Source organism: Agrobacterium sp. 22-214-1, from assembly GCF_053522465.1.
Map to the genome: position 1 here is coordinate 626,280 of NZ_JBNWCK010000002.1, position 57,671 is coordinate 683,950.

Consider the following 57,671-nt stretch of genomic DNA (forward strand, 5'->3'; position numbering starts at 1 on the left):
TCGCTGTCGCGCTGCTTGGCTTCGGAGCGGGGTTCCTGACGATGCCGGCCGGGGCGCTCATCGGTGCCTTCGTTGCGTTTTCGCTGGTCAGCCTTCTGGCGGTGCGGGCGGGACATGGCAACAGCGCTATCATTCTGGCCGGGGTGGCCGGGTCGCAGCTGTTTAATGCCATGACCTCTTTCATCGTCACCAAATCCGCCAATGCCGAACAGGCGCGCGGCATCATGTTCTGGCTGCTGGGCAACCTCTCGGGCGTGCGCTGGCCGGATGTCTGGCTGGCGCTGCCGGTTAGTCTTGCGGGACTTGCGGTGTGTCTCTGGTATGCCCGGGCGCTCGATGCCTTCGCCTTCGGCGGTCAGGCGGCTGCCTCGCTTGGCATTCCGGTGCGCTGGGTCTATGCGGTGCTGATCTCCGTTTCGGCGATCATGACGGCTGCGATGGTGTCGCTGGTCGGCTCCATCGGCTTCGTGGGCCTCGTCATTCCGCATGCCGCACGCATCTTCGTCGGCGTTCGCCATGGTATATTGCTGCCGGTGACGGCGCTGACCGGCGCGGTTTTCATGATCGTCGCGGATATTCTCTCGCGCATCGTCATTCCGGGGCAGGTGCTGCCCATCGGTGTCATCACCGCACTCGTCGGCGCCCCCGCCTTTGCCTTCATCCTTGGGCAGAAGAGGGGGCGTTCATGAAATTATCCGCCCGCGACCTGCATTTCCACGCCGGCAATATCGATATCGTGCGCGGCGTTTCGCTCGATGTCGGTTCCGGTGAGTTTCTCGGCGTCATCGGACCGAACGGTTCCGGCAAAAGCACGCTGCTCTCCATGCTGGCGGGTATTCGCAAGCCGCGCCGGGGGCACGTTACGCTCGGGGGGGAGCCGCTTGCCTCATTGGGACGGCGAGACCTTGCCCGCCGGCTCGCCTTCGTGGAGCAGCAGGCCGAAACCACCGAACGCATCACCGCACGACAGGCGGTGGAGCTTGGGCGCACGCCCTATCTCGGGCCGCTTTCCGCCTGGTCGCAGAAGGATGACGCCATTGTTGATGCAGCACTTGCCAATGTCGACATGGCCGACAAGGCGGAGCGCAACTGGCACCATCTGTCGGGCGGCGAACGCCAGCGCCTGCATATCGCCCGCGCATTGACGCAGGAGCCGCATATCCTGCTTCTGGACGAACCGACCAATCACCTCGACATAGGTCACCAGATCGGCCTGCTCGATCTGGTGCGCCGGCAGGGCCTGACCGTTGTGGCGGCGCTGCACGATCTCAATCACGCCGCCATGTTCTGCGATCGCGTTGCCATCATGCATCGGGGCGAGATGATTGCGGTCGGTCCGCCGCGGGAGGTCCTGACGCCGGCGAGAATAGCCGCTGTCTTCGGGGTGGAATGCGTCGTCACCACGGATGAGGGCGGCTTTTCCCATATTCGTTTTCTGCCGGCCCATGGGCGGGCCGAGCATCCAAGGAAAGTACTGGCACGATGATGACATTGACGACGCTCGCAAACGCCGCTGCAAGGACCAGCATGTTTTGGGCCGCTGCCGTCATTGCCGTGGCGTTCACGGGCTTTCCGCTTCAGGCTTCAGCCGAGACCTTCGAGGTGAAAATGCTGAACCGGGGCGAAAAGGGCCCGATGGTATTCGAGCCCGATTTTCTCGAAATAGCGCCCGGCGACCGCGTGCGCTTCGTGCCTACCCACAAGAGCCACAATGCCGCGACCATCGATGGCATGATCCCGGAAGGTGCCGAAGGTTTCAAAAGCCGGATCAATGACGAATTCGAGACCGGCTTTGAAAAGCCGGGCTTTTACGGCATCAAATGCTCGCCGCATTACGGCATGGGCATGGTCATGCTGATCAAGGTCGGCGAGGCGACCCTGCCGCAGAGCTACCGGACAGTGGACGTACCCGGCCGGGCGAAGCCAAGGTTCGAGGACCTCTTCGAGCAGGCGGAAAAATGAGGCCGCACTGAGCTCTCATCCGTCATGCCGGACTTGATCCGGTATCCAGCCGCGGCGCGGCTGCGCCGTGGGAAGAGTCTTTTGCGATCAAGGACTTGATCGCACTGGGCCCCCGATCTAGTCCGGGGTGACGGAGTAGTCTCCCGGCTTCACCGCGCACACGGCATAACGATGCTGCAGCCCGCGCAGAATGCCTTTCAGCAGGCTGAAATTTTTCGCCTGGGCGCGGTGAATGGCCTGAAGCTCCTGATCGATTGCGACAGGTTCGAAGCCGGTCGCACGCAACAGCGCCGCGACATCGCCGGCCCTTGCGCCCTTCGAAAAATAAACGCGGGAAAGAATGCTGTTGAAGGTGTTTTCCGGGTCCGCCGGCTTGTGCTGCTGGTCCGGTTTGACGAGGCCGATGTTTTCGAGACCGACCGCCAGTTTCTTCACCAGTTTTTCGCGCCAGCCGGTATTCACAAAATCGCCGTCGACGATCAGAAGCCGTCCGCCGGGTTTGAGGACACGGAACCATTCGGCAAAGCTTGCCTGCGGGTCCACCAGCGTCCAGACCAGATGACGGGTGATGATGACATCGGCGCTTTCATCCGCCTCCATCGTGTTTTCGGCATCGCCGACGAAAAAGCGGATGCTGCGGCCGCGGCTTTTCGCTTTTTCACGGGCAAGCGCCAGCATGGTTTCCGACCAGTCCATGCCGGTGACGTGAAAACCGAGATCGTCCATGAGGTGCGAGATGACGCCGGTGCCGCTGGCAAGATCGAGCGCCCTGCGGCCTTCTCCGCGGCCGAGATGTTTCAGGATAAGCGCGTGCCAGGCCTCGCGCTCGTCTTCAGAGAAAATTTCATGTCCGGGGGAAAGGTCGAAAGTCGCGGCGCGGCCGGACCAATAGGATTTGATTTCGTCTCGCAGACTGTCGTTTTTGCCATATTGGATTGTGTCGATCATCGGTCTTCAACTCATGTACCGGTCAGTTAAGAATGGCTCTAAAACATAAATGTTGACTAGTATAGTCAGAAAATAATACAGCCGCGCCAGTCAACACTGGAGAGCAATATCCGATGCGCATCTCAGCCAAATCTGCGGCACTTGCCCTTGGCCTTCTCGTATCCGCCGCATGGCCGGCATTCGCCGAAAAGGTCACCGTCAAGGATGTGACGGGCCGCGATGTCGAGGTGAATGTGCCGGTATCGCACGTCATCCTCGGTGAAGGTCGCCAGATTTATTTCCTGGCTGCGCTCGACAAGGAAAACCCTTTCCAGCACGTGGTTGGCTGGCGCGACGATCTGACGAAAGCCGACCCGGAAACCTATGCGGCCTATCTCGCAAAGTATCCGGAAATCGCCAAGCTGCCGACTTTCGGCGGCATGAAGGACGGCACTTTCGACATAGAGCAGGCTGTCGCCCTGAAGCCTGACGTGATCCTGATGAATATCGACGCCAAGACGGCGACCGAAGAAGCGGGCTATATCGAAAAGCTCGCCAAGGTCGGCATTCCGCTGGTTTACGTCGATTTCCGTGAAAAGCCGATGGAAAATACCGAGCCGAGCATGCGCCTCATGGGCCAGCTGACGGGCAAGGAAAAGATCGCCGAGGACTTCATCAAGTTCCGCGCCGACTCCATCGCCAAGGTTACCGATACGCTCGAAAAGGCCAATCCGAAGAAGCCTGTCGTGTTCATGGAGCGCGCCGGCGGTTATTCCGACGATTGCTGCATGTCCTTCGGCAACGAGAATTTCGGCAAGATGGTGGAGCTTGCCGGCGGCGTCAACATGGCCAAGGACATCATTCCCGGCACTTTCGGCACCGTCAATCCGGAACAGATCATTGCCTCCAACCCGGAGCAGATCATCATCACCGGCGGCAACTGGAACGGTTATGTTCCGGGCGGCAACTGGGTCGGTGTCGGTTATGGCGCGGATCTGAAGGAAGCCCATCGCAAGCTTGAAAACCTGACCAAGCGCCCGGCTTTCACCGGCGTGCAGGCGGTGAAGGACGGTAATGTCCACGCCATCTGGCATCAGTTCTACAACAATCCCTATCAGTTCGTGGCCGTTCAGGAAATCGCCAAGTGGCTGCATCCGGACCTCTTCAAGGACCTCGACCCGGAGGCGACCTTCAAGGAACTGCATGCCCGCTTCCTGCCGCTCGATTACAAGCCCGGCTACTTCGTTTCGCTGAAGGACGCCAAGTAATAAGGGGACGGTGAAGGGGAGCGCCGTCCAACCGATGGATAAAGCCGCAGCCATGCGGCTTTATCGCTTTGTTTTGGAACTCAATGAGGACTTCTCATGCCGCTCAACGCTCTCAGGCATCTTGCGGTGCTGGCTTTCTCCCTTCTCGCCGTGCCGGTTCTGGCTGCCGAGATTACCGATGTCACCGGTCGTAAAGTCGAGCTGGATTTGCCGGCCAGACGCGTCATCGTCGGTGAGGCGCGCCAGGTGCATGTCATTGCCGCGCTCAAGGGCGACAAGACCTTCGACACCATTGTCGGCTGGCGTGACGATCTTCTCAAGAAGGACCCCGACAGCTACACCGCCTATGTCGAGCGTTTTCCGCAGATCGAGAAACTGCCGCGCTTCGGTTACGTGCCGCAGGGCGATTTCAGCCTGGAAACGGCCATCACCCTTTCGCCCGATGTGATCACCCTCAATCTGGAAGCGGAGAAATCCGCCAAGGAGAGCGGTTTCGAAGAAAAGGCCGCCGCCGCCGGCATCAAGATCATCTATCTCGATTTCCGTATCGATCCTGAAAAGAACAGCGAAGCCTCGGTCGAAATTCTCGGCAAACTGTTCGGCGCTGAAGAGCGCGCGAAGGAATTCATCGCTTATCGCCGTGCCGAAATCGCCCGCGTGACCGACCGGCTCGCCAGCGTCAAGGACTTGAAACGCCCGAACGTCTTCATCGAACGCGCCCCCGGCATTTCCGGCGAAAACAATTGCTGCCGCACTTTCGGACCGGTCAATTTCGGCGCGATGGTCGATCTCGCCGGCGGCCACAACATTGCCGACGGCATCATCAAGACAACCTTCGGCGATCTCAATCCCGAACAGCTCGTCGTTGCCGATCCGGACCACGTCATCGTCACCGGTTCCAACTGGGCTGCCGAATCCGACATCAACCAGTTCGTTCCGGTCGGACGCGGGGCGGATATGGCTCTTTCCCGTGAGCGACTGGCCAATCTGATGAAGCGCACGCCGTTTCCGGAACTGAAGGCGGTGAAGCAAGGCAATGTCCATGCCGTCTGGCACCAGTTCTATGGCGCGCCCTACGAATTCTTCCCGATCCAACAATTCGCCAAGTGGTTCCATCCCGATCTCTTCGCCGATCTCGATCCGGAAAAGAATTTTGAGGAGTTTCACCGCAAATTCCTGCCCGTCACCTACAAGCCGGGCTATTTCGCCTCGCTCGAAAAAGGTTTGAACCAATGAGTTCGCTGAATGAAAGCGCGGTTGGTATCAGTGGGCGCGATCAATATCGCGCCCTTGCCGCGCGCAGGATAATCATCCTCTTCGGGCTTTTTATCGCGCTGTGTTTCAGCATGGCCGCCGACATGGCGCTCGGTCCGGCGCGCTACACGCTCTCCGAGGTTCTGGCGACGATTGCCGATCCGGCCGCCGTCGGAAACCAGCTTCGGGTGGTGATCTGGGATATTCGCATGCCGATCGCGCTGATGGCGGTGACCGTCGGAGCGTCGCTTTCGGTTGCGGGTGCGCAGATGCAGACCATCCTGTCGAACCCGCTCGCCAGCCCCTTCACGCTCGGCATTTCGGCGGCGGCAAGCTTCGGTGCGGCGCTGGCGCTGGTTGGGGGCGTGGCGATCTTTCCGGGCGCCGTGCATTACATGGTGCCGATCAACGCCTTCATCATGGCCATGGTCGCGGCTCTCTTCATCCATTTCGCCTCGACGCTTCGCGGGGTAACGGTCGAAACCATCGTGCTGCTCGGCATCGCGCTGGTGTTCACTTTCAATGCGGCGCTGTCGCTGCTCGAATATCTGGCCTCCGAACAGGCGCTTGCCGCCGTGGTTTTCTGGACCATGGGCAGCCTGACGAAGGCGACCTGGGACAAGGTTTATATCACCGCCGCCATCCTCCTCGTCACCGTGCCGCCGTTCATGCGCAATGCCTGGGCGCTGACGGCGCTGAGGCTCGGCGATGACAAGGCGGCCAGCATGGGCATCAATGTCCGGCGGCTGCGGTTGACGACCATGCTGACGGTCAGCCTGCTGGCGGCCATTCCAGTCTCTTTTGTCGGCACAATCGGTTTCGTAGGGCTGGTCGGTCCGCACATCGCCCGTATGGTGGTGGGTGAGGACCAGCGTTTCTTCCTGCCCGGCTCGGTGATCTGCGGTGCGCTGCTTCTGTCGGCAACCTCGGTCATCAGCAAGATTCTCATTCCCGGCGCTATCCTGCCGATCGGCGTCATCACAGCGCTCGTCGGCGTTCCGTTCTTCTTCGCGCTTATTTTCGGCAACAGGAGGCGCGCATGGTAGCGCTCGCACTGAAAGATGTCGGCGCCGCCTATGGGCGCATCACGGTTCTCTCCAAGGTCGGCATCGATACGCTGGAAAGCGGCAGTGTGACGGCGGTAATCGGCCCGAATGCCGCCGGCAAGTCGACGCTATTCAAACGCATCGCCAGCCTGATTTCCGGCCCCGGACTGGTTGAGCTCTCCGATACGGCCCGCGGCAACCGCGCCATCTGCTACATGCCGCAGGATACCGGCGCCAACGCCGTTCTGACCGTCTATGAATCCGTGCTTCTTTCCGCCAAGCAGGGCGGCGGCTGGCGGGTCCATGACGATGAGCTCTTCGAGATCGACGCCATTCTCAAGGCGCTGAAAATCCATGACCTGGCTTTCCGCGGGCTTGGCGAATTGTCCGGCGGTCAGCGGCAGCTTGTTTCGCTGGCGCAGGCGCTGGCGCGCAAGCCGGAGGTGCTGCTGATGGATGAGCCGACGTCTGCGCTCGATCTTCACCGGCAGATCGAGGTTCTGGGCTTCGTTACCGATCTGGCGCAGAAGACCGGCATGATCGTGCTGATCGCCCTGCATGACCTCAACCATGCGCTTCGTTATTGCGCCAATACGATGGTTATCGCGCGCGGTGAAATGGTGGTGAGCGGTAGCACGGAGGTGGTGATAACCCCGGAGATGCTGCGCGATATCTATCGCATCGATGCCCGTATCGAGCCCTGCTCGCAGGGCAGACCCATGGTCATCGTCGACGGGGCCATCTGACAGGTCAAGACCCGGCCGCGCTTGCTGCCGGGTCCGTTCGATGCGGGCTGCACAAATTCTTGATGATAATAGTCATGAAATATCTGTTCGATTCACGGTTTGGGTGCTAGAGCTTTGAGCGGCAGAACTGCGCGGCCATTCGGGGGCGGCAGGTTTCGTCGATCCTTGAAATTTCTCTCGGTTGAGACATGGGCATACGGGAAGATGACAAGCGTTATAACGCTTACGTCGCGCATAGGGTCGACCTGATCAAATACGCCACCCTCATTCTGGGGTCGCGGGCGGATGCGGAGGACGTCGTTCAGGAAGCCTTCCTGAAATTCGTTCCCGAGGCCTCCGGCAATCCTTCCAACCTCAAATCCTATCTCTTCCGCATCGTTCGCAATCTTGCGCTCGACAATCGCCGGCGCAGCCGCCAGGACCTTCGGGAACGGCCGGACGATACGCCGTTCTGGGGCGTGCCGCAGGACAATGGTACGCCGGAGGAGCATGCCCTTTTCTGCGACGAAGTCCGGCAGATGCGGACTATTTTGGCCGGCCTGCCGGTTCAGGCAAGGGTGGCATTGGAAATGCACAGATTCGGTGGTTACAATATGGAAGAGATTGCGCGTCACCTTGGCGTGTCCGTGGCCAGCGCACATCGTCTGATCAAGGGCAGCATTGCCGCGATTACCAAAGAAATGAAGTAAAATAGTCCCGATTGTCCCGCCCTGTGAAAAAAATCTCTTCCTCAAACGTCTTTATAGCAATGCAGAAGACGACGCTTCTCCTCCGCCCCGCAAAGGAACTGGCCCGGTTCAATGACCATTGATCCAGAGAAAAAAATTGAATTGCCGGCCGGTAAGGCGGAAGAGGCGGCCGACTGGCTGCTGCGCTTGCAATCTGGCTCGGCGGAACCGCGCCTGAAGGCGGAATTCGAGCAATGGCTGGCGGCAGCGCCGGCAAACCGTCTCGCCTGGGAACGAACATGCAAGACGTGGCGCAATCTCGGCCTGGTAGAGCCGGAATTCAAGAACCTCTGGGAAGATGCGCCGCATCTGCCCGGCAAGGCCGCGATAAAGCCGCAGCGGCGGCGCTGGTCCGTGCGGCACTATGCTGGCGCGGCCGTAGCGGCGGCGTCCCTCTGTCTTGCGGTGCTGTTCGTTCCGGCATTTTTCGTTCGCCTGGAGGCGGACTATCAGACCACCACCGCCGAAAGCCGCATGATCACCCTCGAAGACGGCAGCAAAGTGCAGCTTGCCGCCGCGAGCGCGCTTTCAACGGATTTCACGAATGGCCGTCGCAATGTGACGGTGCTGAAGGGGGAAGCCTTTTTCGACGTCGTGCCGGATAAAACGCGTCCCTTCGTCGTGGAGGCAAAAAACGTGACTGTTCAGGTGCTGGGCACGGCTTTCGACGTCGACCTGACGGATGGCGTAACCCAGGTGGCGCTGGCGCACGGTTCCGTGGAGGCGTCTTTCCGCAATGCGCCGCCAACGCGGCTGGTGCCGGGCGAGATGCTGATTGTCGACGCTTCCGGCGCGATCCGCAAAGAGACTGTTTCCGTCGAGGATATTGGCGGCTGGCGGAATGGTGAACTCTATGTGGTCGATGCGACGATAGGCTCGGTCGTGGAACAGATCCAGCGCTACCATCCGGCATGGCTGACCATGGCCGACAAGCGGCTTGCCGAGCAGAGGGTGACGGGCTTTTACGATCTGCGCGACCCGGATCGCGCGCTGGAGGCTCTGGTGGAACCCTATAAGGGCAAGGTGCATGCGATTGGCGGCAGCGCCCGCATCATCACCCGCTTCTGAAACAGTCCGCAACAAAAAATCATATTTATTTTCAGTAATTTATAAAATTTCTTCCGAAAGCCTGAAAAAAATCGACGAGGCAATCGTCTTTTTGTTGAGTAATCCGGTCAAGATATATCCGGAGCGAAAGACAGGAAGACAAAAGCAATATGCGCCTCCAGACATGCAAGCCCGGTTCAGGGGAAAAAGCAGCAAAGCAGGCTCGCAGGGCCGTGCTGCTGGCGACAACGGCGGTCGCCGTTTCATTCGCGACGCCCGTTCTGGCCCAGACCGGAGCAGATACCGCCAATTCCCAGCGTCCAGGCGGCGAGCAGGGGGCGACGCGGCCGTTCAACATTCCCGCCCAGTCGCTGTCATCGGTCGTGGGTGCTTTCGGGCGGCAATCCGGCCTTCAGGTCACGCTTGCCACTCCTGCGGCGGGCAATGTGCGCACCAACGCCGTCACCGGCAGTTTCACGGTGCTGGAGGCGCTGTCGCGGTTGCTGGCGGGAACGGGCGTCAATTTCCGTATCGCCGGCAATGGCAGAACCGTCGTCATCGGCACGGGGCAATCGACCGTCGATCTTTCCGCCGCGGAGGGTACGACGGTTCTGGAAACCATTACCCTGACCGGCAAGACCGGGCGCAACTCCATTGCCGGTTCCGGTTATCAGGGGACGCCCGACTGGGTTTATGAAACGCCCGCCAGCGTCAGCGTGGTCGGCCGTGAGGCGATCCAGTCGGCGGGCGTGCGCAACACGCGCGATGTTTTCAACCGGGTTTCCGGTGTTTATGCCGGCGAGGGCAATGGCAGCTTCCCAACCGTTTCGCCGAATGTGCGCGGTTTGCAGGAAAGCGGCCGCGTGGTCGTCTCCATCGACGGGGCGCGGCAGAATGCGCAGCGTGGTGCGACTTTTGGCGGCACCGCAAGCTATACTGCGAGTGCAGGGCAGGGTTATGTCGATTCAGCCTTCATTCGCGCCGTCGAGATCGAGAAAATAACCAATGCACGGTCGGGCAATGCCGGCTCTCTGGGCGGCAAGGTCGAGTTCCGAACCATCAGCGCCGACGATCTGATTGCCGAGGGTGAAAACAAGGGCGGGGAAGTGAATGTTTCCCGCGGCACCAATGGTTATGACTTTCAGGGTTCTGTTCTGGCTGCTGTTCGCTCTCCGGACACCCCTGTCTCCTTCGTCGCCGGCTACAGCCGCACCATCATGGATGAATACAAGATTGGAACGAAGGGCGAGGCCCGAAGCACAGCGTTGACGATGAAGGACCTGCTTGGCAGGGATGGGTGGTCGACCTTTGTCAAGGGCGAAGGCGACTTTGGCGATGTGCAAACGTCGTTGTCGTGGATGCACCAGCAGAATGATTTCGTCCACGGCTCGTACAACGTTATGGACAGGGAAAGCGTGCGAAACGACAGCGTCGTCGCGAAGCTGGACTGGGACCCGGAGAGCGAACTCGTCGACTTCAAGTCATCGCTGTGGCTGAACGATAATATGACGCATGAACTGCGTGCGGCGCGTACTTATGCGGTAGAGACGAATCTTGATATGGGCCTGCGCAGCTTCGGTGGCAGCCTGGAAAATACCAGTCGCTTTGACACGGTGGCGGGTGCGCTCAGTCTGAACTATGGGGCCGAAGCTTTCCGGGACATTGCCACATCCGTCGCGACGAGCGCAAAAATCGCGGAAAATCCCTCTTTCGCCAGCAGCTACACGTCATTCAGCCCTGCCGGGCGGCGCGATGTCGCCAGCCTGTTCCTGAATGGTGAGCTTGAGCCGGCCGATTGGATCACGCTGAGTGGCGGCGTGCGTTACGACTGGTCGCGTCTCAAGGGATCGGCGACCTATTATAGCGTTCGCGATTACATGGTGACCACGACCGTACCCTGCGATGCGATCCGCAATCACTATACGGCTCTCGATTATTTCAATCAGGTCTTTGCCCCCGCTAACCCCAGCTGGGCGGCGCGTTACGCCCTCTATCTTGCGCGCGTCTGGCCCACAACCTCGGCCAACTGCATGCCGGGCACCGGTACAACCACCAATACGCCGGTCACCGAGTACCCTGAGCACAATGTCGATATCGATCGCACCTATAGCGCCTGGCTGCCCTCCGCCACCATTGAACTGAAACCCGTCGACTGGTTCCGCCCCTATGTGAGCTATTCCCAGAGCTTGCGTCCGCCGACAATTCTCGAAGCATTTTTCGCTGGAGCGCGTCCGGGCGACAGCGCTGGATACGAATACGCTCCGAACCAGGCCCTGCGTGCCGAAAAGGCGACGACCTACGAAGTCGGCGCGAATATGAGCTTCGACGGCGTGCTGCTGGACGACGATTCCATTCGCATCAAAATGGCTGCCTTTCGCCGTGAGGTGAAGGACTATATCGCGCTCGGTTATCTCGTTACGGATCAGGTCCTCGACCGCACCTATACCAGCTTCGTCAATCTGGACGGCACGACCTATATGCGCGGGCTTGAATTCGAAGGCAATTACGATGCCCGCAGTTTCTGGATCGGCGGTTCGGCAACCTTTCTGAAAACAGAATGGCCTGAAAAGACGCAGGTTTTTTCCAACGGTACGACCACCACAACCGGTGAAATCGTTGCCTGGCCGGGCGACGTCGCGCCCAAGATGAAGCTGACGCTCGATGGCGGCATGCGTTTCTTCGATGAAAAATTCTCGCTGGGCGCAAGGCTCAACCACGTTACGCCGACACAGTCGCGCACGCTGGATACGGAAGGCAATCTGCGGGAGGTGACCGATCCCTACACGACGGTGGATCTCTACGGTTCCTATGCCTTCAACGACAAGGCCACGCTTCGCTTCGCCGTCAACAACCTGACGGACCGCAAATACATCCCGGCAGCAAGCGCCTACACGGCGCCGGGCCGCACCTTTATCGCGACGATGAACGTGAAGTTCTGAACCGTGGAAGAAATTCTCCGGGCTGGGTTGCAGCCCGTCCCGGAGATGAAACGCCTTCGCCACAGGACGAAGGTATCGATATTGGCCAGCAAAGGAGTACACCTATGGCTACCACAATTCAACTGACGCAGTCTTCCTCCGATCTGATCGGCTACCTCAACGGTTGGACGAGCGGTTTCGGTTCGACCTATGGTGCGTTCTACGACGCTCAGACCAGCTCTCTCGCCACCACCACCATCGATCCGAACACGACCTATGAGGCGTGGGGCGATGGCAGCACCGGCGGCAAGGGCATCGTCATGAGCGGCGCTCTGCAGTACTCCCAGGGCAACCTGACGGGTTCGGTCGACAGCATCGTTCTGGGCACTGGCTACAGCCAGTCCACCAGCGGCATCGCCGTTAGCCAGCAGGAACTGCTGATCGATCCCGACGGCGCCTACTCGCTGGCCGGCGCGCGCGATCTTCTCGATCTCGCTGTTTACCAGCTTGCCCGCTTCGGTTCGCTGGCTGGCTTCTATGATTACTTTGCCGCCACCGGCACGGTGATCGAGGACACGGCTGCCTCCAACACCCTGACCGGCTTTGCCGGCGCAGACACCTTTGTATTCTCCGGCGGCAACGATGTCGTACAGGCCGGCCCGACCGGAACCTACGGCTATCAGGACGGCACGGATACGCTAGATGTCTCCGCCTGGGGCGCAACTTCGGTGGACGATTTGTTGTGGTATAACGATAACGGAAATGCCGTTATCCTTTCGGCCACAGACACGTCCGTCTCCGTCACACTGAATGGCGTCGATGCAAATGTGCTCGACGCATCGGACTTCATTTTCGCCAGCGCATCGGCGCTTGCCGCGTAAAGGAAAAACAGGCTGTGGGCTTTCAAAACCACCAGCAGACGCTGCCGCAGTCCCTCACTGCGGCGGTTGTTTCGCCACTTAAAAGCACGTTTCTAGGCGTTGCGCTCGTCAGCGGCGTGGTCAATATACTCGCGCTCACGTCGCCGCTCTTCATGCTGCAGGTTTATGACCGGGTTCTGGCAAGCGGCAGCGTGCCGACGCTGGTCGGGCTCGCCATTCTCGCGCTTGGCCTTTACGGCTTCCAGTGCCTGCTCGATATCATCCGCGCCCGCGTTCTGATCCGCATCGGCGAAGATTTCGACATGCGTTATTCCGGCAGGGTACATGATGCGGTGGTGCGCCTGCCGCTCGTCAACCGCATGCCGGGCGACGGTCTGCAGCCGCTGCGCGATCTCGACAATGTGCGCGGTTTTCTCTCCGGCACGGGGCCGACCGCCTTTTTCGATCTGCCGTGGATGCCGCTTTATCTCGGCATATGTTTTCTGTTTCATTTCTGGATCGGCGTGACGGCGCTTGCCGGCGCGATATTGCTTGTCTCCCTCACGATCCTCACCAATATCTTCTCGCAGAAGCCGATCCGCGACACCATGGTCGAGAATATGGCCCGCAACCGGCAACTGGAGGCCTCGCGCCGCAATGCCGAAGTCGTGCAGGCCATGGGGCTTGGCGGCCGGCTCGGAAAACGCTGGCAAAATTCCAACGAGGCCTATCTCGCCGCCAATCGCAAGGCCGGAGATGTGGCCGGCGGTCTCGGCAACATCGCAAAGTCTCTGCGGGTCGTGCTGCAATCGGCCATTCTGGCGGTCGGCGCTTGGCTCGTCATCAATCAGGAGGCCTCCGGCGGCGTGATGATCGCCAGTTCGATCATGATGGGCCGGGCGCTGGCGCCCGTCGATCTCGCCATTTCCAACTGGAAGTCCTTCGTGGCTGCCCGGCAGAGCTGGGCGCGGCTGAGGGAGCTTTTTGCACAGATGCCGGCCAATGCCGCCGCCATGGCCCTGCCGAAGCCTGAAAAGGAACTGCGGGTCGAAAACGTCACCATCGTTCCGCCGGGAGAAAAAAAACCGACCGTCACCGGGCTTGGCTTCATCGTGACCGCCGGAAACGCGCTCGGCGTCATCGGCCCCTCCGGCTCGGGTAAATCCACGCTCGCGCGCATTCTCACCGGTGCGTGGATGCCGGCCGCCGGCAAGGTGCGGCTGGACGGTGCAAGTTTCGAGCAGTGGGACCGTGAGGCGCTGGGCCGCCATATCGGCTATCTGCCACAGGGCGTGGAGCTGTTCGACGGCACGATCGGTGAAAATATCTCCCGTTTCGAGGATAATCCCGATCCTGACGCCATCATCGCGGCGGCCAGGGCTGCGGGCGCGCATGAACTGATCCTGCGTTTCGAAAAGGGGTATGACAGCGATATTGGCGAGGCGGGTTCGGCGCTTTCCGCCGGGCAGCGCCAGCGCATCGGCCTTGCCCGCGCGCTATACGGCGATCCCTTCATCGTGGTGCTGGACGAACCCAACGCCAATCTCGATGCGGAAGGCGAAGCCGCCGTGGTCAAGGCGATTTCCTCGGTGAAGGCGCGGGGCGGTATTGCCGTCGTCGTCGCCCACCGGCCGAGCGCCATCGGTGCTGTCGATTTCATTTTGATGATGGAAGAGGGGCGGATGAAGGCCTTCGGCCCGCGCGACGAGGTGCTTTCGAAGGTACTGCGCGTTCCGCAGGCGCAGGCGGTAAAGGGATTTACCGCATCCGCCCAGACGATCTCGCCCCTGCGCGTCGTCGCCAATACCCAGCCACAGGCGTTGGTGCTGGAAGACGTCCGTGAAGAGAACAGTCAGGAAGGAGATGCGGATGTCAAACATTGATCAGCGCAGCCATGTATCCCGCTCCATCCGCAAACATCTTGTCGCCGGCCTTGCCGCGGGTGTAGCGCTGCTGGCCGGCGTCGGCGGATGGGCTGCGACGACCAATCTTGCCGGCGCGGTTGTCGCCTCCGGCCATCTGGTGGTGGATTCCTACAGCAAGAAGGTGCAGCACCCGAGCGGCGGTGTCGTCGGCGAAATTCTGGTGAATGAGGGCGACAGGGTGAAGGCCGGCGATGTGGTCATGCGCCTTGATGCGACCCAAACCCGCGCCAATCTCGCCATCGTGACCAAGCGTCTGGATGAGCTGAATGCGCGCATGGCAAGGCTGGAGGCCGAGCGCGACGATCTGCCGGAGCTCGTTTTTCCGCAGGCGCTGATGGCGCGAAAAGACGATGCCGATGTCGCCTCCGCCATGCGCAGCGAGACCAAGCTGTTCGAATTCCGCAAATCCTATCGCGAAGGGCGCAAAGCACAGCTTTCCGAGCGCATCACCCAGTTCGAACATGAGATCGAAGGGCTGAAGGCGCAGGAAGTCGCCTATGATAACGGCCTTGCCGTGCTGGAGGCTGAAATCACCTCGCAGAAATCCCTGCGCGAACAGGGTATCGTTTCGGTGCAGAGGCTGAACAGCCTGCAGACGCAGGCCGCGACATTCGGCGGCGAGCGCGGCGAAAAAATCGCCTATCAGGCGCAGACGGCGGGGCGCATTACCGAAACCAGACTGCAAATCCTGCAGATCGACCAGGAATTGCGCACCGAGGTCGGGCGGGAACTGCGGGAAATACAGGCGCAGATGGGCGAATTCGTCGAGCGCAAGGTTGCCGCCGAAGACGAGCTGAAGCGCATCGATATCGTCGCGCCGCAATCCGGCATGGTGCATGAAATGGCCGTGCACACGGTGGGCGGCGTGGTGACGCCGGCGGATCCGATCATGCTCATCGTGCCTGACGGAGACGAGCTGGCGCTGGAGGTGCAGATCGTGCCGAAGGATATCGATCAGCTTCAGGTGGGGCAAAAGGCCATGCTGCGCATGACCGCCTTCAACCAGCGTGTCACGCCGGAACTGGAAGGCCATGTCAGCCGCATCGCGGCGGATATCACCACCGATCAGCGCAGCGGTCTCTCCTATTATCTGGCGCGGATTTCCGTGCCGGTCTCCGAGCGGCAGAAGCTGAACAATGCGCCGCTGGTGCCGGGCATGCCGGCCGAGGCGTTCATTCAGACCAGCGAAAGGACGGCGCTGTCCTATATCGCCAAACCGCTGACCGACCAGATCAGCCGTGCCTTCCGTGAGGAGTAGGAATCTGGGCCCGGTTTCCGGGCTCTATCCACCTTCGCCAAAACGGAAGGCGGCAAAGCCTTTCGTCTTTGTCGGGATCGCCCAGACGCCGCCCGAAAACGGTGCTTTCGCCAGCCGGTCTTCGGACATGTTGTGGCGGTGTGATGTCAGGAAAAGGATGCTGAAATCAGGTCCTCCGAAGCACGGCATGGTGGGATGCGGGACAGGTGCCGGGATCACGCCCGTATGCGTGCCGTCGGGCGAGAAAACGTTCAACAGGCCAGCGGAAACGCCCGCGCTGTAATAGGTGCCGCTGCTGTCGAGACAGCCGCCATCGGGTCTTCCGGTCTCTTCCGTCATCCGGGCCACCAGCACGCCCTCATCGAATGTGCCGTTCCTGCTGTCGAATTTTCGTCGGCGTATCCATTTCTGGACGGAATCGCTCTGCCACATGATGGAGCCGTCCGGGGAAAAGGCGAGGCCGTTCGGGCATGTCAGGCCGGTCTGCATGCGCTCGGCGCTTTTTTCGGTGATCCGCCAAAGTTCACCATGGGGCTCCATGTCCGCGAGTGGCACGTTGTGCATGGTTCCCACCCAGAAGGCGCCGTCGGGGCCGATCCGTCCGTCGTTCAGCCGGCAGGGAATGCCGTCCGGTGACGGCAGCGAGTGGAGAAGGCGTGTTTTGCCGCTCTCCGGATCGAGGATGACAATATCCATGCCGCAGGCGACGATGAGATCGCCGTTCCGACAGAGACCGAGACTCGAGACCGTATGGGGAAACGCCCATTCGCGATAAAGGCCGGGCTCGAGCGTTGCGGACCGCACCGCCTTGCCGAGTATATCGCACCAGAAAAGCGCCTGTCGCCGCTCATCCCAAACGGGGGATTCCGCAAGCGTGCTCATCGTGTCGCACAGAAGTTTCGCCTGCGACATGGCGAGCGCTTTTTCAGGATTTGCCGTATTCATGATGCTCGAACCGTTGAAGATGATGGCGCAGAATTATTCGAAATAGTCCTGGTGGTTCTCGAAAACCTGCGAAAGAATGCCGAGGACGCGTCTCAGGTGTTTGCGCAAACCATCGGTCGCACGGGCTTCGTCCCCGGCCTTGATCGCATCGTAAACCGCCTCATGTTCGGAGAGCAGCCGCGCCATATGCGCCTCGTCGGTGATGGCGAGCGCGCGCAGGCGGTCCAGCCCCGCCTTCTCGCGGATCAACAGCGTCTCCAGCCTCTCAAGCCCCGTCGCGGCGGCAAGCGCGCTGTGGAACTGGTCGTCATGCACGCGAAAAGCCTTTCTGTCTCCGCGGTGCATGGCTGCGCGCTGGCCGGTGAGGGCGTGTTCAATCTCCTGCTCGGCCTCCGCCGTTATGCCGATCTGGCACAGCCTGCAAACCGCAGCGACCTCCAGCGCCTCGCGGATGAACTGCGCGCTGCGAATGTGCTTTTCCGATAATCTGGAGACATAGGTGCCGCGGCTGGGCAGGGTGACGATCAGGCCGTCATCCCGCAGGCGGCTCAGTGCTTCGCGCACCGGCGTTCGGCTGGAATTGAACAACTGTCCGATTTCGTTTTCCGAAACCGCCTGGCCGGGAAAAAGCTCCCGGGAAAGGATGGCCGATTTCAGCGCGGAATAGATCTGGTCCACGACCGGACGATTAAGGTCCAGTCGCTCCATTGTCGGCACGGTGCCACCTGTTACGGGAATTTTCGGCATATACCCTCCAGCGTTTTCATAACCGGTATACCGGAACACAAGTCTGTTGACAACCGGCATACCGGTATGCAAATGATCGCTTATTGGGAAGGAGGCTCCCGAAATGCAAAATATCAAGACCTGCGTCATCGTTGGCGCCGGAATGGTGGCGAAGACGCATGTGCTCGCCTGTGCGGCAAGTCCGGAAAAAATTCGCCTAAAGGGTTTGGTCGATGGCGGCTCCGGTCGCGCCAGCGCGCTGGCCGCCGAAGCGTCGAAACATACCGGATATGAGGTCGTCGTTTATTCCTCGGTGGAGGAAGCCGCACGCGATGCGGATGTCGATTTCGCCATCGTCGCAACGCCGCCGAATGCCCGCATCGATATCGTCGGACAGCTCGCAAAGGCGGGCAAACACATTCTGATGGAAAAGCCCGTCGCCCGGAACACGCAGGAAGCCGGCGGCCTTGTCGCCCTCTGTCGTGAGGCCGGCGTCACGCTCGGCATTATCTTTCAGCACCGAATGCGGGCTGCATCGCAAAAAGCCCGTGAGTTGGTCGATGGCGGGACGCTCGGAGCGCTCGGTCTCTGCGAAGTTTCCGTGCCGTGGTGGCGCGCGCAATCCTATTATGATGAACCCGGCCGCGGCACGCTGGCGCGCGACGGCGGCGGTGTTCTGATCTCCCAGGCAATCCACACCATCGATCTGGCGCTGAGCCTTACAGGGCCGGTCTCGCGCGTTCAGGCCATGGCGGCGACGACGCGGTTTCATCGCATGGAAACCGAAGATTACGTCGCGGCCGGCCTTCGTTTCAAGCATGGCGCTGTCGGCTCGCTGGTCGCAAGCACCGCAAGTTTCCCCGGCGCTCCGGAATCGATTGTCCTGCATTTCGACAATGCCAGCCTGCGGCTCGCTTCGGGCCTCCTGCATGTCGACTGGCGCGATGGCCGGCAGGAGACGTTTGGCGGCGCGGCATCCGGCACGGGCGGCGGCGCCGACCCCATGGCTTTCACGCATGAATGGCATCAGGGCGTCTTCGAAGATTTCGCAGACGCCATCTCCTCAGGGCGCGCCCCGGTCGTCACCGGTGAAGCGGCTCTTTTGTCTCACAGATTGATCGACGCGATCATCAACTCGGCCGACACCGGCAAGGAAGTGGAACTGCAGGATGACTAAAGCAATCAAGTTCGTCGCTCTCGGCATAGAGCACCGGCACATTTTCGGCATGGCCCAGAACATGCTGGATGCCGGCGCAGAATTCGCCGGCTGGTGGACCGAAGGCGAGCCAGACGTGGTGGAAGGCTTCGTCAAGCGCTTCCCGGATGTGCCGCGCGCGACCTCCAAGGAAGCTCTGCTGGCCGATGGCAGCATCAATCTCGTGCTGATCGCCGACATTCCCTCCAAGCGCGCCGATCTCGCCATCGCCGCAATGGAAGCCGGCAAGGACGTCATGTCCGACAAGCCCGGCTGCACTACCTTCGAACAGCTCGATCGCCTTCGCCAGACGGTGGCGAAGACCAAGCGTATCTGGACCGTCGATTTCTCCGAGCGTTTTGAAGTTCCGAGCGTGACCAAAGCGGCCGAACTCGTTGCGCAGGGCGCCATCGGCCGCGTCATTCAGACCGTCGGCCTCGGCCCGCATCGTCTGAACCGCCAGATCCGCCCAAAGTGGTTCTTCGAACGGGAAGCTTACGGCGGCATCATCACCGATATCGCCAGCCACCAGATCGACCAGTTCATGTTCTTCACCGGCTCGACCGAAGTGGAGATCGTGGCTGCCACCGTTGCCAACTATGCCAACCCGCGCGATCCGGGCCTGCAGGATTTCGGCGAAGTGGTGCTGCGCGGCGACAAGGGCCACGGCTATATCCGCGTCGACTGGTACACGCCCGATGCGCTGCCGACCTGGGGCGACGGCCGCCTGACGATCCTCGGCACCGAGGGCTACATCGAGCTGCGTAAATATGTCGATGTCGGCAATACGCAAGGCACCGACCGCCTCGTTCTCGTGAATGGCGACCGCTGCGAATATATCGACGCCTCCGGTGCCGGCCTGCCCTATTTCGGCCGCCTGTGCGACGACATCCGCAACCGCACCGAAACGGCGATGACGCAGGAACATGTGTTCAAGGTATGCGACCTGTCGCTGCAGGCGCAGGCCAAGGCCGAGGGAGCTTCGAAATGATCGGTGTTGCCATCATTGGCGCCGGCATCGGCGCCCAGCATCTGAGCGGCTATCGGGCCCTGCCGAAGCGCTTCGTCGTCAAGGCGATCTGCGACCTCGATCTGGAGCGCGCCTGCTCCGTGGCGGGTGAGGATGCGTCCATCCGTCTGACGACCGATCTCGATGAGGTTCTGGCCGATGAGAGCATCCAGCTCATCGACGTCTGCCTGCCGCCGCACCTGCATTTCCCCGTGACGCTGAAGGCGCATGCGGCGGGCAAGGATGTGGTCTGCGAAAAGCCGCTCGTCCGCTCGCTTGAAGAGGCAAATGCGCTGATCGACTCCGTCAAGAAGACCGGCCGTGGCGTGTTTCCGGTCTTCCAGTACCGTTTCGGACATGCGATGCGGCAGCTTCGCGCGCTCATCGATGCCGGCCTTGCGGGCAAGGCCTTTGTCGCGAGTTCGGAAGTTCACTGGAACCGTGGCGCCAGCTATTACGACATTCCGTGGCGCGGTACGTGGAAGGGCGAGTGCGGCGGCGCGATCCTCGGCCACGCCATCCACGCCCATGATCTTCTCTGCCACGTTCTCGGCCCGGTCGACGAAGTGTTCGCCATGGCCGATACGCGCGTCAACACAATCGAAACCGAAGACTGCGCGGCACTCAGCTTCCGTATGAAAAGCGGTGCGCTGGCGACCAGCTCGGTGACGCTCGGTGCCGCCGAAGATACGTCCCGCCTGCGTTTCTGCTTCGAAGGCTTCACCGCCGAGAGCGGCACGCTGCCCTATCGCCCGGCCGAAGACACATGGCGTTTCATCGCCCGTGCGCCGACCACGCAGGACCAGATCGACGCCGTTCTGGCGAGGGTCGCCGATGGCGAAAACGGCTTTGCCGGTTTTGTCGAGGCCATTGCCGACGCGATGGAGGGACGCGGCGGCAAGGAAGTGACTGTGAACGATGGCTTGCAGTCCATCGAACTCGTCACCGCCATCTACCGCTCGGTGCGGGAAGGAAAGCCGGTCCGCCTGTCCGACGCCGCAGAAGGCGAATGGATCAAGGGCTGGGCTCCGCGCGCATCCGCCAACGCATAATCATCTAAGGGAGGAAAAGAGATGATCGGTAAATACAGCATGGCATTGGCGCTCGCCATTGGCGCGGCGTCCTTTGCGGGCGCCGCCCAGGCGGCTGAGGAAGTGCGCTTCACCTGCGCTTATGACGGCAACGGCTGCGAAATTCTGAAAGATATTCTCGCGCGTTACGAAAAGCAGCATCCGGACGTGAAGATCGTCACCGACGTCGTGCCCTACAAGGCGCTGCTGGAAGGCCTGCCCGTGCAGCTCGCCGGCGGCAGCGGCCCGGATTTCGCAACCGTGACCGACCTTGGCGGCCTCAATCGCTATTATCTCGATCTCACACCTTATGTGGATGCGAAATACTGGGAAGATAATTTCTCCAACGTGCTGAAATGGTATCGCAGCGGCCCAGACGACAAGGGCATTTACGGCATGCATACCCAGCTCACCATCACCGGCGCCTTCATCAACCGCACTTTGTTCGATCAGGCCAATGTCGCCGTACCCGGCAAGGATGCGACGCTGGATGACTGGGCGAAGGCTGCCAATGCCGTCGCCAAGGCAACCGGCACGCCTTACCCGATGGCCATCGACCGTTCCGGCCACCGTATTGCCGGCCCGGCCATTTCCTATGGCGCGAAGGTTTTCGATGCTGATGGTAAGCCCATTCTCGTCGATGAAGGCTTCACGACTTTCGTGAAGAAATTCGTGGAGTGGAACAAGGACGGCACCATGGCGCGTGACGTCTGGGCCGGGCAGGGCGGCAATACCTATCGCGATGCCGCGCAGGAATTCATCAACGGCCAGCTCGTCTATTATTACTCGGGCAGCTGGCAGACCGCGCGGTTCGACAGCCAGGTCGGCGATGCTTTCGACTGGGAAGTCGTGCCGCAGCCCTGCGGCGGCGCTGCCTGCACCGGCATGCCTGGTGGTACCGGCATCGTCGGCTTCAAGCAGACCAAAAACCCGAAGATCGTTGCCGATATCCTGAACTTCCTCGCTCAGGACGAGAATTATCTCGACTTCACCGTGCGCACCCGCAACGTTCCGGCCCACAAGGCCGTGGCTGACAAGGGCGTGACCTATACCGGTGCGACGCCTGCGACGCAGAAGGCCATGAACGCCTGGCTGGACCAGATTCCCGGCCTCAGCCCGATTGCCTACACCTATCAGGGTTACAAGAACAATCGCGCCATGTTCAACATCTCCGTCCAGCGCATCACGCAGGCCATCGTCGGTGAAAGCACCGTCGATGAAGCCATGGCCCGCGCGAAGACGGACCTCGAGGAAGCGTTGAAACAGGCGAAGTGATCCATCGCCTTCCGGCGCGGCGTATGCCGCGCCGCGCCGGATCGAAGGAGGACCCTCATGTATAAACTTCTTGCGCCTGTCATGGGCATCGTCGAACTGCCCTTCGCCTTCCTGCAGAAGGTTCTCGGCCATCGGCGGATCGCCTGGGTGTTTCTTACACCCAACCTGATCCTGTTCGCGGTCTTCGCCTTTCTGCCGATCGTGCTGAACATGGCCTATTCCGTGACCGGCAGCGAACACATATTGCTTTCCGAACGCCCTGCCGTGGGCGGCGAAAATTTCTCGGTCCTTCTTTCCTGTCAGAACTATCTCGATCCCAATTCCTGTGAGCGCGACCTGTTCTGGCGCTCGGTCTGGAACACGGTTTTCTTCGTCGTACTGCAGGTGGGTTTCATGGTCGGCTTTTCGCTGATCACGGCCATCGTGCTCAACCGCGATATCCGGGCGCGCGGGTTCTTCCGTGCCGTCTTCTTCTTCCCCGTGCTGCTGTCGCCCGTGGTTGTGGCCTTGATCTGGAAGTGGATTCTCCAGCGTTTCGGCGTTCTCAACGCAACGATGGAGGGGCTGGGCCTCGGTTCGGTCGACTGGCTGCTCGAAGCCAATCTTGCCTTCGGCTGGTCGGTCTTCCTGTCGGTCTGGGCGCATATGGGTTTCTACACGCTCATTCTTCTGGCCGGCCTGCAGGCGATCCCGCGCGATGTCTATGAGGCGGCGCAGCTCGACAAGGCGAGCCCTTGGCGCATCTTCCGGCGCATCACGCTGCCGCTGCTTGCGCCCACCATGCTCGTGGTTCTCGTCCTGTCGCTCATCAAGGGCGTGCAGACCTTCGATGAAGTCTTTGCCTTCACGGGTGGCGGCCCCGGTTCGGCGACTACCTTCATCATTCAGTTCATCTATCAGACCGGCTTTGCCGGGACGCCCCGCAATTTCGGTCTGGCTGCCGCCGCTTCGCTGCTGCTCGCCGTGGTGCTGGTGGTGCTGACCGCCCTGCAATTCCGGGCAAACAGGAGCAAGGTCGATGGCTAGGATTGGCGCATTTCTGACCCGTACCCGTGGCCGAAACGGCAAGCTGCACTGGACCGACTGGCTATCCTACGCCTATCTCGGCGTGGCGGTGCTGATGATGTTCGGTCCCGTCGTCTGGCTCGTGCTTTCCTCGTTCAAGACGGAGGCCGATCTCCAGCGCTTTCCGCCGCGCCTCCTGCCCTATACGCAGGAAACCGTGGTGGTGGATGGGCAGGCAGCACCGCTGCCGGCCTATGTCGACAAGGAGGGCCGCGAGTTCGGCATGGTCCGCCGCATCGGTCTCGTGGCCCAGGTGGTTGACCCGGCCAAGCCAACCGAAGTCCTGAAGATGCCGTTCAACGAGCTGAAACCGGCTGAAAAAGTGGCGCTGGCGACGGAAAACTACACCGAGCTTTTCCAGCGCTTCAATTTCCCGCTCTATTTCTGGAACTCGACCTTCATCACGGTGACGTCCACCATCATCATGCTGATCGTCAATTCCATGGCGGCCTTCGCGCTCTCGAAATACCAGTTCAAGGGCAGGGGCGTGGTGCTGGCGCTGGTTGTCGGCACGCTGATGATCCCACAGACCGTCGTGCTGGTGCCGCTGTTTCTCATCACCAGCCAGCTGGGCATGATCAACAGTCTCTGGGGCGTCATCATTCCCGGTGCCGCCACCCCGACCGGTGTCTTTCTGCTGCGGCAATATATGCTGACGATCCCGGATGAAATCCTCGATGCCGCCCGCATGGACAAGGCGAGCGAATGGAAGATCTACTGGCGCATCATCCTGCCGCTCTCGGCGCCGGCGCTTGCCGTTCTGGCGATCCTTGCGATCATGTGGCGCTGGAACGATTTCCTCTGGCCGCTGATCGTGCTGACGCGCAACGACAACTTCACCCTGCAACTGGCGCTCAACTCCTTCCAGGGGGAGATGACGACGGAATGGAGCAATCTTCTGGCCATGACGGTGCTGACACTCGCACCCATCGCGCTGGTCTTCATGTTCCTGCAAAAATACATCGCCACCGGCATTGCATCGACGGGCGGCAAATAATCCTCAGGGAGGAAACACGACAATGGCAAGTATTCAGCTTCGTCAGGTCAAAAAGACATATGGTGCCCTCGATGTGATCAAGGGTGTCGATCTCGATATCAAACACGGCGAGTTCTGCGTTTTCGTCGGCCCTTCCGGCTGCGGCAAGTCGACCCTGCTGCGCATGATCTCCGGTCTCGAAGAACTGAGCGGCGGCGATATCGTCATCGGCGGTGATGTGGTCAACACGGTGCCGGCCGCAGATCGCGGCCTTGCCATGGTGTTCCAGTCCTATGCCCTTTATCCGCATATGACGGTGCGCGAAAACCTGTCCTTCGGGCTTGAGAACATCGGCACCTCCAAAAAGGATATCGCCGAAAAGATCTCCCAGGTTTCCAAGATGCTGCAGATCGACCAGCTTCTCGGGCGTCGCCCCAAGGACCTGTCGGGCGGCCAGCGCCAGCGCGTCGCCATCGGCCGCGCCGTCGTGCGCGAGCCGCGTGTGTTCCTTTTCGACGAGCCGCTTTCCAACCTCGATGCGGAGCTGCGCGTCGACATGCGCGGTGAGATTTCCAGCCTGCACCGGCGTCTCGGCAATACCATGATCTATGTGACGCACGATCAGGTGGAAGCCATGACCATGGCCGACAAGATCGCCGTTCTGCGCGCCGGCAAGCTGGAGCAATTCGGTGTGCCGCTCGATCTTTATAACCGCCCGGCCAATCTCTTCGTGGCAGGCTTCATCGGCTCGCCGAAGATGAATTTCTTTGCCGGCGAAGTGACCTCGGATGCAACGCCGGCCCTGAAGATCGCCACCGGTGAGTTGATCCCGCTACCACAGACCGGCTTTTCCTATAAGCCCGGCCAGAAGGTGACACTCGGCGTCCGCCCGAACCATGTGCTGCCGGGTGAGGGCGGCGCACTGACCATGTCGGTGCGCACCGCAGAACAGCTGGGCGGGGAATCCTATCTCTATGGTAATCTCGGTGACGGCACTCCGGTGACGCTGCATCTTTCCGGCCAGACCTCGACATCGGCGGGCGAAGTCATCCGCCTGTCGGCGCCGCTGGAACATATCCATCTTTTCGATACGACGAGCGGGCTGACGCTCCGGCAGGACTGACAGCCTTTGGCGCAACCCGCAACGCAGGACCACTGACATGACCGATAAAAAACTCCGTTCCGACCGCTGGTTTGCTCCCGACGACCTGCGCAGCTTCGGCCACCGCTCACGCATGATGCAGCTCGGTTATGCGGAGGAGGATTTTGTCGGCAAACCCGTCATCGGTATCCTCAATACCTGGTCGGAGCTGAACACCTGTCATTCGCATTTCCCTGAAAGGGTGAAGGATGTGAAACGCGGTGTGCTGCAGGCGGGTGGTTTTCCCGTCGAAATGCCGTCGCTTTCGGTGGACGAGAGCTTCACCAAGCCGACATCGATGCTCTACCGCAACATGCTGGCGATGGAGACGGAGGAGATGATCCGCTCGCATCCGCTTGACGGTGTGGTGCTGATGGGCGGTTGCGACAAGACGACACCCGGCCTCGTCATGGGTGCGATCTCGGCCGGCGTGCCGATGATCTATCTGCCGGCCGGCCCGATGTTGCGTGGCAACTATGCCGGAAAGGTGCTGGGTTCGGGTTCGGATGCCTGGAAATATTGGGACGAGCGCCGTGCCGGTAACGTCACCGACGAGGAATGGCGCGGCGTGCAGGGCGGCATTGCCCGCTCCGCCGGTGTGTGCATGACCATGGGCACCGCCTCGACCATGACTGCCATCACCGATGCCCTTGGCCTCACCCTGCCGGGAGCTTCCTCCATTCCGGCGGTGGATGCCGAACACCAGCGCATGTCGGCAGGTTGCGGCCGGCGTATCGTGGAAATGGTGGCCGAGGAGCTGACGCCGAACCGTATCCTGACCGCGACCGCCTTTCGCAATGCCGCCATCGTCGCCATGGCGACCGGTTGCTCCACCAATGCCGTCGTGCATTTGATCGCCATGGCCCGCCGCGCTGGCGTGCCGATGACGCTCGATGAGCTGGACGAACTTGGCCGGGTCACGCCGCTGATCGCCAACGTCCGCCCGTCCGGCAAAGACTATCTGATGGAGGATTTCTATTATGCCGGCGGTCTGCGCGCACTGATGAAGCAGTTGGAAAGCCGTCTCGACTGTTCGGCACTGACCGTGACCGGCCGCAGCATGGGCGAGAACCTCGAAGGCGCGAAGGTCTATAATGACGATGTCATCCGCTCGCTCGATAATCCCGTCTATGCGGAAGGCTCGCTTGCGGTGCTGCGCGGCAATCTTTGCCCTGATGGCGCCGTCATCAAGCCCGCCGCCTGCGATCCGAAGTACCATGTTCACGAAGGCCCGGCGCTGGTCTTCGACAGCTATCCGGAGATGAAGAAGGCAATTGACGACGAGAACCTCGATGTCACGCCGGATCATGTGCTGGTGCTGCGCAACGCCGGCCCGCTCGGCGGTCCCGGTTTTCCGGAATGGGGCATGCTGCCCATCCCGAAGGCGCTGATCAAAAAGGGCCACCGCGACATGGTGCGCATTTCCGATGCCCGCATGTCCGGCACCTCCTATGGCGCCTGCGTGCTGCATGTCGCGCCGGAAAGCTTCGTCGGCGGCCCGCTGGCGCTTCTGAAGACCGGCGATATCGTGCGCCTCGATCTGCCGCAGCGCCGCCTCGATATGCTGGTCAGCGAAGAGGAAATCGCCAGCCGCCGCGCCGCCTGGCAGGCGCCCGCGCCGCGTTATGAACGCGGTTATGGTTATCTCTTCTCCAAGCACGTCACCCAGGCCGATCAGGGCTGCGATTTCGACTTCCTGCAAACGGATTTCGGCCGCACCGCCGGCGAGCCCGATATTTTCTAAGGGGCCCTATCATGTTGAAGCGATTGCTCATCACAGGCGCCGGCGGCAAGCTGGGCAGCATGCTGCGCGGACGGCTCGGCCATGTCGCCGAGACCATCCGCCTTTCGGATGTCGTCGATCTCGGGGAAGCAGCACCCCATGAGGAGCTTTTTCACTGCCGGCTCGAAGATGAGACGGCGGTTCATGAACTGGTGAAGGGCTGTGACGGCATCGTCCATCTCGGCGGTATTTCGGTGGAAAAGGCTTTTGATCCCATCGAGGCCGCCAATCTTCGCGGTGTCTACAATCTTTACGAAGCGGCGAGACAAAACGGCCTGCCGCGCATTATCTTCGCCTCCAGCAACCACACGATCGGTTATTATCCGCAGGGACAGCAGCTAGAGCCGGAAACACCCTTTCTGCCGGACGGCCTTTATGGCGTCTCGAAGATTTTCGGTGAGGCCATGGCAAGCCTCTACCACTCCAAATTCGGCCAGGAGACGGCCATTGTCCGTATCGGGTCGTGCGAAGAAAAGCCCACCAACTGGCGGATGCTGTCGACCTGGCTCAGCTACGGCGACTTCGTTTCGCTGATCGAGGCCACCTTCCGCGTGCAGAAACTCGGTTGCCCGGTCATCTGGGGCGTTTCGGCCAATGACGACAGCTGGTGGGATAATTCCCATGTCGACTTTCTCGGCTGGCAGCGCCGCGACAATGCCGCGCGCTACCGTGCGGAAATCGAACGCGATGTGCCGCGCCCCGATCCCGAGGCCGCAATCGCAAAATATCAGGGCGGTGTCTTCACAGACGAGCCCATTCACCGGACTTGAAACACATCCAGCCGCCCATTGCGAGGAGACAGATATGAATAATGAAACGCGCGAAAAACTGCTGACGATTTCCGTCGCTACCCTGGCGACGGCGCTTTACAAGCGGGGTCTGCGCAACCAGGTCATTCAGGGCGTGCGCCCGCTGGGCTACAAGGGCAAGAATATGGTCGGCCCGGCCTTTACCCTGCGCTACATGCCGGCCCGTGAAGACCGCAACCAGCTTGTTGAATTCCGCAATCCCGCCCATCCGCAGCGCGTCGCCATCGAAACATGCCCGCCGGGCCATGTGCTTGTCATGGACAGCCGCAAGGATGCGACCGCCGCCTCGGCCGGCGATATTCTTGTGACCCGCCTGATGGTTCGCGGCGGTGCCGGCATCGTTTCCGATGGCGGTTTCCGGGATGCGGCAACCATCGCCGAGCTGGATATTCCCGCCTACCACACCCGCCCTTCCAGCCCCACCAACCTCACCAAACACGAGGCAATCGAGATCAACGGTCCGATTGGCTGCGGCGATGCGCCGGTGTTCCCGGGCGATATCATCGTTGGTGACGCCGATTGCGTTATCGTCATCCCGGCGGGCATTGCCGACGACGTGGCGACCGAGGCGGTGGAAATGACGGCTTACGAGGATTTCGTGGTGGAACAGGTCAAGGCTGGCCAGACGATCATCGGGCTTTACCCCTGCACCAAGGAAGAGCACCAGACGGCTTTTGCCGAATGGCGCAAGAAGAACAACCGCTGAACCTTACAGCCAGCCCAGTGCTTTCGCCGCGCGGATCGCCTCCGCGCGGCGTTTGCAATCCAGCTTGCGGAACAGGTTGCCGAGGTGAAACTTCACCGTCACTTCCGAGATGTTGAGCGTCTGGGCGATCTTCTTGTTCGACATGCCGCTGGCGAGCAGTTGCAGCATCTGCGCTTCCCGCTGCGAAAGCCCGCCATGCAGGGCGCGCGCCTGCGGCGAGTTGACCGAAGCGGCGAAAATCGACAGCGCGGTGCGGACATCGGACGAGGTTTCGATGAAACTGCGGATGCGGCGATTGTTCAGGAGCGGTGAGAGGAAGACACGCTCCTCCGACAGGACACCGCTGCAGCCAAGGCGGGTAGCCGATTCAAGGGCAGTGAGGATATGGGCGCGGGCGGCGGCGTTGTCGCGGCGCTGGTGCGCGGCGTAGCTCTGCCAGATTCGCAGCGCGACCTTTTCGCGGTTGGTGACTTTGGGATTGGCGATCATCGCGTCGATCTGGCGGGAGAGATAGGCGCGGGGCGTGAAAAGATGCACCGCATCGCGCAGCCAGGCCATGACATAGGCGATCTCATCGCGGCGCATCAGTCGGGAAAGATCCTCATGCGCGCTCTCCACCCAGTTGCGGCCCATGGGCATGCGGATCGCCGAAAGCGTCGCGGCCGCATCCGCCCACCGGTTGGCGTTCTGATAGGCGATGGCCGTCCTGATCTCCATCATCGCATGGAATTGCAGCCCTTCCGAAAGGTGGATCCACAGACCGTCTAGAAAACCGGGGCGCACAGTCATCGGAAAATGATCGATCAGCACCTGCGAGGCATAATGCAGGGCAAACTGCATCAGGCTCGGCCATATCTCGGCCGCGGCGAAATGATCGAATTCATGTTCGACGAAATGCAGGAGATCGCGCGGTTTTCCCGCCTCATAGGCAAGACAGGCTTCCGTCAGCCGCAGCATCCGGAACTCCTGTACGGCATCATGCGGCACCTGTTCCAGCCGCGCACGCGCCTCCTGCGCCGCGTGGCGCGCCAGAAGCGTATCGCCGCTCATCAGCCGCAGCACGATCTGGTGCAGATGGATGAAAAATTCCAGCAGGGGCTGCCCGCCCATCTTGCGCAGATAGATCAGAGCGCGTGCGGCGGCGGCCTCCGCCTCGCGGAAATTGCGGCGGCGGATTTCGAATTCGAGCAGTGCATTGTAATAGGCCGCCCATTTGCCGTGGTCGTCCATGGGGTAGTCGGCCATGAACTCGGCGAGACGGGTTATCACCGCGTCATTGGGCGTCAGGTCCTCGGCAATCATCAGGTTCAGCCGGAAGGTGCGGGCGGCGAAGGAAAAGCGTGAGCCACGGGCAAGCACTTTCAGTGGATCGAGATAGTCCGATCCGAGGCTTTTGCCGAGCAGATGGCGCACGCGCTGCAATTCCCCCTGTTTCAGCAGGGCACGGGTGACGGCGAAGAGCACGGTTTCATTCGTTGCGATCATATCCTGCGAAAACCGCATGATGATCTCGCGAAACCTGTCGACGCTGCTTCGATAGATCAGTTCACGGCCATGGGCGCGTTCAAGGATTTGCGCGGCATGGGTCTCATAACCACGGTCGAGCAGCATCGCCATGGCCGCAAGCGCCCGCCCTTCCTTTTCGAAAGCCGATGCCACCTCCACCACGGCGCTGCCGGCCTGCAGGGTAGCAAGACGTTCCCGCGCAGCCACGCTCAGAAGCCGTATCAGGGTGGGGTGGTTTTCGGGATTTCCGGTTAGGAATGGCGGCAGCAGTTCGGTCCAGTCCGCCTCGGGTTCCGCAGAGGGGTTTTCCAGCCAGAACGAAAGTTCAACCGTCTGCGCGGGAGAAAGATGCGGCAGGTAGTTTTCCCGCAGATAGTCGGCACACAGCGTTTCATCCGGAAAACGCGCCAGTGAGAGGAAAGCCGGCCAACCCGCATAGTCGTGGAGTGCGAGGCGCTTCTGCTCAGGTGGCAGGCCTTCCACCTCGTCCTCACCAAGAAGCAGTTCATTCGGCCCGATGGTGAGCGAACCGCGATGCAGGATGTGCCGGGCCAGCCCGCTGATCCGCTGATCCGGCCGGCAGGCGATGACCACCAAACGCACCGCCTCCAGGATGGCGGCCGGCATGCGCGCCGCCCGCGCGAAAACCGGCACGTCCCACAGGAGACAGCCATTCGTGGCCTCGTCGCTTCGCGGCTGGTGCGTGCGGCACACCTCGGTTCCAAGCTCTTTTGCGAGCATTTCCAATAGCACGCTTTTTCCCGCGCCCGCAGGCGCCCGCAGAAAGACCACGCCGGCGGTTTCGCTGGCGATGCGGCGGCAGAGGCGGGTGCGGGGCAGGAGCGTCATTCGCAAAGGCATAGGGGATTTAAGCTTAAAAACCTATACTCATCTTTCAAAAAACTATACCTTTCGGCAATTGTTCAAACGGACATGTGGTGAAAACTTGTGCTCACGCAACCGATGCACAAGGAACGTTCCACCGATGCAGCAACATCCGCTGGTCGCGATTTTGAACAGGCTCGGCACCTTCGTGCTGGTCATGATCGCCCTGTCCATCATGATTTTCGTGCTGGCCCGCGTGGTGCCGGGTGACCCCGCGCGTATGGCGCTGGGTCCTGCGGCAACGCAGGAGCAGGTGGATGCGCTGCGTGGTGAGATGGGCCTCGATAAGCCGCTCGCCGTTCAATATCTCGATTATATCGGCAACGCGCTGCACGGTGATCTTGGTTTTTCGCTGGTGTCGCAGCGTCCGGTGACCACCGATCTGGCGCAGACCGTTCCGGCTACCGTGGAACTGGTACTTGTCTCGGTCATCTTCATGTTTGCCGTCGCCATCCCGCTCGGCGTCATCACGGCGCATTATCGCGACCGTCCGCTGGACCATATCGGCCGCATCCTGTCGCTCACCGGGGTCACGATCCCGAGCTTTCTTTTCGCCATCACGCTGCAATTGCTGGTCGCCCGGTTTCTCTCCGGCTGGCCGATCATCGGCAGGCTTGACCACTCGCTCGGCTGGCAGGGCGGCCCCACGGGCTTCATCCTGATCGACGGCACGCTGGCCGGACGTTTCGATGTGGTGCTCGATGCGCTGAAGCATCTCGCACTGCCGGCCTTCGCACTTTCCATGGCAGGCATCGGCCAGATCACCCGCATCACTCGCTCCTCGATGATCGAGAACCAGCGCAAGGACCATGTGCTCACCCTGCAAAGCTTCGGCGTGCCGGAGAGGGTCATCATCTTCCGTTACCTGCTGAAGCTCTCTTCCATCGCGCCGCTGACGATCATGGGTCTCGAATTCGCGTCCCTGATCGGCAATGCCTTCGTGATCGAGATGGTCTTCGCCTGGGGCGGTTTCGCCTCCTACGGTCTGAACGCCATCCTGCAGAAAGACCTCAATGCCGTGACCGCCGTGGTGCTGGTGGCCGGCCTGTTCTTCATCGTTGCGAACCTGATCGTGGATGTCCTGATCTCGATCATCGACCCGCGCCTGCGCCGCAAGGAGGCTCGCTGATGGCCGATATGAAAATGCTCGAATCCACTGATCGGGGCTTAAGCGCCGGTTACATGATGTGGTATCGCTTCAGCCGCAATCCGGCGGCGGTCATCGGCTCGCTGATCCTTCTGTCGGTGCTGGTGCTGGCAGTCTTTGCGCCCTGGCTTACGCCCTATCCGAAACATATCGGCGCGGTTGTCGATTTCCGCGCCCGCCACATGCCGCCGGATCTCGAACACTGGTTCGGCACCGACAAGGCAGGACGCGATATCTTTTCCCGCACCATCTTCGGGCTCCGCGTCTCGCTGCTTCTCGTCATCGGCGTGCTCGGCATTTCCGTTCCGGTCGGAACTGTTCTTGGCCTGATCGCCGGTTATTTCGGCGGCTGGACCGAAAAACTCATCAGCGGCCTTACAAACGTGATGCTGGCCATGCCGCCACTGGTCATGGCACTCGCAGTGTCCAACCTCCTGGAACCGACGCTGACGAACGCCATGATCGCAATCACGCTGCTATGGTGGACCTGGCATGCGCGGCTGATCTATTCGGTGTCGAAGTCTATCGCCTCGGAAGACTATATCGAAGCGGCACGTCTTGCCGGTGCAGGCCCGTTGCACATCCTCTTCCGCGAAATCCTGCCCAATTGCGTTTCGGTCATATCGGTCAAGACGACGCTCGATGCCGCCTTCGTCATCCTGTTCGGCGCGACGCTGAGCTTCCTGGGTTTCGGCGTCAAGCCGCCGACCCCTGATCTTGGATCGATGGTCGCCGACGGGCGCCAGTTCATGCCGGATTTCTGGTGGGAAGTGCTCTGCCCCGGCGCGGCCGTGCTTTACGTGACGCTTGGCTTCAATCTGCTGGGCGACGGCCTGCGCGACATGTTCGACGTGGAAAGCTAAAACCATGACTGAACCGCTTCTCAAGGTCGAAAATCTCAACGTCACCTTCACCAACTATGGCCGCACCCGGCAGGTGCTGCGCGATGTCGCCTTCACGGTCGCCGCCGGCGAGCGCGTGGCGCTGATCGGCGAAACCGGGTCGGGCAAGTCCGTCACCGCCAAGGCGATCATCGGCACTTTGCCGAAGAATGCCGCGATCACATCAGGTGCGATCGTCATCGATGGTCGAGATGTGCTGTCCATGCCGCGCAGGGAGCGTGAGGCGCTGAAAGGCACGGCGTTTTCGCTGATCATGCAGGACCCACTCTCGTCCTTCAACCCGGTCTTCAAGATCGGCACGCATCTTGATGATGTCATGCGTTTTGCCGACAAGCGCGACGGCGTCAATTCGTCCAAGGCGGAGCGCCGCAACCGCATCGCAGCCGTTTTACGCCGCGTGCAGCTCGCCGATACCGAGCGGGTGATGAACGCCTACCCGTCCGAGCTTTCGGGCGGCATGCGCCAGCGTGTGCTGATCGGCCTTGCGCTGCTGCATCAGCCGAAGCTCCTGATCGCCGATGAGCCCGGCACGGCGCTTGACGTAACGACGCAGGATGAAATCCTCAACCTCATCAACCAGCTGGTTGCCGAAGAAAACATGGCGCTGCTGATGATCACCCACAATCTCGGCGTCGTGCGCAAGGTGGCGGACCGGGTCGTGGTCATGCACCACGGCGATATCGTCGAAACCGGCCCTTGCACGCAAATCCTGCATGCTCCCGCTGCGGATTATACACGTTCGCTGCTGGATGCGGTGCCGCCGCTCTATGGCTCGCGTGTCACGGATCTCGCGCAAAGCACGCGCCAGCCGATCATCACCATCGAAGGCCTGAACAAGATTTATGGCAGGCGCAATGGCTACCATGCCGTGCGCGACGTGAACCTGACGCTGAAGCAGGGCGAGGTTTTTGGCCTTGCGGGTGAATCCGGTTCCGGCAAGACCTCGGTTGCCCGCATGATCATGGGCCTTTCCCGTCCCACCGCCGGTAGTCTTGTCATTGACGCCCCGGCACCTGAACGCGGCAAGCGGCTGACGCAGATCGTCTATCAAAATCCGGGTACTTCGCTCAATCCGAAGCGTACCGTCAGGCAGACGCTTTCACTGCCGTTGAAATCCATCGGCATGGATGGGCAGGCGCGGGAAAGCCGGATGCAGGAACTGATGGGGCTGGTGCGGCTGCCGCAATCCTATCTCGGCAAATATCCGCACGAGCTTTCCGGCGGCCAGAAGCAGCGCGTGGCGATTGCCCGCGCGCTCGCGGCAGAACCGAAAGTCCTCATTCTCGACGAGCCGACGGCGGCACTTGATGTCTCCGTGCAGAAGACGGTGATCGACCTTCTGCTGCAACTGCGCGAGGAGCTTGGCCTCACCTATCTGATGATCTCGCATGACCTGTCGCTGATGCGCAATTTCTGCTCGCGCATCGCCATCATGCTGCGCGGCGAGATTGTCGAGGAGGGTGTGACGTCGGCGGTCTTTGCCGAGCCGGCCCATCCCTATACCCGCGCCCTGATCGCGGCCATCCCCGTCGTCACCGACGAGGAAGAACGTCTCAAACCCACGGTGACCGAGGAGGAGCGCATGCGCTTCCTCGTCAAAACGACCGATTGATGAAAGAGGAGCCTGACGTGTATCGCGTTGGAATTGACGTCGGCGGCACGAATACCGATGCCGTTGTGTTGCAGGATAAAACCGTTCTTGCGGGGGTGAAGGCCTCCACGACGGAGGATGTGACATCCGGTGTGATCGAAGCCCTTGAAAAGGTCATCGAGGCTTCGGGCATAGACCGGGCGCGCATCGGCGCCGTGATGATCGGCACCACGCATTTCACCAATGCGGTGATCGAGCGCGGGCATATGGACGAGGTGGCCGCCATCCGTCTCGGCCTGCCTTCCGGCGCCGGCCTGCCGCCCATGGTCGACTGGCCGGATGATCTCAGGGAAATCGTCGGCAACCACGGTTATCAGGTGCGCGGCGGTTACGAATTCGACGGCCGCGAAATTTCGCCGCTCGATGAGGACGAAATCGTCCGCATCGCCGCCGATATTCGCGCCAAGGGTCTGAAGGCCGCTGCCGTCACCTGCGTTTTCAGCGGCATCAACGAAGCGATGGAGTTGCGGGCGAAGGAAATCCTGCAGGAACGCTGCCCCGGCCTGCCGGTGGTCATGTCCAAGGATATTGGCCGTCACGGCCTGCTTGCGCGTGAAAGTGCTGCAATCATGAATGCCAGCCTGCTGTCGCTGGCGGACCGCACCGTTGCGGCTTTCGGCGAGGCGCTGAAGGCTGCGGGCATCACCTGCCCGTTTTATATTACCCAGAACGACGGCACGCTGATGGCGGCGGATGTGGTGCGCGGTTTCCCCGTGCTCACCTTCGCGTCCGGCCCGACGAATTCCATGCGTGGTGCGGCCTTCCTCACCGGCCTCAAGGACGCCATCGTGGTCGATGTCGGCGGCACCACCTCCGATGTCGGCTCGCTGTCACACGGTTTCCCGCGTCAGGCCTCGACCACGGTGGATATTGGCGGGGTGCGTACCAATTTCCGCATGCCTGACGTCTTCTCTATTGGTCTCGGCGGTGGTTCGCTGGTGGTCAATGGTGACCACGGCCTGACCGTCGGGCCGAAATCCGTCGGTTACCGTGTTCGCCGCGAGGCGCTCTGCTTCGGTGGCTCGACCCTGACGGCAACCGATATCGCCGTTGCCTCCGGCAAGGCGGATGTGGGCGAGAAGGTGCTGGTTTCCAGCCTCGACAAAAAGCTCGTGGATGCGGCGGTCGACAAGATCAATGACATGCTTGAGGCCTGCGTGGAGCGCAGCCGCATCTCGTCGTCGCCTGTGCCGGTGATTGCCGTTGGCGGCGGTTCCATCCTGATGCCGGATCGGATCGGTGACCTCGAAGTCATCCGGCCTGAGAATTTCGCGGTGGCCAATGCCGTCGGCGCGGCGATTGCGCAGATCAGCGGCGAGACGGACCGGGTCTTCTCGCTGATCGACGGACGCACACGCGAGAGCGCACTGGCCGAGGCGGAAGCGGAGGCGCGCGAAAAGGCGATTGCCGCCGGTGCGATTGCCGCGACGCTGGAAGTCATCGAGCGCGAGGACATGCCGCTTGCCTATCTGCCCGGCAATGCCACCCGCATTCATGTGAAAGTTGTTGGAGAAATGGGAGCCAATCATGGCTGAGACACGCAAGCTGAAATATGACGAAGCGGCATTGCGGACGCTGACCCGTGAAGACCTCGACGCGCTGGAAATCGGCGCAGGCATTCTCGGCACGGGCGGCGGCGGTAATCCGTATCTCGGCAAGCTGCTGGCGCTGGAGGCCATGAAGGCCGGTTACGAAATGAAGATCCTCGCAACCGACGCGATCGAGCCGGACGCGCTCTGCATGTCCATTGGCGGCATCGGCGCACCTGTCGTCGGTGTCGAGCGTATTCGCGAAGGACGCGAGGGCCTGCGTTGCCTGCGGGCGATGGAAGAGCTGATCCGCACGCCCGTCGACGCCATCGTCTGCGAGGAAATCGGCGGTTCCAATTCCATGAACCCGCTGGTGACGGCGGCGCTCGGCGGCCTGCCGATTCTCGATTGCGACGGCATGGGCCGGGCATTCCCGGAAATGCAGATGACCACCTTCTCCATCTACGGCCATAGTTCCACGCCGTCGGTGATGTGCGATCTGCATGGCAATGCCGTCATCTTCAGCCATGCCGTTTCCGAGGTCTGGCACGAGCGCATGGCGCGCGCCTGCGTCGTCTCGCAGGGCGGCGGTGCGATGTTGGCGACCGCGCCGATGCAGGCGCATTACGTGCATCAGTATGGCATTCCGAAAACCTACACCAAGGCGATCGCCATCGGTGAGGCGGTGATCCGCGCCCGCAAGCAGCAGGAAGACCCGATTGCCGCGGTCTGCGCGCTGGAGGGCGGAAGGCGCATCTTCAACGGCAAGATCACCGATCTGAAACGCCACCTGCGTGGCGGTTTCGCAGTCGGCGATCTCACGCTCTCCGGTTTCGACGATTGCGCAGGCCAGACGGCGGGCGTCGCCATCCAGAACGAATTCCTGCTGTTTTCCCGTGACGGCAAGGTGGAAGTGACGGTGCCCGACCTGATCGTCCTGCTCGATGTCGACACGGGTTATCCGATCACCACCGAAGTGCTGCGCTACGGCCAGCGCGTGGCCGTCATCGCCATCCCCTGCCACGACCTGCTGCGCAGCGCCCGCGCGCTTGAGGTCGTCGGGCCGGCGGCCTTCGGTTACCCGGACATTCCTTTCTCACCGCTGCCCGTTCCGGTCAGCAAGGCTGCCTAACCATAAGCGGGCCAATGACCCGCAATAAAGAGGAGAACAAAAAATGAAAATGCCTGTACTTTCTTCCCGTCTCGCTACGCTGGCGCTTGGCACGGCGCTCGCGTTGCCGCTTATCTCTTCCGCAGTTCTTGCGGAAGACAAGGTGTCGGTCGCGGTCAACACCATGCAGATATTCAGCTCGCTCGACCCGGCAAAAGTGACTGACTACACCGGCTACATGGCCATCGTGAACATGTATGACGGTCTGACCACGGTAAACGCCAAGGGCGAAATCGTGCCACATCTCGCGAAAGCCTGGGAGATTTCCGAGGACGGCCTGACCTACACCTTCCACCTGCGCGACGATGCGAAATTCCAGGACGGTACGGCCGTGAAGGCGGCCGATATCGCCTGGTCGATCCAGCGCCTGCTCGGCATCAACAAGGGCCCGTCGAACCTCATCGTCGGCGTGCTGAAGCCCGAAAACGTTACCGCGCCTGACGATGCCACGCTGGTCATGAAGATCGAGCGCCAGTTCTCGCCCTTCATGGCGGCAACGCCGCTGATGATGGCGATGAACAAGACGCTGATCGAAGCCAATGCCAAGCCCGAAGATAAATGGGGTGAGGCTTATGTCGGGGAACATTCCGCCGGTTCCGGCCCTTATAAGCTGGTCAGCTACAACCGTTCGGCCGATATGGTCATCGCCCGCAATGCCGATTATTTCCTCGGCTGGACGAAGGGCAAGCCCATCGACGAAGTACGCTTCGTGCAGACCAGCGACGACGCCACCGTCAAGGCGCTGGCGGAAAAGGGTGAACTCGGCCTTTCCTCGCACGGGCTTGGCAACGACACCTATGAATCCATCGGCCGGATGAAGGGTTACAAGCTGATCCAGACCCGCACCGCCGGCGGTTTCGTCATCAAGCTCAACACCAAGGCCTATCCGACCGACGACGTCCACGTGCGCCGCGCCATCGCCTATGCGACGGATTACAAGACGATCCAGGAAGTGATCTATCCTGGCTTCGATATGAAGGGACCGCTCTCCGACGCGTTCAAGGATGCGCATAACGGCGACATCCAGCCCGGCGTTTACGATCTGGAAAAAGCCAAGGAAGAGCTGGCGAAGTCGAAATATGCCGGCCAGAAGATCACGTTGGTCAACAGCTATGTCGCTTCGCTCGCCTTCGAGGCGGAAGTGGCGCTGCTTCTGCAATCCAGCCTCGAACAGATCGGCATCACGCTCGATATCAAGCCGGAGCCGTGGAACCGTATCGTCGAGCTGTCCTCCAAGCCGGAAACGACGCCGGCATCGACGCAGGTGAATATTTCGCCGACCTATCCGTCGCCGGATTCGATGTTCTACAACCAGTATCACTCCAAGGCTTCCGGCACCTGGATGTCGATGGAATGGTTGCAGAATGCGGAAATCGACGGCCTGATCGACAAGGTCCGCGCCACCACCGATGTCAACGAGCAGAACGCCACCTACAAGGAACTGCAGACGAAGATCGCCGATCTTCAGCCTGACGTCTGGGCCGTTGCGCCCAACCGCCGTTATGCGGCGAACAAGTGCCTTCAGGGTTACGAGTTCATTCCCATGCAGAGCTGGGACCTGAACTTCTCCAACTTCCATTGGGACTGCAAGGCCGAGTGATCTCCGCCTCATGAAAACCGGCCCCGCCACAAAGGCGGGGTTGGCCAGACTTGGAACTTCAAAGGGAAGGAGCATCGCCTGCGGCCGGAGAGGCTGCGGCATGCCCGAGGATGACGCATGATCCAGGAATTTTCCGAAGACGATATCGAACCTCTGGCCACCGGCGCCTGGATTCTGGGAACGGGGGGCGGCGGCAATCCCTATATCTCGACGCTCAACCTGCGCCGTCTTTATGCCGAGGGCAGGCGGGTAAAGGTCATGGACCCCATGGCGCTTGCCGATGACGACATGGTTGCCGTCGTCTCCAAGATGGGTGCGCCGCTTGTCGGTCAGGAAAGACTGGGTGATCCGGTGCATCTGGCCCGTGCCGTCGAGGTGATGGAGGATTATCTCGGCAAGCCGTTTCGGGCGATCATGAGCGTTGAAATCGGCGGTTCGAACGCGCTGTCGTCCTTCCTCGCCGCCGCCGTGCTCGATCGGCCTGTCGTGAATGCAGACGCCATGGGACGCGCCTATCCCGAAGCGCAGATGACATCCTTCGCCATCGGCAACCTGCCGATGTTCCCACTGTCGCTCGTCGATGTGCGCGACAATGAGGTGATCGTGACGCGCGCTGCCTCGTGGAAATGGATGGAGCGCATCTCGCGCAAGGTCTGCACCGAAGTCGGTTCCACTGCCGCCACCTGCAAGGCACCGCGCACCGGCAAGGAAGTCAAGGAGTGGGGCATTCATTATACCGTCACCAAGGCGACCGAACTCGGGCGTGCGGTGATGGCAGCACGTGCGCGCCATGACGATCCGGTTCAGGCGGTTCTCGACCATGAGGGCGGCAAGCAGCTGTTTCGCGGCAAGGTGGTGGACGTCGCCCGCGAGACCACTGGTGGTTTCCTGCGCGGCAGCACGACCATTGAAGGTATCGATGCCGACCGCGGTTCGTGCATGGAACTCGCCTTCCAGAACGAATGGGCGGTCGCCTTCCTCAATGGCCAGCCGGTCGCCATGACGCCCGACCTGCTTTGCCTTCTCGACACGGTTTCCGGTGGCGCCATCGGAACGGAATCGGTGCGTTACGGCCAGCGCGTCACGGTTGTCGCCCTGCCGGCGCCGGAGCTTTTGACGACACCTGCCGGCATCGCCGCCGTCGGCCCGCGCGCCTTTGGTTATGACATTGACTTCAGATCGGTATTCCCATGAAACGCATCGGTATTGACGTTGGCGGCACCAATACGGATGCCGTTCTGATCGATGGCGACACCATCGTCGCTTCCATCAAGGTTTCGACCACGCAGGATGTCCTCTCCGGCGTAAAGGCGGCGCTTGCCCATGTGGCGAGCCATGTCGGCGCGGCGGATCGGCCCATCGATGCGGTGATGATCGGCACGACGCATTTCACCAATGCGGTGGTGGAGCGCGCCCGGCTGGAGCGGGTTGCGGCCATCCGCATCGCGCTGCCAACAGGTTCTTCGCTGCCGCCCATGTGCGACTGGCCGAAGGATCTGCGCGATGCCGTGGATCCGCTGATCTTTATGGTCCATGGCGGCCATGAATATGACGGTAGTCCGCTGGTGCCCATGGTTCCCGATGAAATCCGCGAAGCGGCGATGAAAATTCGCGATGCGGGCATCACCTCCGTCGCCATTTCCGCCACCTTCTCGCCGTTGACGACGGAGTGCGAGGTGCGGGCGGCGGAAATCGTCCGTTCGGTGATCCCTGATGCACGCATCACGCTTTCCCATACGCTTGGCCGTATCGGGCTTCTCGAGCGCGAAAACGTCGCCCTCCTGAACGCAGCGCTGCAAACGCTGGGCAAGACCACGGTTCAGGCATTTTCGGATGCGCTGCGCGAAGCGGGCGTGAAGGCGCCGTTTTATCTGACCCAGAATGACGGCACCGTGGCGCTTGCGGATGTGGCCGCCGCCAACCCCGTGCACAGCTTCGCTTCCGGCCCGACGAACTCGATGCGCGGTGCGGCCTTCCTCACCGGTCTTTCCGATGCCATGGTGGTGGATGTCGGCGGCACCACCTCCGATATCGGCTGCCTTGTCGGCGGTTTTCCGCGCGAGGCGAACAATATCGTTCATATCGGTGGGGTGCGCACGCTCTTCCGTATGCCCGACCTCCTGCCGATTGCGCTCGGCGGCGGTACTATCGTCGACCCTGAGACGGGCAAGATCGGTCCGCGCTCGGTCGGTTATCGCATTCTGACGGAAGCCCGCGTTTTCGGCGGTGAGACGCTGACGACATCGGATATCGCCGTTGCCGCAGGCCTGATCGAGATGGGTGACCGGGACCGTGTGAAAGACCTCGATCCGGCTTTCGTACAGGCCACGCTTCAACGCATCCGCGACATGGTGGCCGATAGTTTCGACCAGATGAAAACATCAGCCGAAGACGTGCCGCTGGTTGCCGTCGGCGGCGGGGCGTTCCTGATTCCCGAGACGGTTCCGGGTGCGTCGGAAGTGTTGCGCGTGGAAAATGCCGGCGTTGCCAATGCGCTGGGCGCGGCGATGGCGCAGGTTTCCGGCGAGGTTGATCAGGTCTTTTCCGGCCTGAGCCGCGACGAAGCCCTTGCGAAAGCCGAGACCGAAGCGCAGAACGCAGCGGTCGCATCCGGTGCGGAGCGGGCGAGCCTCAAGACGCTTGAGGTGGAGGATATTCCGATCGCCTATCTGCCTGGCGGCGCGCGGCGGGTCCGCGTGCGGGTCATCGGCGATATCGCCTTTCATTGATGCTAAGAGGCCCTGCCGTTGGCGGGGTGAGGAGGGAGTGAGCACATGACGAAGATCGCACTGGCCATTCACGGTGGTTGCGGCGTGATGCCGGAAGACAGCATGACGGCCGGGGAGTGGGCTGCTGCGCGCGACGATCTGGCAGCGGCGCTGCGCGCCGGTTATGGCGTGCTGAAGGCTGGCGGAACCGCGCTTGAAGCGGTTGAGGCGGCGGTCGTCGTCATGGAGGACAGTCCGCATTTCAACGCCGGCCACGGGGCGGCGCTCAACGAAAACGGCATTCACGAACTCGATGCCTCGATTATGGATGGTGAAACGCTGGCGGCGGGTGCGATCAGCGCCTCCCGCGCCATCCGCAACCCGGTAAAGGCGGCCCGCGCGCTGATGGCGGATGAGCGAGCCGTCTATCTGACGGGGGAGGCGGCCGACCGCTTCGCGAAGGACAAGGGGCTCGCCACCGAGCCGCAATCCTATTTCACCACCCAAAAGCGCCTTGAGGCGCTGGCGGCGATGAAGCGCCATGCCTCCGCCGGTACGGAAGCAACGGAAAACGAAAAGCACGGAACTGTCGGCGCGGTGGCGCTCGACGCGGCGGGCCATCTCGCCGCTGCCACTTCGACCGGCGGCTACACCAACAAGCCGGACGGCCGGGTGGGCGATAGCCCGGTGATCGGCGCTGGCACCTATGCGCGCGATGGCGCCTGTGCGGTATCCGGCACGGGCAAGGGCGAGTTTTTCATCCGTTATGTCGTTGGCCACGAGATCGCGTCCCGCGTTGCCTATCTCGGGCAGGATCTGGAGACCGCCGCCGGGAATCTCGTCCACAAGGATCTGGCGCCCTACGATATCGGCGCGGGCCTCGTCGCAATCGATGCCGAAGGCGGCATATCCGCGCCCTACAATACATCAGGCATGTTTCGCGGCTGGGTGACGCCATCGGGAGAGGCGCGTGTGGCTACCCATGACACGATCTATGAGGTGGAATTGTAACCGGTGACCGTGCCGGCCAAGTGGCGACGCAAAAAAACCGGTGACATCAAGGTCTATCGGCGGCAAAACGTTTGAACCGAAACCGGCTCGTCTCTTCACCCATGGTGCTGGCCTCATGAACATCAAGCAGCTCGAAGTCCTGCGCACGCTTCTTTCCACTGGCTCGACCATCGCCACCGCCAAGGCCATGGGGCTCAGCCAGTCCGGTATCAGCCGGCTTCTGGCGCAGCTTGAGGCGGATTTGTCGCTGACGCTGTTTGCCCGCGACAAGGGGCGACTGATACCGACACCGGAGGCGGTCCTTCTTGCGCGGGATGCGGAAAGCGTGCTGCTTGCGGTCGATCGCATGTCCGGCCACGCTGAGGATTTGCGCAATGGCGCGGCCGGTCCGGAAATCGTCCGTATCGGCCTGCCGAGCAGCATGTGGGAAAATTTCGCGCCCGCCATGTTGATCGACTATGTCAGGGATTTTCCCGGCGTTCGCATCGAGACTTTTTTCGAAACGACGACCGCCATCAACAAGCTCGTCGGCGAGCGGGTGATCGATCTCGGTTTCCTGCGGATGGAAGGAGAGATCGGGCCGGGCATCGATGTCGAGCGTGTTGCGACCGGCAAGAGCGTCTGTGTGGTGCGGGAGGATCATCCCTTGGCCGCGCTTGATGAAATTACCGTCAAGGACCTGCGCAATGTTCCGCTCATTCTGATCGGCCGGCAGCGGCCGAACCGCATGGCGCTCGATCAGGTTTTCAAGAAGGCCGGCGTCAAACCGATGGTGAAGATCGAGACCCACACCAACAGTTCCGCCTGCGCCTATGTTGCACATGGGCTGGGGGTAACGATCATCAGCAGTTTTTATGCTAACCTCTACCGGCACCTTCCCGTTGTCGCCCGACCATTCGTCCCGCAGGCGACGCAGGAATTCGGCCTAGCCCGTGCTTCCGGCGCACCGCTGTCCATCGCTGCGCAGGCGCTGAGCGATGCCTTGAAGCGGGAAATCCAGCTTTCGCAAAAAATCGACTGAAAACGGTATTTTAGGCGGAAAATCTCATTGCCCTCATCAGGATGAAACGCGCCGTCATTCTGCATAGATATATGACGTTTATGCATAATATTGCGCCTTATTTATCAATCCGTCATAGTCGCCAGCAACGAAACCGATAGAGGCGGGATACCATTCCCCGCCATCAATCGTGGGGAACCGATGATAAGATTCATACTGAGCCGTCTTTTGATGGCGCTGCCGACGATCGCATTCGTGTCGATCACGGTTTTCGCGCTCATCCGCTTCATTCCGGGCGATCCGGCTGCCCTGATGCTGGGCGATATGGCGCAACCGGAGCAGATCGAGGCGATGAGGACCGAACTCGGCCTCGACAAATCCATGCCGCAACAGTTCCTCATCTGGGCCGGCAACGTGGTGCAGGGCGATTTCGGCCGCTCCATCGTCAATGACGAGGCGGTGCTGCCGCTGGTCGTGTCGCGTTTTCTCGTCAGTGCCGAGATCGTCGTGGTCGCGGTGCTGCTCGCCAGCCTGATTGCCGTTCCGGCGGGTGTGATCGCCGCCTGGAAACAGAACAGCCTCACCGATCTTGCGCTGGTGGGAACGGCGACCCTGCTTCTGTCCATTCCGACATTCTGGCTGGGTCTTCTGCTTCTTCTGTTTTTCGGCCTCAAGCTCGGCTGGTTGCCGGTGCTCGGATATGTGTCGATCAGCGACAATCTCGTCGGTGGCATGCTCTATCTCGTCCTGCCTGTCATGACGCTGGTGATCCATGAAATGGGCGTTCTGATCCGCATGGCGCGCGCCTCGACGCTGGAAGTGCTGCGGCTGGATTACATCACCCATGCCCGCGCCAAGGGCCTTTCGGAAAGCGCCGTGCTCTGGCGGCATGCGTTCAAGAACGCCTTCGGCCCGACATGGACGATGATCGGCCTCATCCTCGGCAATCTTCTCGGCGGCATCGCCGTCATCGAGACCGTGTTCACCATTCCGGGCCTCGGACGGCTAATGGTCGACAGTATTTTTGCCCGCGACTATCCGGTCATTCAAGGCTGCCTGCTGTTCGTCTCGCTGTCCTATGTGCTGGTCAACCTCTTCGTCGACCTTCTTTATCCCCTCTTCGATCCGCGTGTGGTTGCCGAATGAAAAAGTTCACACTTAACGGGCTTATCGGCGGCTTTCTCATCGCCCTCCTGCTCATCACTGCCGCAACCGGTCTGTTCTGGACGCCCTATGACCCGATGAAGCTCGGCTTTGCCTCGCGTCTGGCCGGCCCAAGCGCCAGCCATCTTCTCGGGACCGACGAATTCGGGCGCGATGTTTTGAGCCGTCTGATGGTCGGCGCGCGCGCCAGCGTCTGGATCGGCTTTCTGACGGTCAGCTTCGCAACGATCTGCGGCACGCTGATCGGCCTCGTCAGCGGTTATGCGCGCGGCTGGGTGGATGGCGTCATCATGGCCATCAACAATGCGCTTCTCGCCTTTCCGGGCATTCTGCTGGCGCTCGGCCTGCTCGCGGTTTTCGGCGCCAACCAGTATGGCATCATCTTCGCGCTCGGCATCGCCTATACGCCATCCATGGCCCGCGTGGTGCGCGGCGCCGTGCTTTCTCTGCGCGAGCGGGAATTTATCGAGGCGTCGCTGGTGATGGGCAATGGTGAAATCTACACCATGTTCCGGCATATCCTGCCCAATTGCATTGCGCCGATCACGGTTCTTGCCACCTCCATGTTCGGCTGGGCCATCCTTTCGGAAAGCGCGCTCTCCTTCCTCGGCCTCGGTGTGCCGCCGCCGGCACCCACCTGGGGCAACATGCTGGCCGCCGGCCGTCCCTTCATCCAGCAGGCCGTGTGGCTCGGGCTTTTCCCCGGCCTCTGCATCGCGCTGACGCTGCTTGGCATCAATCTTCTGGGCGATGCCCTTCGCGACAGGCTTGATCCGCGCATGAGAGGTCTCAAATGACTGTTAATACACTTCTCACTGTTCGCGGCCTTTCGCTCGAAGTCGCCAGAACCGGCCATCGGGTGGTCAAGGATGTCTCCTTCGATATTGCTGCGGGCGAAATCTTCGGCATCGTCGGCGAAAGCGGCTCGGGCAAGACGCTCGCAACCCGCGCGCTCATCTCGCTTCTGCCTCCGGCCATCGCCGTCACCGGCGGATCGATCATCTACAAGGGGCAGGACGTCATGTCCCTGCCGGTGAGGGAGCTTCGGCGTCTGCGCGGCGCGGAGATCGGCGTGGTGTTTCAGGAGCCGATGACCTCCCTCAATCCGTCAATGACGATTGGCCGGCAGCTGGAGGAAGGGCTGATCCTTCACACGAAGTTGTCGCCGGAAGAGCGCCACGAGAAAATTCTCGACATGCTGCGCCGGGTCGGCATCCGCGATCCCGAAGGTGCGCTGACGGCCTATCCGCACGAGTTCTCCGGCGGCATGCGCCAGCGCATCATGCTGGCCTCGGTCATGCTGCTGAAACCGGCTTTGCTGATTGCCGATGAGCCGACGACGGCGCTTGACGCGGTCATCCAGCGCGATGTCATGGAACTGATGGTGGAACTGACACGGGCGGAAGGCACTGCCGTTCTCCTCATCAGTCACGATCTGCCGATGGTGGCACGTTATACCAGCCGCATCGTGGTGATGGAAAAAGGCACGATCGTCGAACAGGGCCGCACCGAGGACCTGCTGGACGCGCCGCAGCACCCCTATACGAAAAAACTTCTTTCCTCCCTGCCGTTTCGCGGTGAGCCGCGCAATATCGACACCTCCAGGGCGCCGATGGTTTCGGCCCGCGATATCGTCGTCGATTATGCCGGCCGCAAATCCCTGCTGAAAAAAGCCAAACCGAAGCGGGCGCTGCATGGCGTCAGCATCGATATTCACGAGGGCGAGGTCGTGGCGCTTGTTGGCGGTTCCGGTTCCGGCAAGACGACGCTCGGCCGCACCATTGCCGGGCTTGTGCAGGAAAGCGAAGGACATATCCGCTTTCAGGGCCGCGAGCGCAACGAGGACTGGAAGGATTATCGCCTCAACTGCCAGATGGTGTTTCAGGATCCCTATTCCTCGCTGGATCCGCGCATGACCATTCAGGCACTGGTGGAGGAGGCGCTGCGCCTCGTGCCGGGCCTTGATCAGGCCGCCAAGCGCAAGCGGGCGCTGGAAACGCTGGAGGAAGTGGGGCTCGGCGCTGATTTTGCCACCCGTTATCCGCACGAGCTTTCCGGCGGCCAGCGCCAGCGCGTGGCCATTGCCCGCGCCATTGCCCGCCGTCCGCGGTTCCTGATCGCTGACGAGCCGGTCTCGGCGCTCGACGTGACGGTGCGGGCGCAGGTGCTCGATCTCTTTTCCGATCTGCAGAAACGTTACGGCTTTTCGTGCCTGTTCATCAGCCACGATCTCGGCGTGGTGGAGCAGGTGGCCGACCGTGTCGTCGTCATGCAGGACGGCCGCATCATCGAAGAGGGTGATCGCGACACGATTTTCGACAGCCCGAGAGAGGCCTATACGCGCCGGCTGCTCTCGGCCATTCCCGCCCTCGACCAGAATGAAAAGGGCGGCGTGACACTGAAATGGCGTCTGGAAGATGAAGTTTAACAGGAAGATGACAATGACTGTGGCTGCCCAATTAAATGCGATCTGTGATGCACAGCCTTTCGTGACGCGCTTCATGGTGCGCAATCTCCTGACCGGTGAAGAGATCGGCCGGGGAGAAAACGAGGAGACGCCATCGGGCAGCACCCGCAAGACGTCGATCATGATGGCCGTGCTCAAGGCCGCCAGCGAAGGGCGGATCGATCTCGACCAGCCCGTCACCTATGAAAAACGGCTGGCGGAAGAGGTTGCGAGCGGCATGTTCCGTTATATGACACCGGGCATCGTCATTTCGCTGCGCGATGCCGTCGCCGGCATGATGGTGCTGAGCGACAATGTCTGCACCAAGATGGTGCTGGAGAGGCTGACGCTGGAAGAGGTGGACGGCTATTGCAAATCGCTCGGCATGGCCAATACCCACCACCGTTTCCTCATCCCGCCGCTGGCGCTGGCGGCCGACCATCCGCTGAAAACCGTCACCACCACCTCGGCGGCGGATCAGGTGCTGCTGCTGCAGACCATTCTCGATGCCCAGTCCTCGCCCGAAGCGCAGGCAAAGCTCGGTTGCAGCCTGCAATTGTGCGAGTGGGCGATGCAGACGCTGAAAAACCAGATTTTGCGGTATGGAATCCGCTCCCGCCTGCCTTTCGAGGCCGTGGTGGCCAGCAAGAGCGGTCGCGGCAAGCGCGGGCGCATGGATGCCGGCATCGTCTACAGAAACGGTGCGCCGTCCTTCATCATCACCACCTATACCGATGAGGTGCCGCAAACCATGCCTGATGGCACGCCGGGCTATACCATCGCGCTCGAAACGATCGGCCGGCTGGCACAGGCCTGCTGGGACGGGTTTTAACCAATAACAATCAATGACAACAAAGAGGGTAGAACAGTGAAAAAACTTCTTCTCGCAGGCGTTGCCCTGCTGGTAACGGCCAATATCGCGGCGGCCCGCGACATCACCATCGCGCAGAGCTCGGATCTGCGCAGCAACAATCCCGGTGTGAACCGCGATGGCAATACGGACGGGGTTATCCTGCATATCGTCGAAGGTCTTGTCGGCTACAACAACGCCGGCGAGGTGAAGCCGCTTCTGGCCGAAACCGTCGAGGTTGCGGCTGACCGCCTGGCCTATACGTTCAAGCTGCGCAAGGACGTGAAATTCCACAATGGCAAGCCGCTCACCGCAGAGGATGTCGTCTGGAACTGGACGCGCTATCTGAAGCCGGAAACCAAATGGGCATGCCTCAACGATTTCGCCGAGGGCGGCGCAGCACACGTCACCGGCGTCAAGGCCACGGATGCATCCACGGTCGAGATTACCCTCGAAAAACCCTCCGCCGTTTTCCTCGGCCTCATGTCGCGGCCGGAATGCGGTTATACCGGCATGATCTCGCCGGAATCGGTTGCCGCCGATGGCAGCTTCGTCAAGCCGATCGGTACCGGGCCGTTCCAGTGGGACGAGTGGAAGAAAGGCGAATATATCCGCCTCGCCAAATTTGCCGATTATGTTTCGCCGGCAAATGACGGCAAGCCTGATGGCATGGTCGGCTCCAAGCGGCCGCTGGCCGACGGCATCAAGTTCATGGTCATTCCCGATGCTTCGACGGTGAAGGCGGGCCTTGAATCCGGCGTGCTCGATACGGCCGAGATTTCTCCGGATCTCATTCCGGAATTCAAGACCAATGACAAGATGCAGCTCATCGTTGCCCGCAACAACGGCAAGAACCTGTTCTACATCCAGACCCGCGACAAGGTGCTGAGCAATCCCGGCGTGCGCCGCGCCATGGCGATGGCGCTCGATCTCGATGAACTGGTCGCGGCCGCATCGAACGGCACGGGTGAAGCCAACGGCTCGATGGTCTCGCAGGACTCGGTCTATTTCGACGAGACCCAGAAAAAGCGTCCGGCCTATGACATCGAGGCGGCCAAGAAGGAACTGGAGGCCGCCGGTTACAAGGGCGAGCCGATCTCCATCATCGCCAACAAGCGTGGCAACGTGCCGAGCTTCCCGGCCGCCGTCATGGCGCAGGCGATGATGCAGCAGGCGGGTCTCAACGTGCAGATCGAGGTGCTGGATTATGCCACTCAGGTCGATCGCCGTCGCTCCGGCAATTATCAGGTGATCTCGCAGTCGGTCGCCCCGCGCCTCGACCCGGCGCTGATGTATGCCTTTTATGTCGGCAACAAGGACAAGAACGCTTCCCTGATGTGGGATGATCCGAAGGCGATCGAGCTGATGAAGGCCGCTTATGTCGAGGCCGACCAGGTGAAGCGCCAGAAGATTTTTGACGAGTTCCACGAACTGATGCTGAAGGAAATGCCGGGTATCTTCCTTTACGACATGGTCGATGTCTGGGGCGCGACGAAGAAGCTGAAGGGCCAGCCGGTCTGGCAGTCGAACGCCCGTCTCTGGGAAGTCTCGGTCGATAACTGATCCACTATGCTCGCGCCGGAGGCGGACCCCGGCGCGGGCTTTCCAATATTAAGCGCAGGAATTTGGCGGTGCGCCCGCCGAAGCGCTTGCGCGTGCCCGCAAAGGGCGGAAATGCGAGGACAAGCCATGAACCGTGACGCCGTGATGTCGATTGCCGCCGAAGTCGAGACGATGAAGCCCGATTTCACCACCTTGAGCGACAGAATCTGGGATTTTGCCGAACTCAAATTCGAGGAACAGCAATCTGCCGGCGTTCTGGCGGGCGCGCTTGAGGAAAACGGCTTTGCGGTTCGCCGTGGAGTGGCAGGCATGGAGACGGCCTTCATCGGCGAATTCGGCAACGGCAAGCCGGTCATCGCTTTTCTCGGTGAATTCGATGCGCTGGCCGGCATGAGCCAGGTGGCCGATGTGGCTGAGGTGCAGCCGTGCGAGGCGGGCGCCACCGGCCATGGCTGCGGCCACAACCTGCTTGGTGTCGGCTCATTGATGGCCGCTATTGCGCTCGCCCGGCATCTGAAAGCCAATAATCTGCCCGGCACCGTGCGTTATTACGGTTGCCCCGGCGAGGAGGGCGGTTCCGGCAAAACCTTCATGGTGCGCGCTGGGCTGTTCGACGATGTCGATGCGGCTTTGACGTGGCACCCCGCGCCCTTCAACGGCGTGCGCTCGACCAATAATCTGGCCGTGCTGGAATATTTTTATCGTTTCAAGGGTGTTGCGGCCCATGCCTCCAACGCTGCCCATCTCGGGCGTTCGGCGCTCGATGCCGTCGAATTGATGAATGTTGGCGTCAATTTCCTGCGTGAACACATGCCGCAGGATTGCCGGGTGCATTATGCAATCACCGATACCGGCGGCAAGGCGGCGAATGTGGTGCAGGCCAGGGCGGAAGTGCTCTATCTGATCCGTGCCCCGGAAATGCGCCAGGCGCTCGATCTTGCCGCGCGGGTGGACAAGGTGGCGCGCGGCGCGGCGATGATGACCGAAACAGAGGTGGAAATCGTCTTCGATACCGCCTCCACCAATCTCCTGCCCAACATCACGCTGGAAACGGCGATGCATGAAAACATGGTGACGCTAGGCCCCATCGCCTTCGACGAGGCGGATATCGCTTTCGCCAAACGCATTCAGGACACTTTCACCGACGAGGCGATCAAAAGCAGCATCCGGCTCTACCAGATCAAGGGCGATGTCTTTTCCAACCGGAAGATCGACGGGTCGACACCCCTGCATCTCGGCCTGCGCGATTTCGAGGGCCAGTCGCATTTTCGGGCGGGTTCCACCGATGTCGGTGATGTGAGCTGGGTGACGCCAACCGCACAGTGCTGGACGCCCGCCTGGGCGATCGGCACCAATCCGCATACCTGGCAGGTGGTGGCGCAGGGCAAAAGCCCCGCCGCCCACAAGGCCATGGCCCATGCGGCCAAAGCACTCGCATCGACCGGCTTTGCGCTGATGACCTCGCCTGAACTGCTCGCCAGTGCCAAAAGGGAGTGGCAGGAAAAGACCGAGGGCAGCAAATATGTCTGCCCGATTCCCGCCGATGTCATGCCCGGTTCCCATCGATAGAACGTGCTGCACCAACACGCCCATTCTGCTGAACCCGTTCCCTTATCGCGTATTTTCGCCGGTGGAATGGTGCCTCACATGGGCGCGGCAAGCGAAAAGATGTGACCCGCCGGTGGCCTTGCCAATGGCGGGGTCTGCGGGTCCGGCATTGAAAACGGACCTTCCGCCATATTCCTCGTGATCCTCGGTTTCGGCCCGAGGATCCACGATTTCAACGGCTTATCGATCCTCGCCTGAGGAGTGGGGGTAACGTTGAAAAAGCTTCGGCGCGGTTCCCGGCAATCTGCCCCGGAACTCCTTCCTCCTGAAATCCTCCTTAATCACCGCCTTGTGTGCCGCTTCGCCGCCTTGACGTGAAGAAAGCATTGACGTTCGGACCAAAAATGGAATAAATATATCGAACAGACAGAAAATCGGTTTCATTATTCCGTTTTCTGTTTGCGAGGAGGTAGCGGCGGGCTCTCGGGTTCGCCTCCGGCTGGGAGAGGTGGCGCCGGACACCGAGGAGGAGAAAACAATGAAGAAATTTATCATCGGCGCAGCCATGTCTGTGCTTCTGGGCACGGCGGCGCATGCGGAGACCGTGGGCGTCTCGATGGCGCTGTTCGACGACAACTTCCTGACCGTGCTGCGCAACGGCATGCAGGATTATTCCAAGGAACTGAAGGGCGTGACCCTGCAGGTCGAGGACGCCCAGAACGACGTCGCCAAGCAGCAGAGCCAGATTCAGAATTTCATCGCGTCCAAGGTCGACGCGATCATCGTCAACCCGGTTGATACGGATGCGACGGCGGCCATGTCGAAGCTCGCCGCTGACGCCAAGATTCCGCTGGTTTACGTCAACCGCCAGCCGGTGAACGTCGATAGCCTGCCGGACGGCCAGGCATTCGTCGCCTCCGACGAGACGGTGGCCGGCACGCTTGAAGCGAAAGAAGTTTGCCGCCTTCTCGGTGGCAAGGGCAATGCGGTCATCATGATGGGCGAGCTTTCCAACCAGGCGGCACGCATGCGCACGCAGTCTGCCAAGGACGTTCTGAAGACCGACGAATGCAAGGGCATTTCGGTTGTTGAAGAGCAGACCGCGAACTGGCAGCGCACCCAGGGTTCCGACCTCGTGACCAACTGGCTCTCCAGCGGCATCGAATTCAATGCCGTCATCGCCAACAACGATGAAATGGCGATTGGCGCGATCCAGGCCCTGAAGGCCGCAGGCAAGGACATGAAGAGCTATGTCGTCGCCGGCGTTGACGCCACGCAGGACGCCCTTGCCGCGATGCAGGCGGGCGATCTGGATGTAACCGTGTTCCAGGATGCGGCAGGGCAGGGCAAGGGCGCTCTCGATGCCGCGCTGAAGCTCGTCAAGGGCGACAAGGTGGAGAAGAAGGTCTACATTCCTTTCCAGCTCGTCACGCCTGAAAACGTCAAGGACTACGTGGCCAAGAACTAACGGCTGCCTTCCGGCATCTGCGCCCGTTCAGATCGATATTGGAGGCAGATGCCGGTTTCCGACGGCGCCGAAGACAAGCTTCGGTGCGCGAGCGGATTACGATTGAATTTCAGTGAATTCAAAGTGTTGCAGCGCCTTTCATGTCGTGATCGACATGGCGCTGCAAGCCTCCCCGGAGGCAAGGTGCGCCGTCTGGCAAAGCCTGTTTCCGGTCATTTTTGTCTATTGTGGAGGATGAGATGGTCGTCAGTCCATCGACAATGGCCGCCGTGCGCGCCAGCGGAGCCGTGCCGAATGCGGAGTATCTTCTCGCGGCGGAAGGCATACGCAAGGAATTTCCCGGCGTCGTGGCGCTTGATGATGTGCAGTTCAAGCTGAAGCGCGGCACCGTGCATGCGCTGATGGGCGAGAATGGCGCCGGAAAATCGACGCTGATGAAGATCCTGGCCGGCATTTACCAGCCGGACAGTGGCGAAATTCGCCTGAAAGGCGCCGACATACGTCTCGATTCCCCGCTCGATGCGCTGGAAAACGGCATTGCCATGATCCATCAGGAACTGAACCTGATGGCTTATATGACGGTGGCGGAAAACATCTGGATACGCCGCGAGCCGAAGAACCGGCTGGGCCTCATCGACCATGGCGAAATGTATCGCCGCACCGAAACGCTGCTGGAAAGACTCGGCATCGATCTCGACCCGGAAACCCGCGTCGGCGAGCTTTCGGTGGCAAGTCGCCAGATGGTCGAGATCGCCAAGGCGGTTTCCTATGATTCCGATGTTCTCATCATGGACGAGCCGACATCCGCGCTGACGGAGCGCGAGGTCGAGCATCTCTTCCGCATCATCCGCGATCTCCGGGAACGCGGTATCGGTATCGTCTACATCACCCACAAGATGAACGAGCTGTTCGAGATCGCCGATGAATTTTCGGTTTTCCGCGACGGTAAATATATCGGCACCCACGCCTCGACCGATGTAACGCGTGACGACATCATCCGCATGATGGTGGGTCGTGAAATCACCCAGATGTTCCCGAAGGAAGAGGTTCCGATCGGCGACGTGGTGCTTTCGGTCAAGAATCTCACGCTCGACGGCGTTTTCCACGACGTTTCCTTCGAGGTGCGCGCCGGTGAAATTCTCGGCGTTGCCGGCCTTGTCGGATCGGGTCGCTCCAATGTGGCGGAAACGGTGTTCGGTGTAACGCCCGCATCCTCGGGCACGATTGCAATCGACGGCAAGCCGGTTTCGATCGACAGCCCGACGAAGGCTATCAGTCACCGTATGGCGTTCCTGACGGAGGATCGCAAGGATACGGGATGCCTGCTGATCCTGAATATTCTGGAGAACATGCAGATCGCCGTCCTGCAGGACAAATATGTCGCCAACGGCTTCGTGCAGGAAAATGCGCTGTCGGATGCCTGCGAGGAGATGTGCCGCAAGCTCCGGGTCAAGACGCCGCATCTTTACGAGCGCATCGAGAACCTGTCTGGCGGCAACCAGCAAAAGGTGCTGATCGGCCGCTGGATGCTGACCAAGCCGCGCATTCTCATTCTGGATGAGCCGACGCGCGGCATCGATGTCGGGGCCAAGGCGGAAATTCACAAGCTGGTTTGCGAGATGGCGCGCCAGGGCGTCGCCGTCATCATGATTTCCTCCGAAATGCCGGAGGTTCTGGGTATGAGCGACCGTGTCATGGTCATGCATGAAGGTCGGGTGACGGGCTTCCTCGATAGAAGTGAAGCCACGCAGGTTAAAGTGATGGATCTCGCATCGCGGTGAGGCGCGCCGGGATTTCTCGAGGAGGAATGACTATGAATACGAACGCCGCCGCCAACACAGAGTTGGACGCAAAATCCGGACGCAAGCCGCATCGGCGCATCCCGCCGGAGGCCAATATCTTTTTCGTGCTTATCGGCATCGCGCTGGTTTATGAAATTCTCGGCTGGATCTTCATCGGCCAGAGCTTCCTGATGAACCAGCAGCGCCTGACGATCATGATCCTGCAGGTCTCGGTGATCGGCATCATCGCGGTTGGTGTCACGCAGGTCATCATCACCGGCGGTATCGATCTCTCTTCCGGTTCCGTCGTCGGCCTGACGGCGATGCTGTCCGCCAGCGTGGCGCAATCGTCCACATGGCCGCGGGCGCTTTATCCGGGGTTGACCGATCTGCCCTTCTTCATACCGCTCGCCGTCGGCATATTGGCTGGCGCCCTTGCGGGCTTCATCAACGGGCAACTCATCGCCCGCACCAAAATTCCGCCCTTCATCGCAACGCTTGGCATGATGGTGACGGCGCGTGGTCTTTCCAAGTGGTATACGAAGGGTCAGCCGATCTCCGGTCTGACGGACGGTTTCAACTTCATCGGCACGGGCATCTGGCCGGTCGTGGTGTTCCTCGTCGTTGCCGTCATCTTCCACGTGGCGCTGCGTTACACCCGCTACGGCAAGTTTACCTATGCCATCGGCGCCAACCAGCAGGCGGCACGCGTGTCCGGTATCAATATCGAGGCGCATCTGATCAAGGTCTATGCCATCGCTGGCCTGCTCGCCGGTCTCGCCGGTGTTGTCACCGCCGCCCGCGCACAGACGGCGCAGGCCGGCATGGGCGTGATGTATGAACTCGACGCCATCGCCGCAGCCGTTATCGGCGGCACATCGCTCGCCGGCGGTGCCGGCCGCATCACCGGAACGGTGATCGGCACCATCATTCTCGGTGTCATGACGTCGGGCTTCACCTTCCTCAGGGTGGATGCCTATTACCAGGAAATCGTCAAAGGCCTCATCATCGTGGCCGCGGTCGTTGCCGACGTCTACCGACAGAAGAAACGCGCAAAGCGCTAAATCCTCCTCCCAGACTTGGGGCAGGCCTTCAGGCTTGCCCCTTTTTTGTGTTCTTATGAGCCGGGGGGATTAGCTAAGGTTCATGCCTTGCTGTTTCGATAGTCGTGGACGGCTTTGCCGAAGGCCTCGAACAAAGCGCGCGACGGCGCGTCGGTCTCAGCCCAATATTCCGGATGCCATTGCACGCCGACGGCAAATCCCTTGGCGTCGATGACTGAAACGGCCTCGATGGTGCCGTCCGCCGCCGTCGCCTCCACCTGCAGGCGTGGCGCGGTCTCGGCGATTGCCTGCCGGTGCAGCGAATTGATCTGGATTTCGCCCGACATGCCAAGATGCTGCGCAATGCAGGAGCCTTCGCGCACATGCACCGGCTGGCGGATGGCGAAGGCCACGTCGCGGTCGTCATGTTCCGGCTTGCGATGGTCCCATATGCCGGGCTGCTCCTGAATTTCGGAAGCAAGCGTGCCGCCCAGCGCGACGTTCAGCTCCTGAATGCCGCGGCAGATGGCCAGCATCGGGATGCCGCGTTCGATGGCGCGGCGGATCAGCGGCAGGCTGGTGGCGTCGCGGGCCTGATCGAACGGGCCGTCGCTTTCCTGCGCCTCTTTTCCGTAAAGGGAAGGATGCACATTGGTGGCGGAGCCGGATACGAGCAGGCCGTCCACCCGGTCGAGAATGGCGTCTACCTCGTTTCCGTCCTCGAAGGCCGGAACGATGAAGGACATGACGCCAGCCACTTTCAGCGCGGCGGAAACATACTGGTTCTGCGCGGCGTGCCAGTCGGCTCCGGTGAAATGCCGGATGTCGGCGGGAACGGCGATAATGGGTTTTGGCATGGTGGCTCCGGGATGAATCTTCGAAATTTGTGCGACTGCCGGCTGGCCAAGTCAAGCATGCGTTTTGCGTTCTGACGATCCTTTATGCGCCTAAAGTATAAGGCGATGCCGGGATATTTCAGTTGAAAATAAAATACGAAGCAGAGTTTCCGAAAATTCTCCGAAAGGCCGGTTTTTCCGCGATTAATTCTTGGTGCGGGTGCTTGTCAGCCGGGCCGTAACCGTGCTTACTTTGCTGCGATGCCTGAACAGCAACGAGGGGAATTCAAAGCTGCGGGCAGCGTTCATATCTGGGAGGATATAGATGGATCGCCGTTCCTTTATGAAAAAAGGTGCGCTTGCGGGAGCTGCCACGGCAGCGCTGGCCGCGCCCGCCATTGCACAGCAGAATACCAAGATCAACTGGCGCCTGACGTCGTCGTTTCCGAAATCGCTCGACACGATCTATGGCGGCGCGGAAGATATTGCCAAGCATGTCGCCGCCGCAACCGACGGCAATTTCACCATCCAGCCCTTTGCCGCCGGCGAAATCGTGCCCGGCCTGCAGGCGGCCGATGCCGTATCATCCGGCACGGTGGAAATGTGCCACACCTGCTCCTATTATTACGTCGGCAAGGACCCGACCTTCGCCATCGGCACGGCAATACCTTTCGGCCTCAATGCCCGCCTCACGAACTCATGGTTCTATGAAGGCAACGGCAACAAGCTGCTCAACGAGTTTTACGCCAAACACAATCTGTACGGCATGATTTCGGGCAATACCGGCGCGCAGATGGGCGGCTGGTTCCGCAAGGAAATCAACACCGTCGACGATTTCAAGGGCGTGAAGATGCGCATCGCCGGTCTGGCCGGCAAGGTGGTGGAAAAGCTCGGCGTGGTGCCGCAGCAGATCGCCGGCGGCGATATCTATCCGGCGCTGGAAAAAGGCACCATCGACGCGGCGGAATGGGTCGGCCCCTATGACGACCACAAGCTCGGTTTCCAGAAGGTGGCGAAATATTACTATTATCCCGCTTTCTGGGAAGGTGGCCCGGTCATCCACTCCTTCGTCAATCTGGAGAAGTGGAACAGCCTGCCGAAAAACTACCAGACGGCGCTGCAGGACGCCTGCGCTTTCGCCAACACCAGCATGATGGCGAAATACGACGCGAAAAACCCGATCGCCATCAAGCAGCTCGTCTCTGAAGGTGCGGTGCTCAGGC

General features: G+C 60.9%; 48 protein-coding genes (2 of these 48 cut by a window edge). 43 read left to right on the forward strand and 5 right to left on the reverse strand.

What is annotated here, in order from left to right:
• The 3 genes in view from ACQZ5G_RS12670 to ACQZ5G_RS12680 are tightly spaced (each overlapping or abutting the next) and all read left to right on the forward strand, a layout consistent with a single transcriptional unit that may run on beyond the window.
• Window positions 1–689, forward strand: the 3' portion of a protein-coding gene (locus ACQZ5G_RS12670; protein WP_059753341.1) for a FecCD family ABC transporter permease. 340 nt of this gene lie to the left of the window's left edge; the window shows 689 of its 1,029 coding nt (coding positions 341–1,029); its start codon lies beyond the left edge, outside the window; it ends in the stop codon at window positions 687–689.
• Window positions 686–1,486, forward strand: a complete 801-nt coding sequence (locus ACQZ5G_RS12675) for an ABC transporter ATP-binding protein (protein ID WP_448738117.1) — start codon at window positions 686–688, stop codon at window positions 1,484–1,486. The genes ACQZ5G_RS12670 and ACQZ5G_RS12675 overlap by 4 nt, the downstream gene beginning before the upstream one ends.
• A complete protein-coding gene (locus ACQZ5G_RS12680) occupies window positions 1,483–1,962 on the forward strand; it encodes a pseudoazurin (protein ID WP_269831723.1) in 480 nt (159 codons plus the stop codon). Before ACQZ5G_RS12675 ends, ACQZ5G_RS12680 begins: the two co-directional genes overlap by 4 nt.
• Before the next feature lie 117 nt (window positions 1,963–2,079).
• Here the strand turns inward: ACQZ5G_RS12680 and ACQZ5G_RS12685 are convergent, their stop codons facing one another.
• Complete coding sequence (locus ACQZ5G_RS12685; RefSeq protein WP_448738116.1) at window positions 2,080–2,910, reverse strand: class I SAM-dependent methyltransferase; 831 nt, start codon at window positions 2,908–2,910, stop codon at window positions 2,080–2,082.
• 113 nt (window positions 2,911–3,023) lie between these two features.
• On the opposite strand from ACQZ5G_RS12685, the gene ACQZ5G_RS12690 reads away from it, so the two are divergent.
• The 10 genes from ACQZ5G_RS12690 (at window position 3,024) to ACQZ5G_RS12735 (ending at window position 15,939) form a co-directional block, all read left to right on the forward strand.
• Complete coding sequence (locus ACQZ5G_RS12690) at window positions 3,024–4,157, forward strand: ABC transporter substrate-binding protein (RefSeq protein WP_003524640.1); 1,134 nt, start codon at window positions 3,024–3,026, stop codon at window positions 4,155–4,157.
• Window positions 4,158–4,253: 96 nt separating this feature from the next.
• Window positions 4,254–5,393 (forward strand): ABC transporter substrate-binding protein, encoded by a 1,140-nt coding sequence (locus ACQZ5G_RS12695; RefSeq protein ID WP_448738115.1) that lies wholly within the window; start codon window positions 4,254–4,256, stop codon window positions 5,391–5,393.
• Window positions 5,390–6,457 (forward strand): FecCD family ABC transporter permease, encoded by a 1,068-nt coding sequence (locus ACQZ5G_RS12700; RefSeq protein WP_448738114.1) that lies wholly within the window; start codon window positions 5,390–5,392, stop codon window positions 6,455–6,457. Before ACQZ5G_RS12695 ends, ACQZ5G_RS12700 begins: the two co-directional genes overlap by 4 nt.
• A complete protein-coding gene (locus tag ACQZ5G_RS12705; RefSeq protein ID WP_448738113.1) occupies window positions 6,451–7,203 on the forward strand; it encodes an ABC transporter ATP-binding protein in 753 nt (250 codons plus the stop codon). Before ACQZ5G_RS12700 ends, ACQZ5G_RS12705 begins: the two co-directional genes overlap by 7 nt.
• Window positions 7,204–7,391: 188 nt before the next feature.
• On the forward strand, window positions 7,392–7,892 hold the full coding sequence (locus ACQZ5G_RS12710) for an RNA polymerase sigma factor (RefSeq protein ID WP_003524633.1): 501 nt from the start codon (window positions 7,392–7,394) through the stop codon (window positions 7,890–7,892).
• A gap of 111 nt (window positions 7,893–8,003) precedes the next feature.
• Window positions 8,004–8,999 carry a FecR family protein gene (locus tag ACQZ5G_RS12715; protein WP_448738112.1) on the forward strand — a complete coding sequence of 332 codons (996 nt, stop codon included), beginning with the start codon at window positions 8,004–8,006 and terminating at the stop codon, window positions 8,997–8,999.
• 149 nt (window positions 9,000–9,148) lie between these two features.
• Window positions 9,149–11,917 (forward strand): TonB-dependent hemoglobin/transferrin/lactoferrin family receptor, encoded by a 2,769-nt coding sequence (locus tag ACQZ5G_RS12720; protein WP_448738111.1) that lies wholly within the window; start codon window positions 9,149–9,151, stop codon window positions 11,915–11,917.
• Window positions 11,918–12,021: 104 nt separating this feature from the next.
• Window positions 12,022–12,777, forward strand: a complete 756-nt coding sequence (locus ACQZ5G_RS12725) for a hypothetical protein (protein WP_448738110.1) — start codon at window positions 12,022–12,024, stop codon at window positions 12,775–12,777.
• A 14-nt stretch (window positions 12,778–12,791) separates the two neighbouring features.
• On the forward strand, window positions 12,792–14,639 hold the full coding sequence (locus tag ACQZ5G_RS12730; protein ID WP_448738109.1) for a type I secretion system permease/ATPase: 1,848 nt from the start codon (window positions 12,792–12,794) through the stop codon (window positions 14,637–14,639).
• The gene (locus tag ACQZ5G_RS12735; RefSeq protein ID WP_059753316.1) at window positions 14,626–15,939 is read left to right on the forward strand and encodes an HlyD family type I secretion periplasmic adaptor subunit; all 1,314 of its coding nucleotides are present in this window, start codon (window positions 14,626–14,628) and stop codon (window positions 15,937–15,939) included. Before ACQZ5G_RS12730 ends, ACQZ5G_RS12735 begins: the two co-directional genes overlap by 14 nt.
• A gap of 24 nt (window positions 15,940–15,963) precedes the next feature.
• Here ACQZ5G_RS12735 and ACQZ5G_RS12740 read toward each other — a convergent pair whose 3' ends face one another.
• The gene (locus ACQZ5G_RS12740; RefSeq protein WP_448738108.1) at window positions 15,964–16,884 is read right to left on the reverse strand and encodes an SMP-30/gluconolactonase/LRE family protein; all 921 of its coding nucleotides are present in this window, start codon (window positions 16,882–16,884) and stop codon (window positions 15,964–15,966) included.
• A 33-nt stretch (window positions 16,885–16,917) separates the two neighbouring features.
• Window positions 16,918–17,631 (reverse strand): GntR family transcriptional regulator, encoded by a 714-nt coding sequence (locus ACQZ5G_RS12745; RefSeq protein ID WP_035240481.1) that lies wholly within the window; start codon window positions 17,629–17,631, stop codon window positions 16,918–16,920.
• Between the two features lie 103 nt (window positions 17,632–17,734).
• Between ACQZ5G_RS12745 and ACQZ5G_RS12750 the strand changes: the two genes are divergently transcribed.
• Genes ACQZ5G_RS12750 through ACQZ5G_RS12795 form a run of 10 tightly spaced genes read left to right on the forward strand, consistent with a single transcriptional unit; the run spans window position 17,735 to window position 28,639 of the window.
• The gene (locus tag ACQZ5G_RS12750) at window positions 17,735–18,787 is read left to right on the forward strand and encodes a Gfo/Idh/MocA family protein (RefSeq protein WP_448738107.1); all 1,053 of its coding nucleotides are present in this window, start codon (window positions 17,735–17,737) and stop codon (window positions 18,785–18,787) included.
• Window positions 18,780–19,796 (forward strand): Gfo/Idh/MocA family protein, encoded by a 1,017-nt coding sequence (locus tag ACQZ5G_RS12755; RefSeq protein WP_448738106.1) that lies wholly within the window; start codon window positions 18,780–18,782, stop codon window positions 19,794–19,796. The genes ACQZ5G_RS12750 and ACQZ5G_RS12755 overlap by 8 nt, the downstream gene beginning before the upstream one ends.
• Window positions 19,793–20,866, forward strand: coding sequence for a Gfo/Idh/MocA family protein (locus tag ACQZ5G_RS12760; protein ID WP_448738105.1), 1,074 nt, complete (start codon window positions 19,793–19,795; stop codon window positions 20,864–20,866). The genes ACQZ5G_RS12755 and ACQZ5G_RS12760 overlap by 4 nt, the downstream gene beginning before the upstream one ends.
• Before the next feature lie 21 nt (window positions 20,867–20,887).
• Window positions 20,888–22,159, forward strand: a complete 1,272-nt coding sequence (locus tag ACQZ5G_RS12765; RefSeq protein WP_448738104.1) for an ABC transporter substrate-binding protein — start codon at window positions 20,888–20,890, stop codon at window positions 22,157–22,159.
• Between the two features lie 57 nt (window positions 22,160–22,216).
• Window positions 22,217–23,185 carry a carbohydrate ABC transporter permease gene (locus ACQZ5G_RS12770; protein ID WP_448738103.1) on the forward strand — a complete coding sequence of 323 codons (969 nt, stop codon included), beginning with the start codon at window positions 22,217–22,219 and terminating at the stop codon, window positions 23,183–23,185.
• Window positions 23,178–24,221: a carbohydrate ABC transporter permease gene (locus ACQZ5G_RS12775; protein ID WP_448738102.1), complete on the forward strand. Its 1,044-nt coding sequence runs from the start codon at window positions 23,178–23,180 to the stop codon at window positions 24,219–24,221. Before ACQZ5G_RS12770 ends, ACQZ5G_RS12775 begins: the two co-directional genes overlap by 8 nt.
• 22 nt (window positions 24,222–24,243) lie before the next feature.
• Window positions 24,244–25,323 carry an ABC transporter ATP-binding protein gene (locus tag ACQZ5G_RS12780; protein ID WP_448738101.1) on the forward strand — a complete coding sequence of 360 codons (1,080 nt, stop codon included), beginning with the start codon at window positions 24,244–24,246 and terminating at the stop codon, window positions 25,321–25,323.
• A 37-nt stretch (window positions 25,324–25,360) separates the two neighbouring features.
• Window positions 25,361–27,085 (forward strand): L-arabinonate dehydratase, encoded by a 1,725-nt coding sequence (gene araD / locus ACQZ5G_RS12785; RefSeq protein WP_448738100.1) that lies wholly within the window; start codon window positions 25,361–25,363, stop codon window positions 27,083–27,085.
• A gap of 11 nt (window positions 27,086–27,096) precedes the next feature.
• Window positions 27,097–27,894 (forward strand): NAD-dependent epimerase/dehydratase family protein, encoded by a 798-nt coding sequence (locus ACQZ5G_RS12790; protein ID WP_448738099.1) that lies wholly within the window; start codon window positions 27,097–27,099, stop codon window positions 27,892–27,894.
• Between the two features lie 34 nt (window positions 27,895–27,928).
• The gene (locus tag ACQZ5G_RS12795) at window positions 27,929–28,639 is read left to right on the forward strand and encodes a ribonuclease activity regulator RraA (protein ID WP_020813265.1); all 711 of its coding nucleotides are present in this window, start codon (window positions 27,929–27,931) and stop codon (window positions 28,637–28,639) included.
• Between the two features lie 3 nt (window positions 28,640–28,642).
• On the opposite strand, the gene ACQZ5G_RS12800 is transcribed toward ACQZ5G_RS12795, so the two are convergent.
• Window positions 28,643–30,994, reverse strand: a complete 2,352-nt coding sequence (locus ACQZ5G_RS12800; protein WP_448738098.1) for a response regulator transcription factor — start codon at window positions 30,992–30,994, stop codon at window positions 28,643–28,645.
• Between the two features lie 136 nt (window positions 30,995–31,130).
• Here ACQZ5G_RS12800 and ACQZ5G_RS12805 point away from each other — a divergent pair, with 136 nt between their 5' ends.
• From ACQZ5G_RS12805 to ACQZ5G_RS12895, 19 genes are all read left to right on the forward strand, one after another.
• The gene (locus ACQZ5G_RS12805; protein WP_003524605.1) at window positions 31,131–32,159 is read left to right on the forward strand and encodes an ABC transporter permease; all 1,029 of its coding nucleotides are present in this window, start codon (window positions 31,131–31,133) and stop codon (window positions 32,157–32,159) included.
• Window positions 32,159–33,040 carry an ABC transporter permease gene (locus ACQZ5G_RS12810; RefSeq protein WP_003524604.1) on the forward strand — a complete coding sequence of 294 codons (882 nt, stop codon included), beginning with the start codon at window positions 32,159–32,161 and terminating at the stop codon, window positions 33,038–33,040. The genes ACQZ5G_RS12805 and ACQZ5G_RS12810 overlap by 1 nt, the downstream gene beginning before the upstream one ends.
• Window positions 33,041–33,044: 4 nt before the next feature.
• Entirely contained in the window at window positions 33,045–34,691 is a 1,647-nt protein-coding gene (gene nikE, locus ACQZ5G_RS12815; RefSeq protein WP_448738097.1) for a nickel ABC transporter ATP-binding protein NikE, read from the forward strand.
• Between the two features lie 17 nt (window positions 34,692–34,708).
• Complete coding sequence (locus ACQZ5G_RS12820; RefSeq protein WP_448738096.1) at window positions 34,709–36,265, forward strand: hydantoinase/oxoprolinase N-terminal domain-containing protein; 1,557 nt, start codon at window positions 34,709–34,711, stop codon at window positions 36,263–36,265.
• The gene (locus ACQZ5G_RS12825; RefSeq protein ID WP_004438394.1) at window positions 36,258–37,391 is read left to right on the forward strand and encodes a DUF917 domain-containing protein; all 1,134 of its coding nucleotides are present in this window, start codon (window positions 36,258–36,260) and stop codon (window positions 37,389–37,391) included. Before ACQZ5G_RS12820 ends, ACQZ5G_RS12825 begins: the two co-directional genes overlap by 8 nt.
• Window positions 37,392–37,434: 43 nt before the next feature.
• Window positions 37,435–39,030, forward strand: a complete 1,596-nt coding sequence (locus tag ACQZ5G_RS12830; protein ID WP_448738095.1) for an ABC transporter substrate-binding protein — start codon at window positions 37,435–37,437, stop codon at window positions 39,028–39,030.
• A gap of 117 nt (window positions 39,031–39,147) precedes the next feature.
• Window positions 39,148–40,224, forward strand: a complete 1,077-nt coding sequence (locus tag ACQZ5G_RS12835) for a DUF917 domain-containing protein (RefSeq protein ID WP_448738094.1) — start codon at window positions 39,148–39,150, stop codon at window positions 40,222–40,224.
• Window positions 40,221–41,759 carry a hydantoinase/oxoprolinase N-terminal domain-containing protein gene (locus ACQZ5G_RS12840; protein ID WP_448738093.1) on the forward strand — a complete coding sequence of 513 codons (1,539 nt, stop codon included), beginning with the start codon at window positions 40,221–40,223 and terminating at the stop codon, window positions 41,757–41,759. The genes ACQZ5G_RS12835 and ACQZ5G_RS12840 overlap by 4 nt, the downstream gene beginning before the upstream one ends.
• Before the next feature lie 45 nt (window positions 41,760–41,804).
• Window positions 41,805–42,749 (forward strand): isoaspartyl peptidase/L-asparaginase family protein, encoded by a 945-nt coding sequence (locus ACQZ5G_RS12845; RefSeq protein ID WP_448738092.1) that lies wholly within the window; start codon window positions 41,805–41,807, stop codon window positions 42,747–42,749.
• A gap of 115 nt (window positions 42,750–42,864) precedes the next feature.
• On the forward strand, window positions 42,865–43,770 hold the full coding sequence (locus ACQZ5G_RS12850) for a LysR family transcriptional regulator (RefSeq protein ID WP_269831700.1): 906 nt from the start codon (window positions 42,865–42,867) through the stop codon (window positions 43,768–43,770).
• A 180-nt stretch (window positions 43,771–43,950) separates the two neighbouring features.
• Window positions 43,951–44,895 (forward strand): ABC transporter permease, encoded by a 945-nt coding sequence (locus tag ACQZ5G_RS12855; protein ID WP_003524593.1) that lies wholly within the window; start codon window positions 43,951–43,953, stop codon window positions 44,893–44,895.
• Window positions 44,892–45,710 carry an ABC transporter permease gene (locus tag ACQZ5G_RS12860; RefSeq protein ID WP_035221040.1) on the forward strand — a complete coding sequence of 273 codons (819 nt, stop codon included), beginning with the start codon at window positions 44,892–44,894 and terminating at the stop codon, window positions 45,708–45,710. The genes ACQZ5G_RS12855 and ACQZ5G_RS12860 overlap by 4 nt, the downstream gene beginning before the upstream one ends.
• On the forward strand, window positions 45,707–47,341 hold the full coding sequence (locus tag ACQZ5G_RS12865; RefSeq protein WP_448738091.1) for an ABC transporter ATP-binding protein: 1,635 nt from the start codon (window positions 45,707–45,709) through the stop codon (window positions 47,339–47,341). Before ACQZ5G_RS12860 ends, ACQZ5G_RS12865 begins: the two co-directional genes overlap by 4 nt.
• A gap of 13 nt (window positions 47,342–47,354) precedes the next feature.
• Window positions 47,355–48,191: a serine hydrolase gene (locus ACQZ5G_RS12870; RefSeq protein WP_448738090.1), complete on the forward strand. Its 837-nt coding sequence runs from the start codon at window positions 47,355–47,357 to the stop codon at window positions 48,189–48,191.
• A gap of 36 nt (window positions 48,192–48,227) precedes the next feature.
• Window positions 48,228–49,772: an ABC transporter substrate-binding protein gene (locus ACQZ5G_RS12875; protein ID WP_448738089.1), complete on the forward strand. Its 1,545-nt coding sequence runs from the start codon at window positions 48,228–48,230 to the stop codon at window positions 49,770–49,772.
• Window positions 49,773–49,898: 126 nt separating this feature from the next.
• Window positions 49,899–51,341, forward strand: coding sequence for a M20 family metallopeptidase (locus ACQZ5G_RS12880; protein ID WP_448738088.1), 1,443 nt, complete (start codon window positions 49,899–49,901; stop codon window positions 51,339–51,341).
• A 517-nt stretch (window positions 51,342–51,858) separates the two neighbouring features.
• Window positions 51,859–52,788 (forward strand): sugar ABC transporter substrate-binding protein, encoded by a 930-nt coding sequence (locus ACQZ5G_RS12885; RefSeq protein ID WP_003524584.1) that lies wholly within the window; start codon window positions 51,859–51,861, stop codon window positions 52,786–52,788.
• Between the two features lie 239 nt (window positions 52,789–53,027).
• Window positions 53,028–54,569 carry a sugar ABC transporter ATP-binding protein gene (locus tag ACQZ5G_RS12890; protein WP_080857299.1) on the forward strand — a complete coding sequence of 514 codons (1,542 nt, stop codon included), beginning with the start codon at window positions 53,028–53,030 and terminating at the stop codon, window positions 54,567–54,569.
• Window positions 54,570–54,601: 32 nt separating this feature from the next.
• Window positions 54,602–55,633, forward strand: a complete 1,032-nt coding sequence (locus ACQZ5G_RS12895) for an ABC transporter permease (RefSeq protein ID WP_003524582.1) — start codon at window positions 54,602–54,604, stop codon at window positions 55,631–55,633.
• A gap of 80 nt (window positions 55,634–55,713) precedes the next feature.
• On the opposite strand, the gene ACQZ5G_RS12900 is transcribed toward ACQZ5G_RS12895, so the two are convergent.
• On the reverse strand, window positions 55,714–56,469 hold the full coding sequence (locus ACQZ5G_RS12900) for a gamma-glutamyl-gamma-aminobutyrate hydrolase family protein (protein WP_003524581.1): 756 nt from the start codon (window positions 56,467–56,469) through the stop codon (window positions 55,714–55,716).
• A gap of 304 nt (window positions 56,470–56,773) precedes the next feature.
• On the opposite strand from ACQZ5G_RS12900, the gene ACQZ5G_RS12905 reads away from it, so the two are divergent.
• Window positions 56,774–57,671: the 5' portion of a TRAP transporter substrate-binding protein gene (locus tag ACQZ5G_RS12905; RefSeq protein WP_003524575.1), read on the forward strand. The gene runs 200 nt beyond the window's last position; only the first 898 of its 1,098 coding nucleotides appear in the window; the start codon lies at window positions 56,774–56,776; its stop codon lies off the right edge, out of view.

Bases quoted from the DNA above. Each gene is read 5' to 3' on its own strand.
- ACQZ5G_RS12675 (WP_448738117.1), top strand. From the start codon at position 686: ATGAAATTATCCGCCCGCGACCTGCATTTCCACGCCGGCAATATCGAT.
- ACQZ5G_RS12680 (WP_269831723.1), top strand. From the start codon at position 1,483: ATGATGACATTGACGACGCTCGCAAACGCCGCTGCAAGGACCAGCATG.
- ACQZ5G_RS12685 (WP_448738116.1), bottom strand. From the start codon at position 2,910: ATGATCGACACAATCCAATATGGCAAAAACGACAGTCTGCGAGACGAA.
- ACQZ5G_RS12690 (WP_003524640.1), top strand. From the start codon at position 3,024: ATGCGCATCTCAGCCAAATCTGCGGCACTTGCCCTTGGCCTTCTCGTA.
- ACQZ5G_RS12695 (WP_448738115.1), top strand. From the start codon at position 4,254: ATGCCGCTCAACGCTCTCAGGCATCTTGCGGTGCTGGCTTTCTCCCTT.
- ACQZ5G_RS12700 (WP_448738114.1), top strand. From the start codon at position 5,390: ATGAGTTCGCTGAATGAAAGCGCGGTTGGTATCAGTGGGCGCGATCAA.
- ACQZ5G_RS12705 (WP_448738113.1), top strand. From the start codon at position 6,451: ATGGTAGCGCTCGCACTGAAAGATGTCGGCGCCGCCTATGGGCGCATC.
- ACQZ5G_RS12710 (WP_003524633.1), top strand. From the start codon at position 7,392: ATGGGCATACGGGAAGATGACAAGCGTTATAACGCTTACGTCGCGCAT.
- ACQZ5G_RS12715 (WP_448738112.1), top strand. From the start codon at position 8,004: ATGACCATTGATCCAGAGAAAAAAATTGAATTGCCGGCCGGTAAGGCG.
- ACQZ5G_RS12720 (WP_448738111.1), top strand. From the start codon at position 9,149: ATGCGCCTCCAGACATGCAAGCCCGGTTCAGGGGAAAAAGCAGCAAAG.
- ACQZ5G_RS12725 (WP_448738110.1), top strand. From the start codon at position 12,022: ATGGCTACCACAATTCAACTGACGCAGTCTTCCTCCGATCTGATCGGC.
- ACQZ5G_RS12735 (WP_059753316.1), top strand. From the start codon at position 14,626: ATGTCAAACATTGATCAGCGCAGCCATGTATCCCGCTCCATCCGCAAA.
- ACQZ5G_RS12740 (WP_448738108.1), bottom strand. From the start codon at position 16,884: ATGAATACGGCAAATCCTGAAAAAGCGCTCGCCATGTCGCAGGCGAAA.
- ACQZ5G_RS12745 (WP_035240481.1), bottom strand. From the start codon at position 17,631: ATGCCGAAAATTCCCGTAACAGGTGGCACCGTGCCGACAATGGAGCGA.
- ACQZ5G_RS12750 (WP_448738107.1), top strand. From the start codon at position 17,735: ATGCAAAATATCAAGACCTGCGTCATCGTTGGCGCCGGAATGGTGGCG.
- ACQZ5G_RS12755 (WP_448738106.1), top strand. From the start codon at position 18,780: ATGACTAAAGCAATCAAGTTCGTCGCTCTCGGCATAGAGCACCGGCAC.
- ACQZ5G_RS12760 (WP_448738105.1), top strand. From the start codon at position 19,793: ATGATCGGTGTTGCCATCATTGGCGCCGGCATCGGCGCCCAGCATCTG.
- ACQZ5G_RS12765 (WP_448738104.1), top strand. From the start codon at position 20,888: ATGATCGGTAAATACAGCATGGCATTGGCGCTCGCCATTGGCGCGGCG.
- ACQZ5G_RS12770 (WP_448738103.1), top strand. From the start codon at position 22,217: ATGTATAAACTTCTTGCGCCTGTCATGGGCATCGTCGAACTGCCCTTC.
- ACQZ5G_RS12775 (WP_448738102.1), top strand. From the start codon at position 23,178: ATGGCTAGGATTGGCGCATTTCTGACCCGTACCCGTGGCCGAAACGGC.
- ACQZ5G_RS12780 (WP_448738101.1), top strand. From the start codon at position 24,244: ATGGCAAGTATTCAGCTTCGTCAGGTCAAAAAGACATATGGTGCCCTC.
- araD (WP_448738100.1), top strand. From the start codon at position 25,361: ATGACCGATAAAAAACTCCGTTCCGACCGCTGGTTTGCTCCCGACGAC.
- ACQZ5G_RS12790 (WP_448738099.1), top strand. From the start codon at position 27,097: ATGTTGAAGCGATTGCTCATCACAGGCGCCGGCGGCAAGCTGGGCAGC.
- ACQZ5G_RS12795 (WP_020813265.1), top strand. From the start codon at position 27,929: ATGAATAATGAAACGCGCGAAAAACTGCTGACGATTTCCGTCGCTACC.
- ACQZ5G_RS12800 (WP_448738098.1), bottom strand. From the start codon at position 30,994: ATGACGCTCCTGCCCCGCACCCGCCTCTGCCGCCGCATCGCCAGCGAA.
- ACQZ5G_RS12805 (WP_003524605.1), top strand. From the start codon at position 31,131: ATGCAGCAACATCCGCTGGTCGCGATTTTGAACAGGCTCGGCACCTTC.
- ACQZ5G_RS12810 (WP_003524604.1), top strand. From the start codon at position 32,159: ATGGCCGATATGAAAATGCTCGAATCCACTGATCGGGGCTTAAGCGCC.
- nikE (WP_448738097.1), top strand. From the start codon at position 33,045: ATGACTGAACCGCTTCTCAAGGTCGAAAATCTCAACGTCACCTTCACC.
- ACQZ5G_RS12825 (WP_004438394.1), top strand. From the start codon at position 36,258: ATGGCTGAGACACGCAAGCTGAAATATGACGAAGCGGCATTGCGGACG.
- ACQZ5G_RS12830 (WP_448738095.1), top strand. From the start codon at position 37,435: ATGAAAATGCCTGTACTTTCTTCCCGTCTCGCTACGCTGGCGCTTGGC.
- ACQZ5G_RS12835 (WP_448738094.1), top strand. From the start codon at position 39,148: ATGATCCAGGAATTTTCCGAAGACGATATCGAACCTCTGGCCACCGGC.
- ACQZ5G_RS12840 (WP_448738093.1), top strand. From the start codon at position 40,221: ATGAAACGCATCGGTATTGACGTTGGCGGCACCAATACGGATGCCGTT.
- ACQZ5G_RS12845 (WP_448738092.1), top strand. From the start codon at position 41,805: ATGACGAAGATCGCACTGGCCATTCACGGTGGTTGCGGCGTGATGCCG.
- ACQZ5G_RS12850 (WP_269831700.1), top strand. From the start codon at position 42,865: ATGAACATCAAGCAGCTCGAAGTCCTGCGCACGCTTCTTTCCACTGGC.
- ACQZ5G_RS12855 (WP_003524593.1), top strand. From the start codon at position 43,951: ATGATAAGATTCATACTGAGCCGTCTTTTGATGGCGCTGCCGACGATC.
- ACQZ5G_RS12860 (WP_035221040.1), top strand. From the start codon at position 44,892: ATGAAAAAGTTCACACTTAACGGGCTTATCGGCGGCTTTCTCATCGCC.
- ACQZ5G_RS12865 (WP_448738091.1), top strand. From the start codon at position 45,707: ATGACTGTTAATACACTTCTCACTGTTCGCGGCCTTTCGCTCGAAGTC.
- ACQZ5G_RS12870 (WP_448738090.1), top strand. From the start codon at position 47,355: ATGACTGTGGCTGCCCAATTAAATGCGATCTGTGATGCACAGCCTTTC.
- ACQZ5G_RS12880 (WP_448738088.1), top strand. From the start codon at position 49,899: ATGAACCGTGACGCCGTGATGTCGATTGCCGCCGAAGTCGAGACGATG.
- ACQZ5G_RS12885 (WP_003524584.1), top strand. From the start codon at position 51,859: ATGAAGAAATTTATCATCGGCGCAGCCATGTCTGTGCTTCTGGGCACG.
- ACQZ5G_RS12890 (WP_080857299.1), top strand. From the start codon at position 53,028: ATGGTCGTCAGTCCATCGACAATGGCCGCCGTGCGCGCCAGCGGAGCC.
- ACQZ5G_RS12895 (WP_003524582.1), top strand. From the start codon at position 54,602: ATGAATACGAACGCCGCCGCCAACACAGAGTTGGACGCAAAATCCGGA.
- ACQZ5G_RS12900 (WP_003524581.1), bottom strand. From the start codon at position 56,469: ATGCCAAAACCCATTATCGCCGTTCCCGCCGACATCCGGCATTTCACC.